This window comes from Acinetobacter sp. WCHA29 (genome assembly GCF_002165335.1).
GTDB lineage: Bacteria > Pseudomonadota > Gammaproteobacteria > Pseudomonadales > Moraxellaceae > Acinetobacter.
Window position 1 is genome coordinate 179,760 of sequence record NZ_NHRQ01000004.1, and the last position, 57,671, is coordinate 237,430.

The 57,671-nt window shown below is 37.5% G+C and carries 47 protein-coding genes, 3 tRNA genes and 1 pseudogene (1 of these 51 only partly in view); 34 read left to right on the forward strand and 17 right to left on the reverse strand.

Going from position 1 to position 57,671, the window contains the following annotated elements; all coding sequences use genetic code 11:
- Positions 1-2 precede the first annotated feature (2 nt).
- Positions 3-76: transfer RNA gene (locus CDG59_RS04870), tRNA-Trp, on the forward strand.
- 269 nt (positions 77-345) lie between these two features.
- Here CDG59_RS04870 and CDG59_RS04875 read toward each other — a convergent pair.
- Positions 346-729: a transposase gene (locus CDG59_RS04875; protein ID WP_143225213.1), complete on the reverse strand. Its 384-nt coding sequence runs from the start codon at positions 727-729 to the stop codon at positions 346-348.
- Positions 730-790: 61 nt separating this feature from the next.
- Here CDG59_RS04875 and CDG59_RS04880 point away from each other — a divergent pair.
- A pseudogene (locus tag CDG59_RS04880) lies at positions 791-2,015 on the forward strand (IS256 family transposase).
- A 77-nt stretch (positions 2,016-2,092) separates the two neighbouring features.
- Here the strand turns inward: CDG59_RS04880 and purB are convergent.
- From purB to CDG59_RS04925, 9 genes are all read right to left on the reverse strand, one after another.
- On the reverse strand, positions 2,093-3,481 hold the full coding sequence (gene purB / locus CDG59_RS04885) for an adenylosuccinate lyase (RefSeq protein WP_087543945.1): 1,389 nt from the start codon (positions 3,479-3,481) through the stop codon (positions 2,093-2,095).
- Positions 3,482-3,584: 103 nt separating this feature from the next.
- Positions 3,585-4,316, reverse strand: coding sequence for a high frequency lysogenization protein HflD (gene hflD / locus CDG59_RS04890; protein ID WP_087543946.1), 732 nt, complete (start codon positions 4,314-4,316; stop codon positions 3,585-3,587).
- 18 nt (positions 4,317-4,334) lie between these two features.
- Complete coding sequence (mnmA, locus tag CDG59_RS04895) at positions 4,335-5,468, reverse strand: tRNA 2-thiouridine(34) synthase MnmA (RefSeq protein ID WP_087543948.1); 1,134 nt, start codon at positions 5,466-5,468, stop codon at positions 4,335-4,337.
- Between the two features lie 4 nt (positions 5,469-5,472).
- The gene (locus CDG59_RS04900; RefSeq protein WP_087543949.1) at positions 5,473-5,961 is read right to left on the reverse strand and encodes an NUDIX hydrolase; all 489 of its coding nucleotides are present in this window, start codon (positions 5,959-5,961) and stop codon (positions 5,473-5,475) included.
- Positions 5,962-6,022: 61 nt separating this feature from the next.
- Positions 6,023-6,766 (reverse strand): DUF4145 domain-containing protein, encoded by a 744-nt coding sequence (locus CDG59_RS04905; protein WP_087543951.1) that lies wholly within the window; start codon positions 6,764-6,766, stop codon positions 6,023-6,025.
- 39 nt (positions 6,767-6,805) lie between these two features.
- Positions 6,806-7,351 (reverse strand): gamma carbonic anhydrase family protein, encoded by a 546-nt coding sequence (locus CDG59_RS04910; RefSeq protein ID WP_087543953.1) that lies wholly within the window; start codon positions 7,349-7,351, stop codon positions 6,806-6,808.
- A 91-nt stretch (positions 7,352-7,442) separates the two neighbouring features.
- Positions 7,443-8,591 carry a D-alanyl-D-alanine carboxypeptidase PBP5/6 gene (gene dacC, locus CDG59_RS04915; protein WP_087543955.1) on the reverse strand — a complete coding sequence of 383 codons (1,149 nt, stop codon included), beginning with the start codon at positions 8,589-8,591 and terminating at the stop codon, positions 7,443-7,445.
- A 113-nt stretch (positions 8,592-8,704) separates the two neighbouring features.
- The gene (locus CDG59_RS04920; protein WP_005159320.1) at positions 8,705-9,106 is read right to left on the reverse strand and encodes an MCR_0457 family protein; all 402 of its coding nucleotides are present in this window, start codon (positions 9,104-9,106) and stop codon (positions 8,705-8,707) included.
- A gap of 147 nt (positions 9,107-9,253) precedes the next feature.
- Positions 9,254-9,628 (reverse strand): MCR_0457 family protein, encoded by a 375-nt coding sequence (locus CDG59_RS04925; protein ID WP_005159321.1) that lies wholly within the window; start codon positions 9,626-9,628, stop codon positions 9,254-9,256.
- Positions 9,629-9,731: 103 nt separating this feature from the next.
- Between CDG59_RS04925 and surE the strand changes: the two genes are divergently transcribed.
- The 3 genes from surE to CDG59_RS04940 all read left to right on the forward strand — a co-directional run bounded on the left by surE (position 9,732) and on the right by CDG59_RS04940 (position 12,505).
- Positions 9,732-10,502 carry a 5'/3'-nucleotidase SurE gene (surE, locus tag CDG59_RS04930; protein WP_087543957.1) on the forward strand — a complete coding sequence of 257 codons (771 nt, stop codon included), beginning with the start codon at positions 9,732-9,734 and terminating at the stop codon, positions 10,500-10,502.
- A gap of 111 nt (positions 10,503-10,613) precedes the next feature.
- Complete coding sequence (locus CDG59_RS04935; RefSeq protein ID WP_087543959.1) at positions 10,614-11,444, forward strand: peptidoglycan DD-metalloendopeptidase family protein; 831 nt, start codon at positions 10,614-10,616, stop codon at positions 11,442-11,444.
- Positions 11,445-11,575: 131 nt separating this feature from the next.
- Complete coding sequence (locus tag CDG59_RS04940; RefSeq protein ID WP_087537405.1) at positions 11,576-12,505, forward strand: LysR family transcriptional regulator; 930 nt, start codon at positions 11,576-11,578, stop codon at positions 12,503-12,505.
- A 40-nt stretch (positions 12,506-12,545) separates the two neighbouring features.
- On the opposite strand, the gene CDG59_RS04945 is transcribed toward CDG59_RS04940, so the two are convergent.
- Complete coding sequence (locus CDG59_RS04945) at positions 12,546-15,173, reverse strand: Lon protease family protein (RefSeq protein WP_087543961.1); 2,628 nt, start codon at positions 15,171-15,173, stop codon at positions 12,546-12,548.
- Between the two features lie 186 nt (positions 15,174-15,359).
- Here CDG59_RS04945 and CDG59_RS04950 point away from each other — a divergent pair, with 186 nt between their 5' ends.
- The 4 genes from CDG59_RS04950 (at position 15,360) to rpmE (ending at position 19,462) form a co-directional block, all read left to right on the forward strand.
- Positions 15,360-17,534, forward strand: coding sequence for an AmpG family muropeptide MFS transporter (locus CDG59_RS04950; RefSeq protein ID WP_087543963.1), 2,175 nt, complete (start codon positions 15,360-15,362; stop codon positions 17,532-17,534).
- Between the two features lie 2 nt (positions 17,535-17,536).
- Positions 17,537-17,938, forward strand: coding sequence for a lactoylglutathione lyase (gene gloA / locus CDG59_RS04955; protein ID WP_005159336.1), 402 nt, complete (start codon positions 17,537-17,539; stop codon positions 17,936-17,938).
- A gap of 134 nt (positions 17,939-18,072) precedes the next feature.
- Complete coding sequence (locus CDG59_RS04960) at positions 18,073-19,041, forward strand: bile acid:sodium symporter family protein (protein WP_087543965.1); 969 nt, start codon at positions 18,073-18,075, stop codon at positions 19,039-19,041.
- 196 nt (positions 19,042-19,237) lie between these two features.
- Positions 19,238-19,462 carry a 50S ribosomal protein L31 gene (gene rpmE, locus CDG59_RS04965; protein ID WP_004662919.1) on the forward strand — a complete coding sequence of 75 codons (225 nt, stop codon included), beginning with the start codon at positions 19,238-19,240 and terminating at the stop codon, positions 19,460-19,462.
- A 91-nt stretch (positions 19,463-19,553) separates the two neighbouring features.
- Here the strand turns inward: rpmE and CDG59_RS04970 are convergent, their stop codons facing one another.
- Genes CDG59_RS04970 through epmB form a run of 3 tightly spaced genes read right to left on the reverse strand, consistent with a single transcriptional unit; the run spans position 19,554 to position 24,417 of the window.
- Positions 19,554-21,653, reverse strand: coding sequence for an EAL domain-containing protein (locus tag CDG59_RS04970; RefSeq protein WP_087543967.1), 2,100 nt, complete (start codon positions 21,651-21,653; stop codon positions 19,554-19,556).
- Positions 21,635-23,389, reverse strand: a complete 1,755-nt coding sequence (locus CDG59_RS04975) for a GTPase (RefSeq protein ID WP_087543969.1) — start codon at positions 23,387-23,389, stop codon at positions 21,635-21,637. The genes CDG59_RS04970 and CDG59_RS04975 overlap by 19 nt, the downstream gene beginning before the upstream one ends.
- A gap of 11 nt (positions 23,390-23,400) precedes the next feature.
- Complete coding sequence (epmB, locus tag CDG59_RS04980) at positions 23,401-24,417, reverse strand: EF-P beta-lysylation protein EpmB (protein ID WP_087543971.1); 1,017 nt, start codon at positions 24,415-24,417, stop codon at positions 23,401-23,403.
- Positions 24,418-24,503: 86 nt separating this feature from the next.
- Here epmB and efp point away from each other — a divergent pair, with 86 nt between their 5' ends.
- The 19 genes from efp (at position 24,504) to CDG59_RS15450 (ending at position 48,046) form a co-directional block, all read left to right on the forward strand.
- Positions 24,504-25,073: an elongation factor P gene (gene efp / locus CDG59_RS04985; RefSeq protein ID WP_004652839.1), complete on the forward strand. Its 570-nt coding sequence runs from the start codon at positions 24,504-24,506 to the stop codon at positions 25,071-25,073.
- A gap of 191 nt (positions 25,074-25,264) precedes the next feature.
- Entirely contained in the window at positions 25,265-27,367 is a 2,103-nt protein-coding gene (locus CDG59_RS04990; RefSeq protein ID WP_087543973.1) for a carbon starvation CstA family protein, read from the forward strand.
- A 2-nt stretch (positions 27,368-27,369) separates the two neighbouring features.
- On the forward strand, positions 27,370-27,672 hold the full coding sequence (locus tag CDG59_RS04995) for a YbdD/YjiX family protein (RefSeq protein ID WP_087543975.1): 303 nt from the start codon (positions 27,370-27,372) through the stop codon (positions 27,670-27,672).
- Positions 27,673-27,750: 78 nt separating this feature from the next.
- Positions 27,751-28,710 carry an AAA family ATPase gene (locus CDG59_RS05000; RefSeq protein ID WP_087543977.1) on the forward strand — a complete coding sequence of 320 codons (960 nt, stop codon included), beginning with the start codon at positions 27,751-27,753 and terminating at the stop codon, positions 28,708-28,710.
- 13 nt (positions 28,711-28,723) lie between these two features.
- Complete coding sequence (locus CDG59_RS05005) at positions 28,724-29,626, forward strand: DUF58 domain-containing protein (RefSeq protein WP_005159358.1); 903 nt, start codon at positions 28,724-28,726, stop codon at positions 29,624-29,626.
- A 4-nt stretch (positions 29,627-29,630) separates the two neighbouring features.
- Positions 29,631-31,619 (forward strand): transglutaminaseTgpA domain-containing protein, encoded by a 1,989-nt coding sequence (locus CDG59_RS05010; RefSeq protein WP_087543979.1) that lies wholly within the window; start codon positions 29,631-29,633, stop codon positions 31,617-31,619.
- Positions 31,620-31,653: 34 nt separating this feature from the next.
- Positions 31,654-31,730 (forward strand) — tRNA-Val (locus tag CDG59_RS05015).
- A 177-nt stretch (positions 31,731-31,907) separates the two neighbouring features.
- Complete coding sequence (locus CDG59_RS05020; protein ID WP_087543981.1) at positions 31,908-33,113, forward strand: tyrosine-type recombinase/integrase; 1,206 nt, start codon at positions 31,908-31,910, stop codon at positions 33,111-33,113.
- 10 nt (positions 33,114-33,123) lie between these two features.
- Positions 33,124-33,495, forward strand: a complete 372-nt coding sequence (locus tag CDG59_RS05025) for a hypothetical protein (RefSeq protein ID WP_050040313.1) — start codon at positions 33,124-33,126, stop codon at positions 33,493-33,495.
- 120 nt (positions 33,496-33,615) lie between these two features.
- Complete coding sequence (locus CDG59_RS05030; protein WP_087543983.1) at positions 33,616-35,979, forward strand: type I restriction-modification system subunit M; 2,364 nt, start codon at positions 33,616-33,618, stop codon at positions 35,977-35,979.
- Between the two features lie 5 nt (positions 35,980-35,984).
- The gene (locus CDG59_RS05035; RefSeq protein ID WP_087543985.1) at positions 35,985-37,823 is read left to right on the forward strand and encodes a DUF262 domain-containing protein; all 1,839 of its coding nucleotides are present in this window, start codon (positions 35,985-35,987) and stop codon (positions 37,821-37,823) included.
- Positions 37,824-37,830: 7 nt separating this feature from the next.
- The gene (locus CDG59_RS15445) at positions 37,831-39,114 is read left to right on the forward strand and encodes a restriction endonuclease subunit S (protein ID WP_087543987.1); all 1,284 of its coding nucleotides are present in this window, start codon (positions 37,831-37,833) and stop codon (positions 39,112-39,114) included.
- 71 nt (positions 39,115-39,185) lie between these two features.
- A complete protein-coding gene (locus tag CDG59_RS05045; RefSeq protein WP_087543989.1) occupies positions 39,186-40,529 on the forward strand; it encodes an AAA family ATPase in 1,344 nt (447 codons plus the stop codon).
- A gap of 1 nt (position 40,530) precedes the next feature.
- Positions 40,531-41,178, forward strand: coding sequence for a hypothetical protein (locus CDG59_RS05050; RefSeq protein ID WP_087543991.1), 648 nt, complete (start codon positions 40,531-40,533; stop codon positions 41,176-41,178).
- On the forward strand, positions 41,178-44,192 hold the full coding sequence (locus tag CDG59_RS05055) for a type I restriction endonuclease subunit R (RefSeq protein ID WP_087543993.1): 3,015 nt from the start codon (positions 41,178-41,180) through the stop codon (positions 44,190-44,192). The genes CDG59_RS05050 and CDG59_RS05055 overlap by 1 nt, the downstream gene beginning before the upstream one ends.
- 484 nt (positions 44,193-44,676) lie before the next feature.
- A complete protein-coding gene (locus tag CDG59_RS05060; protein ID WP_087543995.1) occupies positions 44,677-45,675 on the forward strand; it encodes a phage/plasmid replication protein, II/X family in 999 nt (332 codons plus the stop codon).
- Positions 45,663-45,881 carry an AlpA family transcriptional regulator gene (locus tag CDG59_RS05065; protein ID WP_087543997.1) on the forward strand — a complete coding sequence of 73 codons (219 nt, stop codon included), beginning with the start codon at positions 45,663-45,665 and terminating at the stop codon, positions 45,879-45,881. The genes CDG59_RS05060 and CDG59_RS05065 overlap by 13 nt, the downstream gene beginning before the upstream one ends.
- Positions 45,882-46,036: 155 nt before the next feature.
- Entirely contained in the window at positions 46,037-47,227 is a 1,191-nt protein-coding gene (locus tag CDG59_RS05070; RefSeq protein ID WP_087543999.1) for a Fic family protein, read from the forward strand.
- A gap of 585 nt (positions 47,228-47,812) precedes the next feature.
- Complete coding sequence (locus tag CDG59_RS15450) at positions 47,813-48,046, forward strand: hypothetical protein (protein WP_087544001.1); 234 nt, start codon at positions 47,813-47,815, stop codon at positions 48,044-48,046.
- Between the two features lie 52 nt (positions 48,047-48,098).
- Here the strand turns inward: CDG59_RS15450 and CDG59_RS05080 are convergent, their stop codons facing one another.
- Both CDG59_RS05080 and argG read right to left on the reverse strand, forming a co-directional pair.
- Positions 48,099-48,782, reverse strand: a complete 684-nt coding sequence (locus CDG59_RS05080; protein WP_087544002.1) for a pirin family protein — start codon at positions 48,780-48,782, stop codon at positions 48,099-48,101.
- 194 nt (positions 48,783-48,976) lie between these two features.
- Positions 48,977-50,320: an argininosuccinate synthase gene (gene argG, locus CDG59_RS05085; RefSeq protein WP_087544004.1), complete on the reverse strand. Its 1,344-nt coding sequence runs from the start codon at positions 50,318-50,320 to the stop codon at positions 48,977-48,979.
- A gap of 292 nt (positions 50,321-50,612) precedes the next feature.
- Between argG and CDG59_RS05090 the strand changes: the two genes are divergently transcribed.
- On the forward strand, positions 50,613-52,643 hold the full coding sequence (locus tag CDG59_RS05090; protein WP_087544006.1) for an FAD-dependent oxidoreductase: 2,031 nt from the start codon (positions 50,613-50,615) through the stop codon (positions 52,641-52,643).
- An 86-nt stretch (positions 52,644-52,729) separates the two neighbouring features.
- Positions 52,730-52,819, forward strand: a tRNA-Ser gene (locus tag CDG59_RS05095).
- A 211-nt stretch (positions 52,820-53,030) separates the two neighbouring features.
- Here the strand turns inward: CDG59_RS05095 and CDG59_RS05100 are convergent.
- Positions 53,031-54,011 carry a hypothetical protein gene (locus tag CDG59_RS05100; protein WP_087544008.1) on the reverse strand — a complete coding sequence of 327 codons (981 nt, stop codon included), beginning with the start codon at positions 54,009-54,011 and terminating at the stop codon, positions 53,031-53,033.
- A 332-nt stretch (positions 54,012-54,343) separates the two neighbouring features.
- Between CDG59_RS05100 and CDG59_RS05105 the strand changes: the two genes are divergently transcribed.
- From CDG59_RS05105 to CDG59_RS05120, 4 genes are all read left to right on the forward strand, one after another.
- Positions 54,344-54,676 (forward strand): hypothetical protein, encoded by a 333-nt coding sequence (locus CDG59_RS05105; RefSeq protein WP_005159373.1) that lies wholly within the window; start codon positions 54,344-54,346, stop codon positions 54,674-54,676.
- Positions 54,677-54,965: 289 nt separating this feature from the next.
- Positions 54,966-55,232 (forward strand): helix-turn-helix transcriptional regulator, encoded by a 267-nt coding sequence (locus CDG59_RS05110; RefSeq protein WP_005159374.1) that lies wholly within the window; start codon positions 54,966-54,968, stop codon positions 55,230-55,232.
- A 358-nt stretch (positions 55,233-55,590) separates the two neighbouring features.
- Entirely contained in the window at positions 55,591-56,697 is a 1,107-nt protein-coding gene (locus tag CDG59_RS05115) for an inovirus-type Gp2 protein (protein ID WP_143225214.1), read from the forward strand.
- Positions 56,698-56,839: 142 nt separating this feature from the next.
- On the forward strand, positions 56,840-57,671 hold the 5' portion of the coding sequence (locus tag CDG59_RS05120) for a DUF932 domain-containing protein (protein ID WP_087544010.1). Its footprint extends 218 nt past the window's final position; the window shows 832 of its 1,050 coding nt (coding positions 1-832); it begins with the start codon at positions 56,840-56,842; its stop codon lies off the right edge, out of view.

A 57,671-nucleotide genomic window follows, 5' to 3' on the forward strand; every position in this document is an offset into this window, starting at 1 on the left:
ATAGAGGATTGGTGTAATGGTAGCATGACGGTCTCCAAAACCGTTCGTCAAGGTTCGAGTCCTTGATCCTCTGCCAAATAAATAAAAAAGCCCTTGTATTTACAAGGGCTTTTTTATTTTCTCAATTTGATGTTTGAGTAAAAGTATAGAAATATTTGCTCAAAGCATACATAGCCTGTTTTGACTTATATAAAAAGACTAGGGAACACATAGGTTTCCTAATCTTAAGTTGGTGATTTTATATATTGATCGATTATGGTGTTGCTAATGCAGTTGCCAAGAGTGGTAAATTTTGCCCTGTAGCAGCAGCTTAGGACTTACGCATAAAAGTAAAAAATTAATGCACTATAGCCCAGAAAATAGCATCACAATCTCAGGCTTTCTGAGTTGTTCTCGCATATAATAACTGAGTAAGCCTTGCTTTAACTGATAAATCGTCGTTTCCCATTTTCTCGCTAAGGCGATAAAACGATGCCACACCAATATACAACAGGCTATATGATTTCGTTGACTTTGACCCTTGCGACACTGGCAACGTTCTATACCTTTCGTTTGTTTTAACTCCCGATGCACCTGCTCAATACGCCAGCCAACTGCACAGATTGTTTTGATCTCATCAAGAGTACGAGTCGTTGTTGCATTCGTCACAATATAATCTGTACGTTCGGTAGAGTGTAATGAATGACCTTTGGGAAAACCGCGTAAATGGACGCTATCGAGTCTGTAAATAAAACTGTGTAAACGCTTAAACTAAGCCCTGACGCTGTTGGGGTTAACTAAGGTGTTTATTATGAAAGATGAAGCAATGTTGGCATTAGCAAAAGAGCTTGCCAAAAATCTAAAAACTGAAGCTGACCTCAATGATTTTAGTCGAGCGTTAAAAAAACTCACTGTTGAGACTGTTCTTAATGCCGAGCTTACTGAACATTTAGGGTATGAAAAAAATAGCTCTCGCATCAACAAAAATGCACGTAGTGGCTATACCACAAAGGGTTTATTAACTGATGATGGTGAGTTTGATCTCGATACCCCTAGAGATCGTGATGGTACATTTGAGCCACAGTTGATTAAGAAAAACTAGACTCGTATCACGCAAATGGACAGTCAAATTTTATCGCTATATGCCAAAGGAATGACCACACGAGATATCGTTGCCACATTCAAAGAAATGTACGATGCAGATGTATCACCAATGCTCATTTCCAGAGTTACAGATGTGGTCAAAGAGCAAGTAATCGAATGGCAAAACCGCCCTTTAGATGCTCTATATCCCTTGCGCAGCAGGTGCTGCTCATTATATGGATTGTATCGTCGTTAAGGTACGTCAGGACAGTTTAGTTATAAACAAGGCCGTATACCTCGCATTAGGCGTCAATACTGATGGATAGAAAGACCTATTAGGCATGTGGATGTCAGAAAACGAAGGTGCTAAATTTTGGTTATCTGTCCTGACCGAACTTAAAAATCGTGGTTTAAAGGATATTCTGATTGCCTGTGTAGATGGCTTAAAAGGCTTTCCTGATGCGATTAATACGGTCTATCCTGATACCCATATCCAGTTGTGTATCATCCACATGGTACGCAATAATCTCAAATATGTGAGTTGGAAAGACTATAAGGCTGTAACTGCCGATTTAAAGAGGATTTATCAATCTGTTACGGAAGATGCAGCGTTACAGGCTTTAGATGAATTTGGGCAAAAGTGGGATGACAAATACCCTCAAATCAGCAAGTCATGGTTATCCAACTGGTCGAATTTAAACACGTTTTTTGCTTACCCAATGGATGTTCGTAAAGCAATTTATACGACAAATGCAATTGAGTCACTGAACAGTGTTATCCGTCATGTGACGAAGAAAAGAAAAATCTTCCCAACGGATGATTCAGTGAGAAAAGTGGTATATTTAGCGATTATGGCAGCAAGCAAAAAATGGACAATGCCTATCCAAAATTGGAAAGCTGCTATGAATCGTTTTAGCATCATGTTTGTAGAGCGCGTAACGAGATATTTTTAAATCTGCATTTACACAGAATTATTTACAGGCTCATAAAAAAAGCAAAGCCGAGGCTTTGCTTTTTTAATCAACAAAATTTAGATTTTGCCAATTAGATCATTAATTTGTTTCGCTTGTTCAGCTGCATTACCTGTGTAAGTTGCAGGTGTTAATTCAGCTAAACGCGCACGTTCATCTGCTGGAACTTGTGCAAGTTCATCACCATTTACGAAGTTCACCATCATCTCACGTGTCATTGCTTGACCACGAGTCAATGCTTTTAATTTTTCGTAAGGTTTTTCAACATTATAACGACGCATAACGGTTTGGATTGGCTCTGCAAGAACTTCTTGTGCTTGGTCTAAATCTTCATTTAAACGGTTCGCGTTGAGTTCAAGTTTACCAATACCTTTTAAGCAAGCATCAAAAGCAATCAAGCTTTGTGCAAAACCAACACCCATGTTACGAAGAACAGTTGAGTCAGTTAAATCACGCTGCCAGCGAGAAACAGGAAGTTTTTCACCAAGATGACCCAATACCGCATTTGCGATACCTAAGTTACCTTCAGAATTTTCGAAGTCAATTGGGTTTACTTTATGAGGCATAGTTGATGAACCAACTTCACCGTCTTTTAATTTTTGCTTGAAGTAACCCAGTGAGATATAGCCCCAAACATCACGGTTAAAGTCGATCAAGATCGTGTTATAACGACGGAGTGCATCAAACAATTCAGCCATGTAATCATGTGGCTCGATTTGAGTGGTATATGGGTTGAAACTTAGACCTAAAGATTCAACAAATGCTTGTGCATGTGCAGCCCAATCAATTTCTGGATAAGCAGAAAGGTGAGCATTGTAGTTACCTACTGCACCATTGATTTTGCCCAATAATTCAACATTTTCAAATTGCTTGATTTGGCGCGCTAAACGATAAGCAACGTTCGCCATTTCTTTACCCAAAGTTGTTGGGCTAGCAGTTTGACCATGAGTACGAGATAACATTGGCTGTTCAGCATGTGTGATTGCCAAAGCAGAAATCGCGTTCAGAATTTGCTTCATGCTTGAAACTAAAACTTCACGACCATTTTTAAGCATTAATGCATGAGACAAGTTGTTGATGTCTTCAGATGTACATGCAAAATGAATGAATTCGCCCGCATTTTTTAATTCATCAATATTGGCAATTTTTTCTTTAAGGAAATATTCAACTGCTTTTACATCATGGTTAGTTGTACGTTCAATTTCTTTAATGCGGTTTGCATCTTCTTCAGAAAAATTCGTCACAATCGCATCTAAAGCAGCATTCGTTTCAGCAGAAAATGCAGGTACTTCGATGATTTCTGCACGATTTGCAAGTGCTTGTAACCAACGCACTTCAACAGTGACACGAGCGTGGATTAAACCAAACTCAGACAAAAAAGGGCGTAGCGCATCGCATTTGCTTGCATAACGTCCATCAAGTGGTGAGAGTGCGGTTAAAGCATTCATACAGATTCCTTAAAGTTTGTCTCTCTTGCAGAACTTTATTTATTCCTCAAGAGAGATTTATAGAGGTTGTAAAACGGTATAAAAAATTTGCTCTAGCATCGGTTTAAACGACCTGATACTGCAAACGAGCAAGAGCTTGAATATCTTGTAAAAGCTTACGTTTACTAAAGATCATACTCCATGAGCTACCGCCCAGTTGTCGCCATAAATGCGCAAGTTGTAGACCTGTAAAGAGGCAAGCACGGATTCGATTTGTATGATTCATATCTTTAAAAGCTTCAGCGTTACCACGGACAAGGATACGTGGATTAATTTGCCCAGCAGTTTCAACATAGGTCTGAGCTAAATTGGCAATAATACTTGGGTGCAAATAGTTATTATCGAAAAAAGACAACTGTTTTAGGATTTTTTGTTGAGCCGTTTCGATAATTTTGACGTATTCAGGATTGCTATAAACTTTCTTTTCCAACTGCAATAATGCCATAGCATAGGACATGGGAAGTTTAGCTGTCGAAAGTTTAGGGACTCTGGATTTTGGTGCAGTATTAAATGGCTGAGTAATACAACCTTCTAATGTTTTTAAACCTAGTGAAATATCCGCCAGTTGATTAAAGAAATCTAAAGTTTGAGTCGCATTGTTGGTCGCTGGGCGAATATTTAAACTTGCTTTGATCAGTAGTTCAAAATAAAAATTACCACTATCTCCAATACTTTGCTGACCCGCCATTGCAGTCATATGCGTGAGCTGGGTTGCCTGAAACACCGCGGCCAATGCCAAAGCACGGTTTTGTCGAACATTCAACGCTTGGGCGTGCTGAAAGGGTAACTCCACCATGCTTCGCTTCCAATTTCCTTAAATAAAATCTGGTTCAGGTGCATTGGTATGGTGAATCACACCACCACCTAAGCACACTTCTCCGGAGTAGAACACCACGCTTTGTCCAGGAGTTACAGCTCTTTGTGGTTCATCAAACTCAACTCGAATACCATTTTCGGTTTGCTCATCACGATAAATTGTACACGCTTGATCAGGCTGGCGATAACGGGTTTTTGCCGTGCATCGGAATCCTGTACTTGGGATGTCCTGTTCACCTGCGACCCAATCAATCGACTCACTCCAAAGCTGTGTGCTTTGCATGAGTGGGTGCTCATGTCCTTGACCGATCACCAAGCGATTATTGGCAATATCTTTATGGAGTACGAACCATGCACCTTCTTGTACACCTTTCATACCACCGATACCAATACCACCGCGTTGACCGAGCGTATAGTACATCAAGCCATGATGTTCACCAACTTCTTTACCTGACTCTAAAACAATTTTTCCAGCTTGTGCAGGTAAATATTGTTTTAAGAAATCGGTGAAACGACGTTCACCAATAAAGCAGATACCCGTCGAGTCTTTTTTCTTGGCAGTTGCCAGATCTAACTCTTCTGCAATGCGACGAACTTCGGGTTTCTCAATTTCGCCCACAGGGAATAGGGTCTTGTTAATTTCACGACCATGTACCGCATGTAAGAAATAAGTCTGGTCTTTATTATTATCGACACCACGCAGTAATGGGGCATATGTTTCGCCACGCGAGTTTTGCATGCTTGCACCACGACGTGCATAGTGACCTGTTGCAATGAAGTCTGCACCCAAAGTCATGGAATGATCGAGGAAGGCACGGAATTTAATTTCTTTATTACACAAGATATCTGGGTTTGGTGTGCGACCTGCAGCATATTCAGCCAAGAAGTGTTCAAACACGCGATCCCAATATTCCATGGCAAAGTTCGCAGTGTGCAGTTTGATACCAATTTTATCTGCAACGGCTTGCGCATCAGCTAAGTCTTCAAGTGCTGTGCAGTATTCCGTACCATCATCTTCCTCCCAGTTTTTCATGAAAAGACCTTCAACTTGATATCCTTGTTGAAGTAATAATGCGGCAGAAACAGAGGAGTCTACACCACCAGACATACCGACGATGACACGTTGTTGCATCTAATTAAGCATCCAAATGAGAAGTTAATGAGGGAGAGAAAGGGTGCTCATAAATGAGCGATAAGGGATATTTTTTGCCAGCAAGGGCATCTTCAATTACTTTTACAACCAATGGGCTTCTAGCACGTGCTGATTCTTGTAGCTCATCTAAGTTCATCCATACTGTACCAACAATACCTGTATCCAGTTGCGCATTTTCTTCAACTGAGGTGACATGTGCTAAAAAGCAAAAACGGTAATAGGTACGATCTGGAAACATCGGTGGAGTATAGGTATAAATCCCAAGCAGATAATCAATTTCAACATGATGACCTGTTTCTTCTAAGGTCTCACGAATCGCTGCTTGAATAATGGTTTCATCGCATTCTACATGTCCCGCAGGTTGATTAAACACGGTATGTACAAAGCCTTCGCTGTGTTCTTCAACAAACAGAAAACGTCCGTCTTTTTCGACTACAGTAGCGACTGTGACATGGGGTGTCCAAGCGGTCATAGAAAGCACCATGATTTTAAAAAACGTATTCTACAAAATTTGAGACGTGGTGGCTATCCTATTATTTCCCGTCACGATCTTTAATATGTTGTTTGGTGTCTGCAGGAATTATGCTGGAATATAGAAACTCTAACTCTTTCGGTTTTGTAATCATTTCATTTGCAATAAAGTTTAGGATATGAAAAAGTTTTATTGCTATTTCATTATCATCATTAAGGTCAATTTGACCTGGATGAACTGCATTGTTTCCTACTACCCTTAATAAATCTAATGCTTGTTGGATTTTTGGACTTAAACCCTCAGAAACCAACTCTTTTATATCATTATTAATATTTTTTCCTGATTTTCCAAGTTGTTTTAATAAAAGCTGTAATGCTAATCTTAAAAGCGCAGTTGCTCCTTTAGGTGATTCCATAGCAATTGATGAAGCCTCGTTATATAGGTTTTGAATTTCTTCGCTCATATCTTGATTAGGTGGTTCGATGGCGACTTGCTTGGGGTAAACTAGTTTTTCTCCTACCCAAAGAGAGATATCTGAACACGTCAAACACGTAGACAGTGAAAATTGGAATGGGATGAAATTAGTTAATTGTTTCTCATTTTCTTGATAAAAAATATTTAGAAATTTGACAATAGCATCTTGGTGAAAATCCCTAATACTAGATCTATAGTTTAAAAAAGTATCATTTACTATACTTTCTACTATAGTGGTTGCGTTGCGCTTATTAAACCAATCCTGTTGAGAAACAACCTTACAATGGGGACATTGAAAATTGCTTTTACCAAGCTTAGGTGTGTGATCCATACATGTCTCCGATTTTTATAATATAATAATGTTTTATAATTATGACGTTGCTGAGTTTAAATAATTATCTTTCACTTTCACATAATGACGTGCTGAATAAGGAAGGAACTCCATTTCTTTTTCAGTCAGTGCACGAACTTGTTGTACTGGACTACCGACATAGAGATAACCGCTTTTTAACACTTTACGTGGTGGCACAAGGCTACCTGCTCCAATCATTACATCATCTTCAATAATCACGTCATCTAAAACAACGGTATTAATCCCGATCAGGACACGATTACCTATGGTACAACCATGTAAAGTCACATGATGTCCAACCGTCACATCTTCGCCAATGATGAGAGGCGAACCATTTGGTTTAGCTTGGTTTTTATGACTGACATGCAACATACAGTGGTCTTGTACATTACTATTTTTGCCAATCTGAATTGAATTGACATCACCACGGATTACGGCAAAGGGCCAAACAGAAACATTCTCTGCTAATTTGACATCACCGATGATGACAGACATGTCATCCACATAACAGCTTGAATCAACATCAGGTTTTTGATCGAGATAGGGACGAATATTCTTAGCCATGAGTATGATCAATATAAAATATAGATGAATTATAAAATAAAAAAGCATTCATGCCCAAGAGCATGAATGCTTAATATCAGCAATTCTAAAATTAGAATAAGTTACTAAAGAACATCTTGATATGGTCAATTAGACGAGCAAAGAAGCTTGCTTCTTCAACAGGTTTTAATGCAACAAGTGGTTTCTCTGCAATCACTTTACCATCAAGGCTGGCAACTAATTTACCCACAACTTGACCTTTGGCTAAAGGCGCATTGAGTTTAGGTTGAACTACAAGTTGAGTTTTGATTTTGTCCGCTTGACCTTTAGGCATGGTTACGTTGAAGTTTTCAGCAAGACCAATTTGAACATTATCTTCTTTACCAAACCATACTTTTGCTTTAGCAAGCACTTGGTTAGCAGGTTGTACATTTGCAGTCTCGAAGTTTGCAAAGCCCCATGCTAATAATGTCCGAGTCTGTCCAGCACGTTCGTTCATGCTTGGTGTGCCAAAGATCACTGAGATCAAACGCATTGGTCCACGTTTACTTGAAGTGGTTAGGCAATAACCCGCTTCATCCGTATGACCCGTTTTCAAACCGTCAACGCTTGGGTCGGTATAAAGCAATGCATTACGGTTGCCTTGCTTAATACCATTAAATGTAAATTCTTTTTCCGAATAGATCGGGTAGTATTTAGAGCTATCTTTGATAATGTGTTGTGCTAGTACAGCCATATCTTTTGCTGTTGAGTAATGACCTTCAGCAGGCATCCCTGTTGAGTTGATGAAATGGGTGTTCACCATGCCAATCCGTTTGGCTTCCTGGTTCATCATATGGGCAAATGTACCTTCGTTGCCCGCAATGTGTTCGGCCATTGCTTTAGATGCATCATTGCCTGATTGAATAATAATGCCACGTAACATTTCTAGGACAGTTGCTGTACCATTTAATGGTACATACATACATGATTCAGCACTGGTACCACGACACCATGCTGATTCATTCATACGGACTTGTTCGTTGTCTGTTAATTCACCCTTTAAAAGTTTTTGTTCTATGATGTAGCTTGTCATCATTTTGGTCATAGAAGCGGGTGCGAGTTTTTCATTTTCGTTTTTTGCAGCAAGGATTTGTCCTGTCTCGTAATCCATTAATACATAGGATTTATTATTTAATTCTGGTGGAGACGGTAGGACAGTCGCTGCATATGAAAGGCTTGGCAAAAGTAATAATGCAGCAAGAGCGCTTTTTTGAGTCATTCTAGGTGTTCCAATATCTTGTGTGAAGCAGATGAGCCTAGCATTTTAGGACAAAGCAAAGCCGACTTCTACGGTAGAAGTCGGCTTTTTCATGCAGTATTGTAACTAATCAGTTACTTAGAATAATAATTCCGAACATCATCGCAAATTTGACGATTATCATCTTCAGATGCAGCCTTCGCATCTTTACGCGCTTCAGCAAGAGGAGCTTGGAACTCTTTGGTTTTAGCACGTTTATTGAGGATGTCTACAGCATTTGGTTCATTTGATAAGTATGATTTGACGAGGTTGTCATATGCTTTATTAAATTTTAGATCTTTGCCAATTAAATCTGGGCAGATTTCTGACAATACATAAATTGCAGCAAGTTCTTGAGGAGTCACGCCTTCAGATGTTGGTGTAACTTCAATTTTTTCAGGTTCAGATTTTTTTTCTGCGGCAAATACAGTTGTTGTGAAAAGACTAGATGTAATGAGAAATGATAAACCTAGTGTTTTGAAAACATTTTTCTTCATAAGAACTCAAACTCAGAAACAAGACTTAAAGAATTTGAATAGCTTATAGCATAAAAATATCAGTAGATTGTATGTTTGCTGTAGGAAATTAAACGGAAGCGTTTTCAAATCTTAAATTTGAAAACGCTTCCAAATTTTAATGGCATATTAGCCTTCAAAATTTAATACATCTTCACATACTGACTTTTGTTCAGCTTTTTCAACTTCTTTCGCTGCTTCACGAGCATCTTTCAATAAAGATTGGAATTCTCCATCTTTTTGTAGACTCTCAAGGGAAGCTGACTTATCAGAATAGGTGCTTAAATAAGAACCCACCATCTTTTTGATGTTTTCGTCAAATTTAGCATTTTTTCCAATTATGCTTGGGCACATTTCAATGAGGACTTGCGCATTGGCAATATCATCTTTGATGAGTGCGTCTGCTTCTTTAGTTGAAACCGTTGTGTTTGCAAAAATTGCGGGTGCTGTTAGAAGTGAAAAACTTACCCCTAAAACACGGATAAAAGTAGATAAATGTCTCATGGCGGCATAAATTTCTAATACTATGAAGTTACAAATATATATAATTCAGTGAATAATTCAATTGAAAAAACTACGTAGTAACATTTGAAGAGACAAGATCAAAGTGAATATTTTAATAGCAAATGATGATGGTGTTTTTGCACCAGGCTTACAGGCTCTAGCACAAGCGTTAAAGCCTTTAGGACGCGTCGTCGTGGTTGCACCTGAAAGTGAGCGTAGCGGTTACTCAAGTGCTTTAACTTTAGATCGTCCTTTACGACCGATCCCAATTGCAGAGGATGTTTGGGCTGTGAATGGAACGCCCGCAGATTGTGTTTATTTATCAATGAATGGTCTATTCGATTTTGAATTTGATCTTGTTGTCAGTGGTATTAATAGTGGCGCAAACCTCGGCGATGATGTTCTATATTCAGGTACGGTTGGTGCTGCATTTGAAGGTCGCCTAATGAAACATCCTGCAATCGCAGTTTCATTAGCAGGTTCAAATGTACGTTCCTATGAACATCCTGAGCATTATGCGAAAGCTGCACAATGGGTTCATGATTTTATTGCGAATGGACTACCAATTTTGCCGCCCCGTCATATTTTTAATATTAATATCCCAGATGTTGAGCAAATTAAAGGGGCACAAATCACCTATCAAGGTCGTAGAGCACAATCCAAACCAATTAGTAGCCATGTCGATCCACGTGGTCGCCAAGTCTATTGGATTGGTTTAGCCGGTGAGGCAGTTACAGAACCTCAATCCGCTTCAAGTCATATTCAGTCTGATTTCTTTGCTGTCGCGAATGGTTATGTCAGTATTACGCCGATTCAAATGGATGCAACTAATTATGCTGTACTCGATAATTTACATCTTCATGTAAATGGTTAGCAGTGGCTATGTTATAACTTTGTGAATATAGAAAGTGAGAACTCGTTTTTTCTCACTTTTTTGGTACTCTTAGGCGCAAATAAATTAAGGTTTTTTTCGATGAGGGCGAAGATGCATTTAAACCATGTCTCGATTTTTCTATCACGAAAAATGATTAAAACAATCGTGTTGTCTATGGCAGTAACAAGCATTGTCGTCGTTACAGGTTGTGCATCAAAACCACAAGCAAAAGGTGGTAATCGTTATGTACAGCAAGCACCCAATTATTACACAGTACGTTCAGGCGATACGCTGAGTGCAATTGCAAATCGTTATGGATTGAATTATTTAGATGTTGCTGCGCTGAATGATATTGCGCCGCCTTATCGTATTTATGTCAACCAATCATTACGTTTAAAAGGTTCTGTTGCAGAACGAACTACATCTACACAAGCAGTGGTACAAACCGCGCCGATTCAACGTCAAACGATTAACTTGCCAACACAACAACCTGTTGTTCCTAAGACACAGCCTGTTATACCCAAAGCTGTTGTTCCAGCAAATCCTGTTACACCATCTTCAACGACGCTTGCTTCGAGTTTACGTTGGGTAAAACCATCAAATGGAGCGATCATTCAAAGTTTCAATTTGGCAAATAACGTCAAAGGAACACGTTACGGTGGTAATGAAGGTGATCCAATTTTTGCTGCTGCAAATGGGCAAGTGGTCTATGCTGCTGATGGTTTAAAAGAATATGGCAATCTAGTCTTGATTAAGCATATTGATGGTTATATTACGGCGTACGCGCATAACAGTAAGATGTTAGTCAAGAGTGGGGATAATGTGACTGCTGGTCAAAAAATTGCAGAAATGGGTTCTTCAGGTGCTTCACGTATCATGCTTGAGTTCCAAGTTCGTTTAGATGGCAAGCCTGTAAATCCAATGACAGTTTTACCAAACTAAAATAGCCGAATTAATAATCTTTTAATAAATTATTAATAATCGCTAGTTTAAGGGTAGACTTCCTTGTATACTTATTGAGATTGCTTTAATTAGAACAATAAGCATATTTTAATAAATTAAGAGAGAAGTCTATGCTAGATCAATTGCGTGCAATGGGGGTCTTTGCTTGCGTTGTTGAAAAAAGTTCTTTTAGTGGTGCAGCACGAGAATTAGGAATTACAACAAGTGCAGTCAGTCAACAAATTCGTTCTTTAGAACATGAAATGGATGTCACTTTACTTCATCGTTCTACTCGAAAACTCAGTCTTACAGAAGCAGGACAAGCATTTTTTCTCAGTTGCCAAGAAATGTTGGCTGCCGCTGAACGTGGCAAAATTCGTATCAATGAACTGCGCGACGATCTTGTTGGAGATTTACGTATTGCGACGACACCTGAATTAGGTGCCTTGCATGTCATTCCAGCACTATCTCATTGGATGTCAGCACATAAAGGTCTAGCGATTCATTTTGAAGCAGACCACCGTTATATTGATTTGATTGAAGAGCGGATTGATATCGCAATACGGATGAGCCTGCGTGTTGATGATCATCAGCTCACCGCAGTACCTTTAGCGAGAGTTGATCAGGTTCTTGTTGCATCGCCAAGTTATCTCAATCAAGCATCAACTATTACTCGCCCAGAAGATTTACGAAATCACGAATTATTACCTGTTACATTGATGCAAAATTATCAACATTTTGCCTTCCGTCATGGTTTGAGTGGTGAAATTGTCAATGTTGATATGAAAACACGCTTAGGCACAAACAATGTTTTTGTTGCTAAATCCTTGTGCCAGCAGGGGCATGGTATTGCACGTATTCTCTATATGGACATTCAAAAAGAACTGATTAATGGTTCTTTGGTTGAAGTTCTACCTGATTGGCAACTTCCTGCTTATACGCTTCATGCTTTAACTTCCAAGCGTGAACAATACCCAATGAAAGTACATCGTTGTATTGATGCATTAAAACAATATTTCTCTCAATTACCTGGTGGACGATCTCTACTGGGTGTAGCCTAAGAAAAAGGCCATGTTTGTTTAAAAACATGGCCTTTTCATTTTATCTATTCTTCTTACGAAGTGATTTTAAGCTTTTAGCTTCAACAGTAGATTCTTCTGAAGATTTTGTCTCAGTTTCATCTTTTTTGGTCTTTTTTCGCTTTTTCTTTTTTTTAGGTTCATCATCTTCAACAGCTTCGCCGTCCTCAATGGCTTGCCAATACTCAAGTTGTTCCATAACGGCTGCATAGATTGAATTTTTACTATATCGACCTTTCTTATCTAATGTACCTACTGGGCGAGCCATTAGAATTTCTAAGGCTTGATCAATTGTTTCAATCGCATGGACATGGAACTGACCTGCTTGAACCGCTTCAATTACATCTTGACGTAGCATCAAATGTTGCATGTTTTGACGGGGAATAATGACGCCTTGTTTGCCTGTTAAGCCTTGAAGTTTACATGCATCATAGAAACCTTCGATTTTTGCATTCACTCCACCAATTGGTTGTACTTGGCCAAGTTGGTTCATAGAACCCGTAATCGCCCATGATTGGTCAATTGGAATTTGAGAAATGGCAGAAATTAAAGCTGAAAGTTCTGCAACAGTGGCACTATCGCCATCCACTTGTCCATAGCTTTGCTCAAACGCCAATGCTGCGGAGAAATGTAAGATTTGTTCACGACCAAAGTGTGCTTTTAAGAAGCTTGACATGAGCAACACGCCTTTGGCATGAAGCGAGCCGCCTAACTCGACACTGCGTTCAATATCTAAAATATCACCGCCGCCTTGATACACAGAAGCTGTTAGACGTGATGGTAATCCAAATTCGACATCTGCATAGTGAATTACAGACAAGGCATTGATCTGACCGAGACGATGCCCTGAAGTTTCAATCAATTGTGTCCCACGCGAAAGATCTTGCCAATATAACTCTCTTAAATAGCCTAAGCGATATTGACGATGATGTAATGCTTGGTTGACATGCTGATCTGTGACTATTTTGTCATCAGCTTTAAAGGCATGATGATGTGCTTCACGAATTAAATCACCGAGTGTAGAGGCATGTAGTGAGAGAGAGCTTTGATCTTCTGCTTGACGACTAGAGTCGGTGAGTAAAGCAGCGAGCGCTGAACGATCAAATGGAAGCAATTTATCGGCTTGAACATAGTCTGCAATCAATTGCATGTAGGCCTGTTCATTGCTGTTATTACGCTGCAAGGTATCCGTAAAATCTGCTCGAATTTTAAAGACACTGCCTAATTCTGGTTCAACCTCTAAAATTTCATAGTAAATTTCAGGTTCTGCCAGTAAAACAACTTTGATATCTAAAGGAACAGAAGCGGGTTCAATCGAAATGCTGCCCGTTAATGTTAGCATATGTTCTAACGAAGAAAGTTTGAGTTGGCCTGATTTCAATGCACGTTTTAAACCTTGCCATGCATAAGGTTGTTCAAGCAATTGCTCTGCTTCAAGCATTAAAAAGCCACCATTGGCCCGATGCAGTGAACCTGGACGAATCAGGGTGAAATCGGTCGTGATCGTACCATTGTGAGTGAGTTGCTCCACATGACCCAATAAATTGTAGTGAGTTGGAAAATCTTCGAAAATAACTGGAGCACCACTATTTGGCTTATTGGCAATAATTACATTAGCTTGATAACGTGATGGAACACGATTAAATAAAGCAGGCGTAAAATCATCTTCTTCTTGTTCTAAAATCAGCTCAACATTATCAATAATATCTTCAGCATAATGTTTCAGATATAAGTCGAGACCTTTGACTTCTTTGTTTTTATTTAAAATTGACTCCATACGTGGTGTAACCACTTGAGTGGCAATTTCACGGTTTAAAATTGATACTTGATCACGAGCATCGTCTTCTAAATCACCAAGATGTAACCCTAAACGCTCTAGTTTTTTCTCCATATAACGCATATTGGATGTGATTTCAGCACGTTCTTTGCTGCTTAACGCATCAAGATCATTTTTTGTTAATTCTTGATATTCATTTTCTATGAGCTGCATTGGAATAAAGACGTGTTTGTCATCACGAGAAATCAACTTTAAATCGAGTTCTTGTCCTTCTTTAGTGAGTTCTATTAAAGCTTGCTGCTGGACATCACCTGTATCTTGACGAATGCGTTCAATACGATTGTGATAGCTTTCAGCACTAAAACGGCGTTCCAATTGTTTTAGAATAATTTGCCATGTTTGCTGCAAAGCATTTTGAAATTTTGTACCTTGTCCTGCAGGAAAGCGTAGTGCAATGGGTTGTCTTGGATTTTTGAAGTTATTGACATAAACCCAATCGTTTGGCGTAGGCATGGTTTTAGCGTGTTGCTGAAGCAACCGTTTAATCATGGTGCGTTTGCCAAGACCCGCTGTGCCAACTGCAAAAATATTATAGCCAGAGTATGGTAAGGAAATACCAGCTTCTACTGAAGCACGTGCACGATCTTGCCCAAGAAAGTTATTGAGGGGTTTGATACGTTTAGTTGAACTCGGAATCTCAGCTAAATTTAGAATATGCGTGAGTTGTTCAGGGCTAAGTGCTGTTTTCTTAAGTGTCGTTTGAATATCCGTCTGCTCAAAGGCGCTTGGTAAAGAATTGATTTTCGCTGTAGTCGTGTTTGTTGGTGTTGAAGATAAAGTTGTTGCAGTCATTTGATCAAGTTTTTGGGTCACTATTGCTATCCAACAAAGAAACGAAAGTTAAGTAATTAAAGGTATACAGTTTTAGGTCTAAAGATCAAGCGAACTTGTGTTTTTTATCGACAAAACAAAACAATGGTTGCATAAAGCAACTTGCAAGCAAGAGCAAGAAACGATTGAATAGGCATATTCACGCATGTTCATGGAAAATAATAACCAATGACAACTCAAGCCACTGGGTGGGCATCCGCATTTAAAGCTTTTTTAGATCGCCGTGCACTGATTATGCTATTTCTTGGTTTCTCGGCAGGGATACCCATTTTATTGATTTTTTCTAGCTTGTCTTTATGGTTAGGTGAAGCAGGAATTGATAAAAGTGCTGTGACATTTTTTAGTTGGGCGGCATTAGGTTACTCTTTTAAATTCGTTTGGGCACCGTTGATTGATGAATTGCCTGTTCCATTGTTAACGAAAAGTTTAGGTCGCCGCCGTGCTTGGTTGTTGATTGCACAGTCTTTAATTATATGTGCAATTTGTATTATGGCATTTTCCGACCCAGCACTTGGACAAGGCTATTTAATTCAAATGGCAGTTGGTGCTGTTTTATTAGGATTCTCGGCAGCGACTCAAGATATTGTCATCGATGCTTATCGTATTGAACTCGCTGAAAGTGAGATGCAAACGGTTTTAGCTTCAACTTACAACGCAGGTTACCGTATCGGGATGATCGTTGCGGGTGCAGGGGCTTTATTTCTTGCTGCTTATTTAGGTACAGCTAAAGGCAATTATATCTATGAAGCATGGAAATATACTTATCTCACCATGGCAGCAGTCATGGTGGTTGGTATTATTACAACTTTATGCATTCGTGAACCTCAAGTAAATCGTGTTTATAAACATTATAAAACTACAGATTACTATCGCTTAGTTTTTGTATTTTTTATTGCTGTTGCAACTTTTGTTGTCAGTTATATTTACTCTGGGAATGTAACAGATGCTACCGCTAAAGCCGCAAATATTAAAGACACCGCCGCTTTATTTGGTTTAGAAGCACTGCGCTTTTTAACTGCTACAGCCACAGCTTTATTGGTTGGTTTGGGTTTAGTTAAAGCTGGCGTCGTGAATCAACAAATGGCTAAAGAAACTTGGGTTGCCCCAATTTTAGATTTCTTCAAACGTTACGGTATTAAACTTGCCTTAGTTCTTTTACTGCTGATTGGTTTTTTCCGCATCTCAGACATCATTGCAGGAGTGATTTCCAATGTGTTCTATCAAGATCTAAATTTCAGTAAAGAACAAATTGCTGAGGCTGTGAAAATCTATGGTGTGATCTTTAGTTTAGTTGGTGGTTTTCTCGGTGGTTTGTTGGCGCAACGCATGAACATTATGAAACTCATGTTCGTGGGCGCAGTGTTGGCCAGTTCAACCAATTTAATTTTTATCGGCTTGGTCAAATCAGGTAAACCACTTGCTCCAGTTGAGGTTCAGGTCGGAAATAAACATTATCAAGTGCAAACCGATGATGTTGGATATTGGAAATTACAAGTGCCGAATGACGTCTTAGCAAAAGCAAATTCGGTACAGGTAAGTACTCAGTACCAAAATCAGAGTGATACCAATGTAACTCTTGCAATACCATACTTAGTAAATGCCCAGCACGCTCAGATTCAATTATTACCTATTAGTGGTGATGATCAATTAACAGAAAAAGAATTGAAGCAAAGTCTAGTGGTTAAAGGACAATTAGCAGGGCTTAAAATTGAAGATTTAAATCAGGATAAGCCTGTTATCCTTAAATTAGATAATCAAGAATTTGCTGCGAAAGTGGATGATAAAGGAATATTTACTGGTGCTGTAGATGGAAAGCTATTACAAGCATCTTCCACTAAAACCATTAAAGCTTTTGTTCATTTAAAAAATAATAGTGCAAGCCAGTTATTTGCAACAAGATCATACCGTATCAATACTGCATCACATGTTGAAACCACACTCGATGTCGATATTCAGCCAATTGCTGTGGTCGATCCAAGTCAGTCAGGCACAATAGAACTTTCTGGCAAAGTGATAAAAGGCTATAGCTCATTATGGCTCTATTTTGCCATTATTGTCGATAATTTAGCCTCAGGTTTAGCTGGTGCTGCATTTATTGCCTTTTTATCTAGCTTAACCAGCGTATCATTTACCGCAGTTCAATATGCAATTTTCAGTTCATTAATGACTTTAACACCCAAATTATTGGGTGGTTATTCAGGAACGATTGTGAGTAATATTGGCTACCCAAATTTCTTTTTAATGACGACTTTAATTGGAATTCCAATTTTGATTCTTGTGGTTTGGGTTGCGAAACTATTACGTGACCATGAAAACCAAACAACTCAACAGACAGGTGAATAACTATGCGCATGTTACATACGATGTTACGAGTAGGTAATTTAGAACAATCTTTAAAGTTCTACACTGAGGTACTTGGTATGAAATTACTACGCCAACGTGATTATGAAGAAGGGCGTTTTACCTTGGCTTTTGTGGGCTATGGTGATGAAGAAAACAATACTGTGCTTGAGCTGACTCATAACTGGGATACAGCTAGCTATGATTTAGGCAATGCCTATGGTCATATCGCTATTGGCGTAGATGATGCTTATAAAGCATGTGAAGAAATCAAAGCAGCTGGTGGAAAAGTAGTACGTGAGGCTGGCCCAATGAAAGGTGGAGTTACGGTGATCGCTTTTGTTGAAGATCCAGATGGCTATAAGGTTGAATTGATTCAACAGGATCAAAATGCACGTAATAATTAATTTCGTATCTTGATCCACAATTTCTAATTTAAAGCCATAGCTTTATTTATACAGCCCAGTATGATGTTTTGATCGAATGGTCAATAATCTCATGTTGGGCTGTATCGTTATTAGCGAACAGATTGGGAAAAGTTATGTTAAAGCTCTTGGCGCTAGATCGTTTCACAATATTATTGATAGCAATGGTAGTACTAGCGACTTTTTTCCCAGTTTCGGGACAGGTTGCGCATTACTTTAATATCCTAACGACAGTTGCGATTGCTATATTATTTTTTTTACATGGCGCCAAGTTGTCACGTGAAGCCGTTATACAGGGAATGCTGCATTGGAAAATGCATGCATTGGTTTTTGCTTTTACTTTTGCGATTTTTCCTGTAATTGGGCTTTTAGCTAAACCTGTTTTGGAGCCGCTTCTTGGGCAACAGTTGTATTGGGGCTTTTTATTTATGTGCTTCTTACCCTCAACGGTACAAGCTTCAATTGCATTTACGTCGATTGCAAAAGGGAATGTTGCAGGAGCGGTTTGTAGTGCATCTTTCTCCAATATCATTGGGATGTTTATTACGCCAATCTTAGTGAGTTATTTTATCTTAGGCCAAAGCCAACATGGCTTTGATCCTACGCAATCGATTGTTCAAATTACCTTGTTACTATTGGTTCCCTTTGTTTTAGGTCAGTTACTTCGCCCTTATGTTTTTCCTTATATGATCAAATTACCAAGCTTAGTGAAAGCTTTCGATCAAGGATCAATCTTAATGGTAGTTTACGGTGCCTTTAGCAGTGCTGTAGTTGCAGGCTTATGGCATCAAATCAGTGGATTAGCTTTGCTGTATTTAGTACTTGCATGCTCAGTTTTGCTTACTATTGTAATGTTGCTTGTTTCGTATTTACCAAAATGGTTAGGGTTTAATCATGCAGATCAAGTTACTATTTTCTTTTGTAGCTCTAAAAAAACGCTAGCGAGTGGCGTGCCAATGGCGCAAATTCTGTTTATTGGTCAGCCTTTAGGTATGATTGTATTGCCGATTATGATTTTTCATCAAATCCAATTAATGGTCTGTGGTGTAATTGCGAATCGTTGGTCAAAATCAAAACAAGAATAGTTCGCAAATTTTGATTTATTGGCGTATAATCTTTGCCACTTGTTGGCTTTGCTCTGATCTAAGGGTCTCGGTGAGTCAAAAGAAATGGTCTGTTGTGGTATTGATCTGCGAGTGTTAACACTCTGCTTTCCTCATCTTGAGAGTGATCAATTGCGATAACAGCTTAAGCCTTTCTTACTAAATAGGAGCATCGACCATGCGCGCCGATATTCACCCTAAATACGAAAAATTAGTTGCTACTTGCTCATGCGGTAACGTAATCGAAACTCGTTCTGCACTTGGTAAAGAAACTCTTTATCTTGACGTATGTTCAGCTTGCCACCCATTCTATACTGGTAAACAAAAGAATGTGGATACTGGTGGTCGTATCGACAAATTCAAACAACGTTTCTCTGGTATGTCACGTTCTATCAAACGTTAATATCAAGAAAACAAAAAAACGGGCGATATGCCCGTTTTTTTATGCCTTTTGATATTCCCTCCTTTATCAAAGGAGGGTTAGGGAGGATTTTCTATTGGTCTTGTACGTCAGTTAAACGATCAAGTTTCTTTTGGAAGTAGTTACCTTGCAAGAAGCGGGCTTCGACATTCCATGCATTCGCAAACAAACTCATGTCATTGAGTTCGGTGAGTAAAATCTCAACTTGCTTTTCAGCAATAAAATGAAGAATTTTCTCTTGCAGAATTGCCATTTCTTTTTCAGATACTAGCATCTTCGCTAATTTTCGATGGAAGCTTAAATACTGCGTATCGATCTGTTGAAGAATTGAGTCACTATAAAGAGAATCACCAAAGTTACGAATAGAGATCTCAGCGCCGTGTTGACGAAGTGATGCAATCAGAGATTGAGCCTGTGATAAATTTTGCTGAAGAGCTTGCTCTGAAAACTGCAGAATTAAAGGATGGGCTTGTTTGCTTCCAATAATTGTCAATAATTTAGCGACCAATTCGGATAATTTTCTGTCATTCAATAAAATATGATGATTCAGATTAATAATTAATTTAGCTTTTGGATATTGGGTAATGAAGTTGTGTAATTGTTTACAAGCTTCTACTAATACCCAACGGTCTAACTGAGCCGATAATTCATGATCATCTTTTAGATCACTAAGATCCATCAAGTCTAACCATTGATTATTATGAATAATACCGCCAAATACTTCATAGGTATGAGTGAATTGATCTTGTTTATCATAAAGCTGCTGATATTTTAGATGTATATCACCCTTATCTAATTTGCTTCTGAGCTCTTCTAAAAGATTGACTTCCATCGACATTGAAATTTTATCAGTTGTCAGGCTAATATCACTGTCAATCGATGCATTTTTCAAGACTGGTAGTGCATGCGTAAATGCTTGAGAAATGATTTTCTCAAAATGAGCATCATCTAATATTTGTTGGTCTAGTTCTTGATAGCCCAGTTTTAAATGTAATGGGAAAGTGTGGTTTTCAGTGACCAATAACTGAGGTTTTTGTAAACCATTCAAGCCTATAAGCAAAGAGTTTAAAACTGTTTTTGATTCAGCTTGAATAAGCCCAACATACAAAGCCGTTTCTATTTGATAAATTGGAACATTAACTTGTTCTTTAATGAAATTTGCAATATTTGAAAAATAAGCTTTAGTTCCACGCCAGTCAGTTTGAAAAACTTCGTTTGGACAATTATTCAGGCTAAATAAGATGAGCGCATTTGCATTGGCTGGGTGATTTGCTAAATTTCGATTAATTTGTTGCAGTGCTGAGATGATACCAGAGGCTTTTTCACTTTGTACTGAAGTAGTCGTGGCAGTTGCTGCTGAAACAACAGTTGATGATGATTCACATTCAATATTCAGTTGTATTTCATCATCATTACCAGAGGGTAAGAACTCAACATGTAAAAGATTATTCTTAACCATTGGATTTTGGGTGCGAATTTCAAAGCGTGCTTGTTCGAATAAGCCTTGGGAAATTCTTTTAAAGCGTAATTTAAACTGGCCTAAATCTTCAGGTTGTAAAATATCAAGTATTGGTAAGCCAATGACGTCGTCTTCGCTGTCGAAACCAAATAGGTGAGCATATTCAGCATTCGCTTTGACATGAATACCTTCTTGTAGAATTGCAACTGCTTTATGTGTTTCAGCAACAAGTGATTGGGCTTGTGTTTGGGCTGCCTCTAATTCGGTAAGTAAACGGTGCTCTGCTTGTACTAAACGACTGAATGAAAGTGATCTAATAATACTGATATAAAATTCTTCTGGCGCCTTTAAGTTCACAACATCATAAATACCTTTATGAATGTAATTTTGATATAGCGCTGAATTATAGTCATCTGGCTCAAGCAGTAGAATGGGTAAACTTGGTTGTGCGGATGCATGAATAAGAGAAAGCGTTTGTTCGATTTTTAGATCGTAAGCACGTCCAAAAATTACAATATCCCAAGGCAAATTCAATTGTTTTTCAAAAGTTTTTAAATCATCAAGTAAAATAGCCTGTACTTGATGTTCTTGCTGCGCAAAAAGCTCTAAAACTTGATTATACCTTAATTGGTTATCATCAATAATGAGTAAGCGCGTTTCAGTTCGTTTCAACTTTTTAGAGAGTAAAGAATTTCTCACTTCAATGCTTCCCATAAATCTTGGTCATTTGTATCCATATTTTTTTGCGCAATAAATTTATTAAGAACGGGTTGTTCTTCTTCATTAAGTAGTTCAAAGTCGAATTGAACAAAACTTTGGGTAATTAGTTGTGCAGTCAACAGATACACTTTTACTTCCTCTTTCCCTAATCTCAAATGAACAGCTTGCTGTTCGCGAAAAATTTGCGAGCCTGGCAAAATTATTGTTGTTTTAGTTTTATCTAAATTTTGATTTTTTAAAATAAGCGCAGGGTGATAATTACTAATATGACGATCTGCTTGTACGCGAACTGCACAAGGGAAAATTTCTTGTGCTAAAACCTCTAAGCCTAATTCTAAACTTTTTTCACTTGATTGCTTTAGCCAACGAATTACACCGCCGCGCCAATGTCCATGAGAGGTTTCTTTTACAAGAATATATTCGCCAGTTCTTAGATTTTTTGGTGCTTCGGCTGACCATTTAATTCGATAACCATTAACACTAATATCTAAAATATCCGCTTGATAAATGGCTTTGTTTTCTCGGCTTAAACGCTGGATTGAGGATTCTTGATTGCCAGAAGAATCTTTTTTATCCCAAGTTGATAAAAATTTTGATTCGCTTTGTAGTCCATACCCGTGTTCTAAGAGTAATGTTTCACCGAAGTTTTTTGCTTTGGATAAATAGAAGTGGGCTGTTAAGAGTCCAAAACAAATATGTAGTTGAGCTGAATATTCATAGCGTTCATGGCGACGTTCTGCCGTAGATCCTAAAATGGTCTGAACGTGGAATTTTAGAGCGGGTGTGAGGTAAATCTTTTCATTCTTAGAAATATATTCAGCGTTTTTATGTAAGGTTGCTGTCACATGATCAAGTAAACCATTTGTACTAATAAAGATATTAGGATTAAATCCTGAACTTTGTTTTTTGTTGTATATTGGCGGATGATCTTTAGTTGTATCAACAACGTATTTAGTTAAATCAGTCTCTTTAGATAAGAGCTGTAGCATTTTGGCCCAGTCAAAACTGCATTGAAACAGGGCTTGAATTTCTGTTTGACGAATTTGATTGGTATTAAAAATATCCATCAAAATTAATTGAGCATAGGCCTGAGCAATATTATTCAGGCTATTTGGCTTAGTTTGCGCCTGTTCAATAGTCACATGATGATACTTATGTGTCACTGCTGCATCGTATAGTTGATGTGCAATGAGCCACTGTCCTGCAACAGGTTCACTATATAACATGTGTTGTTGATAAAGAAGCTGCGTAAGTTGTTGTAATGCTTGGAAAGTTGCAAGTGTTCTAGCAGTATGTAAATTTTTCTTTTGGTTTAGTGCAAAAATAGAAAATTTTCGATTTTCCAATTGTTCGCTACTGCGGCGAACAATATTGATATAAATAGCCGCAAAATAGCAGCGTAACAGCATTGCCAGTTCAATAATGTGCTCATTACGATCTGAACTGATTACACCCTGATTAAAAAAGTTTTTCTCTAGGCTACCTAAAATATTTTCAATCGTTGGATGTAAGGTCTGAATGAGATCAAAGCGTAATGTTTCTGAACAATCTAATTCACAAAGCTCTAATAAAGCTGCAAACAATGCTTTTGAAGTATCACCCAACTGCATAATTGAGAGGGTTGAAATCCATTCTGTTAAACTTTTTGCGTTTGCATCACAAAAACTGAGTTTATCCCGTCTTAAAACAGTGGGAATTTGAAAAATATCCGAAAATGCATTATTCATCATTGTAATCAATCTCAGAACGTTTGAACCCCAAAAAGCGGTGTTTTATTTTTTTCGCCCGCAATTTCCCTGACGAGTTTTGGAACTAAATATCCAGGTAAACTCGCTAATACATCACTGTATATATGATCTATCTCTGAAGATCTTAAGTCAAAATGTTGAGCACCTTTTACTTTATCCAATACATGTAAGTAATAGGGCATAACCCTCGCTTCAAATAGTCGATAACTTAGATGAGTTAAAGATGTTGCAGAGTCATTCACACCTTTAAGTAAAACTGCCTGATTTAACACAGTAATATGATGTAATGATAACTGTAATAACTTTGAACACGTTAAATCATCAAGTTCTGAAGCATGATTTGAGTGTATCACTACTACAATGCGTAGCCTACTGTTTTTTAAAATAGAAATAAGCTCTTCATCGATACGATTGGGAATAACAACTGGAACTCGTGAATGGATTCTCAATATTTTGAGTTGAGGTAAAGATTCTAATCGCTCTATCCAAAGTGCTATTTTTCGATTAGATAAAGTTAAAGGATCGCCCCCACTGAGAATGATTTCATTGATGGCAGGGTTGTCTTCAATATATTGTTTTATATTTAGCCAATCATCATTTTTAGGTAAATTTTCTTGATATGGAAAATGGCGGCGGAAACAATAACGGCAGTGAATTGCGCATGCACCTGTTAAGGTCAGTAAAAAGCGAGACTGGTATTTGTGTAAGACACCAGCCATTTGATTGGCTGCTTCCTCACCTAATGGGTCAGTAACAAATTCAGGATGTTCTTCAAGTTCAAGATGGTGTGGTAAAACCTGTAATAGCAAAGGATCAAATGGATCCCCAATACGCATTTTTCCGACGAATGCACGTGGAACGCGTAATTTAAACTGTTCAGAGGCAAGTATTGCCCCTGATAATAATTGCTTGGTGGATAATTCAAGCAGATTTAACAACTCCAAAGGATCAGTAATTAGATCACTGAGTTGTGATTGCCAGTTTTTCTCTTGATGTAAATAGTTTATCATGCCATACGTTAAAATAGTGATAGCCTAAGCTGTGCGCGTAGTCTAGCACTAATAGATTTGAGTTTTAAGTTTGGAGTGAGCCTTTCATGGCCTATTATTCTACAAATGATTTTAAAGCAGGCCTCAAGGTTATGCTTGATGGCAACCCATGTTCAATCATGGAAAACGAATATGTAAAACCAGGTAAAGGTCAGGCGTTCAACCGTGTGAAACTGCGTAACCTGCGTTCTGGTAAGGTATTGGAAAAAACTTTCAAGTCAGGTGACTCTTTGGAAGCCGCTGATATTGTTGAAGTTGAAATGGATTACCTCTACAACGATGGCGAAATGTGGAACTTCATGGACCCTGTATCTTTCGAGCAAATCGCTGCTGACAAAACTGCAATGGGTGATGCTGCGAAATGGTTAAAAGACGATTCAAATGAAAAATGTACCATCATGCTGTTCAATGGCGTACCTTTAACAGTGAGTCCACCGAACTTTGTTGTGCTTAAAATTGTTGAGACTGATCCAGGTGTGCGTGGTGATACTTCTGGCGGTGGCGGTAAGCCAGCGAAACTTGAAACAGGTGCAGTAGTACGTGTTCCATTATTCGTTCAGCAAGAAGAAAGTGTTCGTGTTGATACGCGTACAGGTGATTACCTAGAGCGCGCATAATCGTAAATGAGTAGCAATGCTATGTAAGCTATACGATTATCGAAGGGATGATTAAACAATCATCCCTTTTTTATGCCAAAGTATTAGATAAATCATTTTTAATAACAGATAGACTTACAAAGATATTTCTTCTAAAGAAAACATAGGAAGGGAAATCCAAAACTACAGCTTATGTATTTGAGAGGTTCTGAATGGAGACAGTACAAGCAAAGTCGACGCTATCCTCAAAAATTCTGTGGAGTTTAGTTGCCATCATTGGTGCAATTTCATTTGGAATTTTGGCGGTAAGTCGTGGAGAGCATGTCAATGCAGTTTGGCTCGTTCTTGCCGCGGTTTGTGTTTATAGCATTGCATATCGGTTCTACAGTTTATTTATTGCAACAAAAGTCTTTGAATTAAATTCTAAACGCTTAACACCAGCACATCGTTTGAATGATGGTCTGGATTATGTGCCCACTAATAAATACGTTTTATTTGGACATCATTTCGCTGCTATCGCAGGTGCAGGGCCTTTGGTTGGGCCAATTCTTGCAGCGCAAATGGGTTACTTACCAGGAACCATTTGGCTTTTGGTCGGTGTGGTGATTGCAGGCGCGGTACAAGATTTTCTTGTGCTATTTATCTCAACTCGGCGTGATGGTCGGTCTTTGGGTGAAATGGCAAAACAGGAGTTAGGTACTTTCGCAGGTGTTATTGTGATGTTGGGTACGCTCGGTGTCATGATTATTATTCTTGCGGTACTTGCATTGGTTGTCGTAAAAGCTTTGGCGCATAGTCCGTGGGGGGTGTTCAGTATCGCAGCAACCATCCCAATTGCATTATTCATGGGCATATACATGCGTTATCTACGCCCAGGGAAAATTGCAGAGGTATCCATCATCGGTTTTGTGCTGATGATGGCTGCAATTGTCTTTGGTGGTGATGTGGCGAAAGACCCATATTGGGGGCAATTATTTACCCTCAGTGGAACACAGCTGACTTGGGCACTGATCATTTATGGCTTTATTGCCTCTGTCTTGCCAGTCTGGTTGCTGTTGGCCCCGCGTGACTATCTATCCACTTTCCTTAAAATCGGTGTGATTGCAGGTTTGGCGATCGGCATTGTGTTTGCCATGCCCGACCTGAAAATGCCAGCTGTCACCCATTTTACTGATGGTACAGGGCCTGTATTTGCAGGCAGTTTATTTCCTTTTCTATTTATTACCATTGCCTGTGGTGCGATTTCAGGTTTCCATGCGCTGGTTTCTTCTGGAACAACCCCAAAACTGGTTGATAATGAAGTCAATATCCGCATGATCGGCTATGGTGGCATGTTGATGGAATCTGGTGTCGGGATAATGGCCATGATCTGTGCAACCGTACTTGATCCAGGGATTTATTTTGCGATTAATGCACCAGCGGCAGTTCTGGGTACAACGGTGGATACGGCTGCGGAAGCGGTGCGTAATCTAGGTTTCATCGTCACACCTGAGATGCTGACTGTGCTTGCTCAGGAGGTTGGTGAAAGTTCAATTCTTTCCCGTACGGGTGGTGCGCCGACCTTTGCGATTGGTATGGCACATATCATCTCGGAAATTTTCAATAGCCGTTCCATGATGGCATTCTGGTATCACTTTGCCATCCTGTTTGAAGCCTTATTTATCCTTACCGCAGTAGATGCAGGAACACGTGCCTGCCGTTTCATGGTGCAAGATACGGTTGGTATCGTGATACCAGCGGTGAAACAATCCAGCTCATTCTTTGGAAATCTGGTTGGAACCTTTGTTGCGGTTGCAGGCTGGGGCTTCTTTGTTTATCAGGGTGTGGTTGATCCACTGGGTGGGATCAACTCATTGTGGCCGCTATTCGGTATCGGTAACCAGATTCTTGCCTCAATGGCGTTGATTTTGGGTACAGTCATCCTATTCAAGATGAAAAAAGAGAAGTATGTGTGGGTCACTATTGTCCCAACTATTTTCCTGTTTATTACTTCAATGACGGCGGGCTGGCAAAAGATTTTTCATGAAAATCCAAAGATTGGTTTCCTTGCCCAAGCCAACCGTTTCTCGGATGCGATTGCGCGTAGTGAGGTACTTGCACCAGCCAAAACCGTTGATGAAATGCAGACGATTGTCATGTCCAACCAGATTAATGCTGCGTTGTGTGCCTTCTTTATGATTGTGGCAATTGTGATGGTGATTGCATCTATTCGAGTCATCCGTAAAGCTTTGGCAAGTTCAATCCCTACTGTGAATGAAGCACGAGCAGTTTATTCAGAAACACCGATGACTGCGAATAGCATCAAGGGAGAGTAGGCATGGATTTCAAGATTGCACGGCAGGGTGGTTCAGTGATTGTAAAGATCATTAAATTCACGATTCTGTCACAAAAACACCTGATCTTTTCGCCCAAAAACTGGTCTAGAATTGTGTCTTTATGGCAGAACCTGCAAAAAAGTTTTCGTTTGATGGTTGGTGTCCCTGATTACGAGAATTATCTGTCCCACATGAAGCAACATCATCCTGATTTAACCCCAATGGATGCCAAGACATTTTATCGGCATTGTATTGATTCACGCTATCCATCGGCAGGTGGAAATATGAAGAAGTGTCCTTGCTAGAAGTCATTTGATTTCTTTGAAAAAAAACTAAAACAGTGTATGTTGAATCATGCACTGTTTTAGTTTGAGGATTACGTTATGTGGGGCATGGAAAAAGCTTCTATTCAAGAAAAACAACAAAAAAATCAAGAAGTAGAGCAAAATATTAAAAATTTTACTCAGAAAATCGAACGTTTTTTGGTTGAAGTGAATCAACTTATTTTAGATAAACCACAACAAACTAAATTAGCGCTGACCTGTTTATTGGCAGGTGGCCATGTATTGTTTGAAGATTTACCAGGATTGGGTAAAACGACTCTGGCTAGTGCCTTAGCTCGTCTAGCAGGGCTGCATTTTCAGCGGATTCAATTTACCAATGACATGTTGGCGAGTGATGTCATTGGGATCAATATTTTTAATCAAAAAGAACATTTATTTGAGTTCAAGAAAGGTCCAATTTTTACTCAGATTTTATTGGCAGATGAGATCAATCGTTGTAGTCCAAAAACACAGAGTGCATTACTTGAAGCTATGGAAGAAGGTGCTGTCACTGTTGATGGAACACATTATGACTTACCGCAACCATTTTGGGTGCTGGCAACGCAGAATCCACTATTTCAAAGTGGAACTTATGCTTTGCCTGAGTCACAACTTGACCGTTTCTTGATGCGTTTATCGCTCGGTTATCCGTCTCGTCAAGCTGAAAAACTACTGTTACAACAAAGCTCACGTCAGGTTTTAATTCATCAATTAGAAGCGGTATTTACGCAAATTGATATTTTGCAATTACGTGAATTAGCAAAACAGGTTTTTCTAAGTGATGCTGTACTCAATTATATTTTAGATTTGGCTGCTGAAACACGTAAACAACGGCATGGCTTATCAACACGTGGAGTATTGGCATTAAAAGCTGCTGCACAAGCTTATGCACTGGTTGAAGGTCGCAGCTTTGTGACTACTGATGATGTGCAAACCATTTTTGTTGCCGTGGTTGCTCATCGTTTAGGTTTAGGCGAAATAGAGGTAAAACAAATTTTGCAATCGGTTGATGTCTTATAGTTGAGATTGGCTTATGCAAAGGATTCAGCAGTGGATTGCGAAACGCTTTCAGGTTAATGGGACTAAAACCCTGTTACAGAAAGATGTTTTGGTTTTTATTTATAAGCAAGGTTTTCTATATCTCATTCTGATTTTAATTACCTTTATTGCAGGGATTAACTATGCAAATAATTTGATTTTAGGTTTTTGTTTTCTAATCAGTGCAATTTTATGGATTAATTTTTATCTCACATTCAAGCAATTGCATGTTTTACAAATTGATCTGATTGCAGCTGAAGTTGGGCAAGTCGATCAGCCTTTCATTTTAAAACTTCGCTTTAATCAGCCATCGGTAATGACCCGATATTTACGTATTCAATGGCTGCAACAAGAACAATTAATTTATTTAGATCAGCAACAACAGACCTTCGAACTGGCTTTTTTTCCAAAGCAGCGTGGTTTATTTGAATTTGGTGCGATGAAAATTTATTCGACCTATCCTTTAGGTTTGGTGCGAGCGTGGACTTATTTATATCCAAAACAAAAAGTGTGGATTGCACCTAAAGCGCATGATTGGCAAAAAGAACATAAAAACCAACCAACGAATGCGAACGATAGTTTAGATGAATTTAAGGAGCTTAGGGCCTTTCAACAAGGTGATTCTTATCAAAATGTAGCATGGAAGCAAGTTGCTCGAGGACAGGGCTTTTTTATCAAAATGTTTGAAGCTCAAGCCAATCATCAACATTTAGAAATTGATTATCAAAAAATCCCTGCACAAAGTCATGAGGAAAAATTAAGCTTTATGATGGGATTAATTGAGCAATGTGAACAACTTGGTCATGATTATGCATTGATACTGCCACATGCAAGATTAGAAAGTGGTCAGGGGCAGATGCAGCTTCTTCAAGCAAAACTTCTACTTGCACAGGCCTAAGATTATGACCAAACAAATCTATTTTTGCATTTTAGCTGTATTGGCATTTGTATTAATTGGGCAAGTGGCTTTTATTCCTGTGACATTGAGTGGGTTGTGGGGCGTTATTTGGCTTATATTGGTATGGCGATATAGCAAACAAAAAATTTCACCATTTCCACGCTTATTTTTAGTTTTTTTCTCTTTATTATCTTTGGGTCTTATTTATTTAAATTATCAAACTTTACTGGGAGTAGAAGCTGGAGTCGCATTTTTAAGTACGTGTTTATTTGCGAAAAGTTTGGAAGCCAAGAATACCCGTGATTTATTGATTGTATTTAACTTTGCCTTATTCGTCAGTGCCAGTTTATTGTTACATAGTCAGGCATTCTGGATGGCTGTCCTGGTTTTTTCAGCATTTGTGATATGTTTGATGGGGTTGTATCGGATTCAAACTGGTCTATTTAACCAGCATCAATTATTATCCAATCAGTTAAAAAATGATGTTAAACAAATTCTAAAGTTTGTCGGGATTGCGACACCGTTCTTTATTATATTATTTATTTTCTTCCCTCGGTTGCCACCGCTTTGGGCAATTCCTATTCAAAAGAATCAAGCCACTACTGGGATTAGTGATCGTATGTCTCCAGGAGACATTGCACAACTATCACAATCATCGGCTTTGGCTTTTCGTGTTGTTGCAGATATGAGACAACTACCAGATAGACAGGAGCTTTACTGGCGTGCTTTGGTTTTGGATGAGTATGATGGTACAACATGGACCAGTAGTTTTTATAATCAACAGATTAAAAGCGTAACTTCAAATTCTCAAGGAGTTGCCTATCAATACTTAGCTGCTGATGAACAGGCAAATTGGATCATGGGGTTGGAATATTCCATTCCACAAGAACGTTATTTACAACTGTATCAAGATGATAGTATACGCCCGTCTAAACTTATTAAACGTAATCAACCTATCCAAATGTTTTGGTTGGGGCGTACATCAACATCTTCTACTTTGTTATCATCACGTCAAATTGAATTTAATACTCGATTTGATCATGATCGTGATCAAAAAGCACAGCAATTAGCCCATCAACTGTTTGAACAAAGTCAGAAACAGCCTGAGAAATATATTAAAAAGGTGCTGAATTGGTATGGAGACCATAACTTCGTTTATACCTTGGCACCAGGTACACTTGGCAGTGATCGTATAGATCAATTTTTATTTTCTAGTCGCAAGGGTTTCTGTGAACATTATGCATCTAGTTTCGTGATGCTAATGCGCTATGCAGGGATTCCTGCCAGAGTTGTGACAGGTTATCAAGGTGGACAGTTTGCATTAGATGGAGAAAGTTGGGAGATTCGTCAACTTGATGCACATGCTTGGAGTGAAGTGTATCTAGATGGTGAATGGCAAAGAATTGACCCTACAGCAATTATTGCACCACAACGTATAGATTCAGGAATGCAGAATTATATGGCGGAGGATCAGAAAGTTTGGGGAGATGCACAGGCACAAGCATGGCGTTTACAACAGTTTAAATTTCTGAAAAACATGCGTGTTTGGAGTGACTATTTAGGTTATCAATGGCAATCCAAAGTAGTCGGTTATGATGCCGAAAAACAAAAAAATTGGTTATCTAAGCTAGGCTTTAATTCGAGCTATAGTTATGTGCTGATCTTAATTATAGGAATTGCAGGAATTTTAGCTGTATACGTTGGTTTTTATTGGTGGAGACAAACACGTCAGCAAGAATTATATCAACGTGTCATTATTCAATTTCAAAAGCAATTGCCTAAACATTTGCATAAAAGATCAGAGGAAACATTTCAAGTTTGGATGCAGCGTTTATCAAGTGTAGATAGTGATCAAAAATCATTTCATCAAGTAGTTGTGTTATATCAAAAAATTGTGTTTTTAGAACAGAATACTCAGCAAAATATTCAAGAGTTTAAGAAACTGCTTAAAGTCTGTGCGATCGCAATTAAACAATCTCAAAAAAACTTGTGAAGCTGATTAAAAATGAATATTATGCTCTCATTCTAGGTGTATAGCTCAGTTGGTTAGAGCGCTACGTTGACATCGTAGAGGTCTCCAGTTCGAGTCTGGATATACCTACCAATATATTAAATTTGTATGTCTGTGTATCACGATATATAAGTTAAAAAGCCCTAAATATCATGTATTTAGGGCTTTTTTATTGCTTTATATGCCGTTATATAAAGGTACATACCACTGTCCGCCGTGTATCATATGGTGTATCATTGATTAAAACTTAACTCATGATACAAGAACCAAATGAAACGAGATGCCATTAAAAAAAGACCTTTATCCGACACGACTTTGGCAAGTTTAGAACCCGAAGATAAAGATTACCGTGAACGTGATACAGGCGGATTGTATTTTGTCGTGCAAAAGACAGGCAAGAAGTCTTGGCAATTACGTTATAAAAATGAAAAAGGCACTTGGTCATGGAAAGGGATTGGTGGATACCCAAGTGTGAGTGGTGCAGCAGCAAGGCGTAAGGCAAATGAGTTATCTGAAAAATTAGCCAATGGGGACGTGTTAGAAACAAAGAAGCACATTAAACAACAGCAACAACAGATCGAGGGGCAAAAGTTTAGTATCTTAATGGAGGAATGGTTGGATACTAGAAAATCCGCATGGGGTGCAACAACTTTTGATAAAGCGCAAAAATCTATTAACCGTCATATTATCCCTAAATTTGGCGAGCGTGATTTTACGGAAATTACCCCTAAAGAATGGTTTGACTTCTTTCAAGGTTTGCAACGTGAATTAAACATCCATACCCAAGTTGAAAAATTAACATCTTATTGCTGTAATGCTTATGACTGGGCAAAATTCCAAGCAAAGATCAACTTTAACCCGATTGGTGGGATGACCAAGCATTTAGATAAAAATAAGAATAAGAAAAATATGAAAGCCGTTGGAGTTGATGAGTTACCCCAATTGATTATAGACATCCGTAATCATCATCAACGTAAATTAGCGATTGGCTTGGAACTAATGGCTTTATTATTCCCACGCCCCGTAGAATTACGTTATGCGACATGGAATCAGTTTGATTTTGATAAAGCTATTTGGTCGAAGCCTGCCGAAATTATGAAAAAAAGGATCGCCCATGTCGTACCTTTGCCTAGACAAGCCATTACATTATTAAAAGAGTTAGAACAATATCGAACGGAATCTGAGTTATTGTTTGCAGGTCGTAATAGCCTAAGTAAGCCTATATCAGACAATACCTTTAATATGGCATTAAACCGTATGGGGTATAAAGATCGACAAAACCCACATGGTTTTAGGCATATTGCAAGTACCGCATTAAATAATCAATTTAGTGATAAAGCGCAAGTGGTTGAAGCATCTTTAGCCCATATGAAAAAGGGATCAAAGGGTAGTTATGATAAAGCGACACACCTTGAAGAACGAGTTGGGATGATGCAATGGTGGGCAGACTATATAGACAATTTAGTAAAAGAATAAGGAAAGTGCTATGCAATTATTATCAGCTTATGAGAATCCAAAATCGACAGTTTTAGGCTTTAGATCATTACAAATACAAATGACGGATGATGATCAGCATCAAATCACAGCATTTGATCCCGATGTCATTATGGCTGAAACCGAGCATGAAAATAGTTTAGTTTTATCCATCGCCGTGCAACATTGGTTGGGCTATGGCTTGGTTTACCCTAAATTAGATCAATTGGACATAAGTCAATTACAGCAAAGATACCCCAAAATCATTTTGTTGGATGAAAATAGCCCTGAACGTGATGTCTTTACCCAATATGGGCAAGTTGTGTCTGAATGGGATGAATATCAAGCGGAAGTAAAAAAGTTGGTGTATCACACCAGTCTTTGAAGATACTTTTAACGACAGTAAATGTCGCAATATGAACATCTGAACACAATCTTTACTGCCATTTTGCCTAAAATGTTGTTTAATACAAGCACAAGAAATTTAGGTGTTTTTGGGTAAAAAATGGATCATTCAGTACATAATAAACTTGTGTCTTTTATTTGGTCAATTGCCGATGACTGTTTACGAGATGTTTATGTACGAGGTAAGTATCGTGACGTCATTTTACCTATGGTGGTATTACGCCGTTTAGATACCTTACTTGAACCGACTAAACAGCAAGTTTTAGATGAAGTCCGAGAACAAAAAGAAGAACAAGATTTTATTGAATTAGATGCTTTGTCTTTGCAACACGTATCAGGCTATGTATTTTACAATACATCTAAGTGGACATTAAAAAGCCTTTTTGATACCGCAACCAATAATCAGCAAATCTTGCTTGCCAATTTTGAAGATTATTTACGGGGTTTTAGTGATAACGTTAAAGAAATTATTCCCCGTTTTAATTTACAAAACCAAATCCGTCATATGGCAAACAAAGATGTATTGTTGGATGTATTGGAAAAATTTGTATCACCTAAAATCAATTTAAGCCCTTTTGATATGACCGACCCCGATGGTTACAAGTTGGCAGGATTGTCCAACTTGGGCATGGGATACGTTTTTGAAGAATTGATCCGCAAGTTTAATGAAGAAAATAACGAAGAAGCGGGTGAGCATTTTACCCCACGTGAAGTGATTGAGTTAATGACCCATTTGGTTTTTGATCCAATTAAAGATCAAATCCCCTATGCTTTATCGGTATATGATCCCGCTTGCGGTAGTGGTGGCATGTTGACCGAGTCGCAAAACTTTATCGAAGAACGCTATGGTGAAAATGTTGATCGTGACATCTTTTTATATGGTAAAGAAATTAACGACGAAACTTACGCTATTTGTAAGTCAGATATGATGATCAAGGGCAACAACCCTGAAAACATCCGTGTTGGGTCTACATTATCCACCGATGAGTTTGCATCGACCCGATTTGATTTTATGTTGTCTAATCCGCCGTATGGTAAAAGCTGGGCATCTGAGCAAAAGTACATTAAAAATGGTAATGATGTCATTGACCCACGTTTTAAAGTAATTTTAAAAGACTATTGGGGGAATGAAGCTGAGCTTGATGCAACACCACGGTCTAGTGATGGTCAGTTGTTATTTTTGATGGAAATGGTGAGCAAGTTAAAACCGACTAGCATTAGCCCAATTGGTAGCCGTATTGCATCGGTACATAACGGGTCTAGTCTGTTTACGGGGGATGCAGGTGGTGGTGAAAGTAATATCCGCCGTTACATTATTGAAAATGATTTATTAAATGCGATTGTCCAATTGCCGAACAATCTTTTTTATAACACAGGCATTACCACTTATATTTGGTTGTTGTCCAATAACAAACCTGAAAACCGTAAGGGCAAAGTACAGCTAATAGATGCAAGCTTACTTTATCGTAAATTACGTAAAAACTTGGGTAATAAGAACTGTGAGTTTGCACCTGAACATATTGCAGAGATTGTACAGTGCTATTTAGATGGTCATGAGCTAAACCGCCAAATTGATAGCAATCATGACCCAATTGGGCTTGCAGCTAAAGTATTTGATAATCAGGATTTTGGTTACTATAAAGTTAATATTGAACGTCCCGACCGCCGTAAAGCCCAATTTAGTTTAGATAAATTAGAGGGCTTAAAGTTTGATAAGTCGTTACTTGAGCCTATGCAATATATGCTTGAGAAATATGGGGATGATCTTTATACAGCCGAGTTTTTAAAGAAAGTTGAAAAAGATGTCATGGCTTGGTGTGATAGTCAGGACATCAGTTTAAATACCAAAGCTAAAACCAAGTTGTTTGATATTAAACATTGGCTATCTTTAAATGCTTTATTTGAATCAGCAAAAGCCTTAATGCAGCACATTGGTAATGTTGAATACAACGACTACAATGTGTTTAAAAAAGATGTCGATAAAGCAATTAATGATTTAGGTTTATCTTTATCCGCACCTGAAAAAAATAGCATTTTAAATGCCGTTAGTTGGTATGACGAAACGGCGGAAAAAGTCATTAAGAAAGTGATTAAATTAAATGCTGAAAAGCGTGATGATTTATTAAATTATTTAGGATGTCAGGAAAAAGACCTTGCCGACTTTGGTTACTATGCCACAGTGAAGTCAGGTGAGTATGTGACCTATGAAAGTAATGCCGATATACGTGATAGCGAATCTATCCCATTAAAACAACATATCCATACCTATTTTTTAGATGAAGTTAAGCCACACGTAGATGAGGCTTGGATTAATTTAGATAGCGTTAAAATTGGCTATGAGATCAGCTTTAATAAGTATTTTTACCAACACAAACCATTAAGATCATTAGATGATGTTGCCAAAGATATTTTGGCACTTGAAAAACAAGCTGATGGTTTGATTGCACAGATTTTAGGAATTTAAGGGAAATGGCAAAATATTCTGTACACCAGCAACCAGTAGAAACATTATTGGCTTGGATTAAATCTGGTGAAATAGCTATCCCTGAAATACAGCGTCCATTTGTTTGGAATAGTAGTAAAGTCCGTGACTTGATGGATAGCCTTTATAAAGGTTATCCCGTTGGCTATATCATTACTTGGAAAAATCAAGACATCCGTTTAAAAGATGGCACATTGTCCAATGGTAAAAAGATTTTAATTGACGGTCAGCAACGTATTACTGCTTTGACCGCAGCAGTTGTGGGACAATTGGTATTAAACAAAGACTATAAAGAAGTACAAATTAAAATTGCATATAACCCAACAGCAAAAGGGGACGAGTCTTTTTTTGAAGTGTGTAATACCGCAATTGAGCGTGATCCATTGTGGGTCAATGACATATCACCAATTTTGAATGGTCAAATGTCTATATCGCAAGCACGTAAAGCATATATGGCTTTAAATCAGGATGCGGATGAGGACTTTATTGAGAATAAGCTAGAAGAACTTAAAGCGATTAAAAACTGTCAAATTGGTATTATTGAACTTGATGCGAGTTTGGATATTGATACGGTTACTGAAATCTTTATCCGTATTAACCAAAAAGGTGTCGTGTTAAGCAATGCCGATTTTGTTATGTCTAAGATTGCATCTGACGAGCAATTTGGTGGTAATCGCCTACGTAAGATGATCGACTATTTTTGTCATTTAATGAACGATGGAAGTTTTGATAAAACAATTAAGCAAAATGATAAAGATTTTGTTGAATCGGATGACTATAAAACAATTAGTTGGATAGCTAGTGTTAAAGATGATCTATATCAGCCCAATTATTTAGATGTATTACGTGTCGCTTATACCTATCAATTTAATCGAGGTAAGTTTAGCGATTTGGTTGCTTTGTTATCGGGGCGTGATTTTGAAAACCGTACTAATGTACAAACTATTGCTGAAGAAAGTTATCAAAAACTGGGTATAGGATTAGTCGAGTTTTTTAATAAAACAAACTATCAGCGTTTTATTAATTTAATCCAATCGGCAGGGTTTATTAACCGTAAATTGATCAGTTCAAAAGGTAGCTTAAACTTTGCTTATGCCTTGTACCTAAGTTTACGTAGTAAAGGCATGGATGAAACTAAAATACAAAACTTAGTGAAGCGTTGGTTTGTATTGTCCATTTTGACAGGACGTTATTCAGGATCATCTGAATCTGCTATTGAACGTGATAGTAAGCAAATCCTTGATAAAGGGATTGAGGCTTATTTAAATCAAATTGAGCAAGCTGAATTGGATGATGGTTTTTGGAATTATCGTATCGTAAATGACTTGGATAGTTCAAGTACGGTAAATAATGCTTATTTATGCTATTTGGCATCGCAATGTAAAAATAACGAATCAGCATTTTTGTCTGAAAGTATGAGTGTACGTAATTTGTTAGAACAAAGTAGTAATGGTAATGTGCATCATATTTTTCCAAAAAATTATTTAATTAAAAAGGATTTTAAGAAAAGTGATTACAACCAAGTTGCCAATTATGCTTTTACAGAACAACAAATTAATATCAAATTGGGCAATTTAGCACCTAAAGAGTATATGGTTAAGGTGGTAGATGAAATTAAAGCTAAAGAAATAGCCATCAATGAGAATAAGTCTTATGAAAGTGAATATAGTTCAATTAAATCCCAAGATGTATTAATAGATAATAAGGCATTGAATTGTATCCCTGAAAGTTTAGATACATCTGATCATACCCATTACAACGAATTTTTATCGCAGCGCCGTCAATTGATGGCACAAAAGATTAAAGCGTTTTACTTGGGTCTTTAAGGGGATAATGATGTATCAAAAATACGATGCCTATAAAGACAGTGGCGTGCAATGGTTGGGTGATATACCGAATGATTGGAAAACTTATAAGATTAAAAATTTATGCGTATTAATATCAAATAAAACTACTGAAAAAACTAATGTAATATCACTTGAAAATATTGAAAGTTGGACAGGTAAACTTATAACAACTGAATCAAAATTTGAGGGTGATGCTGTAAAATTTAAAATAAATGATATATTATTCGGTAAGTTACGACCATATTTGGCTAAAGTATATTTAGCTAAATTTGATGGTGAAGCTTTTGGTGATATTTATGTGTTTAGACATAATACTAAGGTTTTCCCTGATTTTTTTAAATATTTTTTTCTTAGCAATACAATTATTAATATTATTGATAGTTCCACGTATGGAACAAAAATGCCTAGAGCAAATTGGGATTTTATTGGTGGTTTAAGAGTTACGATTCCTGTTATTCATCAACAAGAAAAAATAGCTTCATTTTTAGACCAAAAAACTACCCAAATTGACCAAGCGATTGCAACTAAAGAACAGCAAATTGCTTTGCTAAATGAACGCAAACAAATTGTGATCCAACAAGCGGTTACTAAAGGTTTAGACCCAAATGTCAAAATGAAAGACAGTGGTGTGGACTGGATTGGGGAAATACCTGAACATTGGCAGTTATCCAAGTTACGTTATTTAGGTGTGACACAAAATGGAATCAGTGCTGGTAGCGAATATTTTGGATCGGGCTATCCATTTGTGAGTTATGGTGATGTTTATAAAAATAGACAATTGCCATTGAGTGTTGATGGTTTAGCCAAATCATCTATAGCAGATCAAAAAAATTATTCAGTTTTAGAAGGTGATGTTTTTTTTACACGAACATCTGAAACCGTTGATGAAATCGGATTTGCATCTATTTGTTATCAAACAATTGAAAAAGCTACTTTTGCAGGATTTTTAATAAGATTTAGACCTACAAATGCGAATTATATTACCAAAGAGTTTTCAAAATATTATTTTAATGCACAAATGATGAGGACATATTTTGTTAAAGAAATGAATCTTGTTATTAGGGCATCCCTTAGTCAAGAATTATTAAAAAACTTAATAGTATTACTTCCATCAATTGATGAACAAAAGGCTATAGCAAGTTATTTAGATCGACAAATGGATGCCATTAATGAACTAATTGGACTTCAAATGTTTGCGATCCAAAAGCTAAAAGAATATAAAACAACCCTAATCAATGATGCTGTAACAGGAAAAATCAAAGTTGCTTAGGGCTAAATCAGCCAAGTTTAAAATTGATATGGTATGTTGTTGTAAGCGTGTGAAATTAAAAGGACATAGGTATGCAAATACAAAGCTTTAGTCTAAAAAATATTGGGCAATTCCAAGACCTAAGCGTGTCTTTAGCACCTACACAAGACTACCCATCAAACATCACGGTTTTTATTGGTAATAACGGTAGTGGTAAGACATCGCTATTAAAGTCGGTCGCAACGGCATTGACTTGGTTTGTAGCCCGTTTAAAACATGACAAGTCTAATGGTACACCGATCCCTGAAAGCGTGATTTTAAATACGGCGAATGCAGCAGCAGTCGAAATCATTGTTAATGATCAAAACCTACAACAACAAATCCAAGCTTATACATGGCGTATTACTAAAAACCGCACGGCGAGAAAAGCTGAATTTACGACACATTTAACGGAACTAAATCAACTAACCAGTTATTATAAACAATGGCTAGGTGAGGATGATCAAAGTAGCTTACCTTTAATTGCATTTTATCCCGTTGAACGTAGCGTGATCGACATCCCCTTAAAAATACGGGAAAAGCATCAATTTTTACAAATAGATGGTTATGACAATGCTTTAAATAACGCCGTGGATTTTAGACGCTTTTTTGAGTGGTTTAGAGATCGGGAAGATGTTGAGAATGAATTTATAAAAGACCTTATTTTACGAATTAAACAAGATGCAAATGATGAAGAACTTTTTAAAAAAGTAGATCAATATAATTCGGGTAAGTTTAAAGATGTACAGCTTGAGGCGGTTAGACAAGCCATCTATGCTTTTATGCCTAGCTTTAAAAACTTACAAGTTAGCCGTAAACCACGTTTGGCAATGATTATTGATAAAAATGACAAAACTTTAAATGTTAATCAATTATCCCAAGGTGAAAAATCCTTGATGGCATTGGTGGGGGATATTGCCCGACGTTTAGCCATGATGAATCCTAAGTTAGATAACCCATTACTAGGTAAAGGCATCATTTTGATTGACGAAATTGATATGCACTTGCACCCACAATGGCAACGATCAATCATACAACGACTTCAAACCACTTTCCCTAATTGTCAGTTTATCTTAACCACTCATTCGCCATTGGTCATATCTGACACCCAAAACATTTTGGTCTATGACTTAGATGGACAGGAAGTTAATGCTTTACCATCATTGTATGGGCAAGATGCTAATACGGTATTATTGCAATACATGGATACAAGTTATCGTAATCCTAAAGTTGCTGAGCAAATCAGCCAAGCAATGGATGCAATCCAAAATAATGATTTTGAACTTGCAAACCAATTAATCCAAACCCTTAAATTTGAACTTGGCGAAAGTCAGTTAGACGTTATGCGTCTTGTTGCTATGTTGAAAAAAAGAACCCTAGCAAAGCAAAGGAAATAAGTTGCAACAGATCATTAAAGGGACAGAACCGACTGAATTAACTGAATACAAACGTAAAAACCCAACGCATAGATATGATGACTTAGGGCATGATCCTGAACAGATACGACTTGCGATTAGACAAGCATGTTTAGGTGAACAGTTATATTTATGTGCGTATTGCTGTCGGCAGATTGGGTCAAAAGACCACGATTGTATGAATGAGCATATTTTGCCACGACAACGTTACCCACAATATAGTTTTGATTTTAATAATATTGTGGCAAGTTGTACGACTAAGGGGTGTTGTGATGATGCCAAAGAAAATCAAGAAATCAGCATTAGTCCCTTGTCCCCACGTTGCGAAACTGAGTTTAAATTTAATATCAGCGGTACGATTACAGGATTAACCAATGATGCAAAACAAACCATTGATGTACTAAAACTAGGTGATAGCTTGCAACAAAACCAAAAGCTAGTTGATATACGTAAACAAGCCATTGCCAATTTTTTGTTTAGTCAAAGTACCACGATAGATGACTTGGTCGAGGATGATGAGTTATTAACATTATTGGTTGAAGACTTACAACAAATAACAGAGGGTAAGTTACAGCCCTTTGCCCCAATCATAACCAAAGCACTTAAAAACTGGATCAATGGAAATAAATAATGATTAGTAAAGTCAATGAATTAGAACTTGAAAAAAGCATTGAACGGGTATTGGTGGGGATTTGTAAAGAAGATGCTTTAGCAGGGGAAGTCAAAGAACATAACGGTTTGGGCTATGTTATGGGACAGCCTAATGACTTTAATAAGCAATATGCCGTTGATGAAAAGTTTTTATTTCAGTTTTTAGAACTAACCCAAAAAGACAGTCTTGATGCCTTTAGACAATATAACCCAAATGATTGGAAGGTTAAGTTACTAGACCGTTTTGATAAATTGATCAAACGACATGGCATCGCTTATATGCTTAAAAAGGGTATGAAAATGGATGATTTACACTTCCATTTTATGTATCCATGTCCATTGGCAAGTAGCAGTCTATCCGTCCATCAAAATTTTAATGCCAATATTTTTAGTGTCACACGACAACTACGATATTCGGTTAAAAACGCAGGCGAAGAAATAGACGTTGTTTTATTTTTAAATGGTTTGCCATTGGTCACAATGGAACTTAAAAATGCTTGGACAGGACAAAATGCCCGCTATCATGCACAAAAGCAATATCGTGAAGATCGTGATCCAAATCAACCATTATTAAGCTTTGCCCGTTGTCTAGTCCACTTTGCTGTAGATACAGATGAAGTCTATATGACAACTAAATTAGATGGTAAAAAGACCCTATTTTTGCCATTTAACAAAGGGAATAAAGAGGGACAAGGCAATCCTGTTAACCCATATGGCTATAAAACGGCATATTTGTGGGAAGAAATATTTGTCAAAGAAAGCTTAGTGAATATTGTGCAACATTTTGTCCGATTGGATAAAAGCGATGATGCCAAGTTAAATACACGAACATTGTTTTTCCCACGCTACCATCAATTAGATGTCGTGCGTAAGTTAGTTAGCGATGTATCTGCAAAAGGGGTAGGACAAACTTATTTGATCCAACATTCCGCAGGGTCGGGTAAATCCAACTCAATTACATGGGCTGCATTCCAATTGATTGAAAGCTATCCTGACAATGCTTTGGTTGCAGGTAAACGTGCTTTGGATAAGCCGATCTTTGATACAGTTATTGTTGTCACAGATCGCAAAATATTAGATAAGCAAATCCGAGATAATATTAAAGATTTTTCCGAAGTCAAAAATATTGTTGCACATGCAAATAAAAGTGCTGACTTACGTTTGGCTTTGGAAGCTGGTAAGAAAATTATTATTACCACCATCCAAAAGTTTAAGTTTATTTTAGATGGTATTAGTGATCTAAGTGAGCGTAACTTTGCCATTATTATTGATGAGGCACACAGCTCACAGTCTGGTGATGCACATAACAACATGAATCAGGCAATGGGTAAACAGGTTGATGGTGAGGATGAAGATGTCCAAGACTTGATGATCCGTTTAATGGATGCCCGTAAACAACGTAATAATGTGTCGTATTTTGCTTTTACGGCTACACCCAAAAATAGCACTTTAGAAAAGTTTGGGATCAAAGACAATGAAACAGGTAAATATAAACCTTTCCATTTGTATGCGATGAAGCAAGCAATTGAGGAGGGCTTTATTTTAGATGTCTTGGCTAACTACACAACATTTAAAAGTTTTTATGAGATAAGAAAGTCGATTGAAGATAACCCAAAATTTGAATCTAAAAAGGCACAAAAGGCTTTAAAAGCATATGTAGAAGCCCAACAGCAAACCATTTATGCCAAAGCGGATATTATGCTTGAGCATTTTATTGACAATGTCGTAAATAAAAAGAAATTACAGGGTGTTGCTAAAGCAATGGTTGTCACCCAAAGTATTGAGGCTGCAATCCGATATTACTTATCTTTAAAGAAGCTATTAGCATTAAAGGGTAATCCTTTTAAAGTTTTAATTGCATTTTCGGGTGAAAAAGAAGTCGATGGAGTTAGCTATACAGAAGATGGTCTAAATGGGTTTGCTGAAAATAAAACAAAAGAACAGTTTGATTTAAATGAAAATCGTATCTTGGTGGTTGCTAATAAATACTTAACGGGATTTGATCAACCTAAGTTAACAACGATGTATGTCGATAAAAAGTTATCAGGTGTTTTATGTGTACAAGCGTTATCACGTCTAAATCGTGCTGCACCAAAGTACAACAAACGCACCGAAGATTTATTTATCTTAGACTTTTTTAATGACATTAAAGATATTAAAACGGCTTTTGATGATTTTTATACGTCAACAACCTTGTCTAAGGCAACGGATGTTAATGTTTTACATGATATTAAAACAGCATTAGATGATACGGGCGTATATGAAAGACATGAAGTCATCCAATTAAATGATCTATTTTTTAAAGATGCTACAGCCGAAAAAATTAGCCCTGTTATTGATACCGTTGCAGAACGGTTTAATACCACACTTGAGCTTGCCCATGAACAAAAAGTTGACTTTAAGGTAAAGGCTAAACAGTTTGTTAAAATCTATGCCCAAATGTCTTCAATCTTAAGTATTAATCAAATTGAATGGGAACAGCTTTATTGGTTTTTAAAGTTTTTGATCCCTAAATTAGATGTGCAAGACCAACAAACAACGGGCATTGATGAATTGTTGGAACAAGTAGATTTAACAACATATGCATTGAAGCGTGAGCATTTAAATACATCAATTGTCTTGGATGCAGGGGAAACTATGGTTGACCCACAAAATCCAAACCCACGAAGCCCATCGAGTGGTAGTGAAGAAGACACTTTAGACCAGATATTAAGTAAATTTAACGAAAAGTGGTTTCAAGGTTGGAGTGCAACACCTGAAGATCAAAAAGTAATGGTGATTTATTTGGTTAAGAGCATCCAAAGTCACCCACATTTTGAAAACAAATATAAAAACAATCCTGATCCATATACAAGATCATTGGCATTTGAAAAAATCTTAAATGAAATTATGGTGACGCAGCGCCGTAATATTATGGAGTTGTATAAGCTTTACCAAAAAGATGATGCATTTAAAGGTACATTTAGCCAAACTTTAGAGAACTTAGTGCAATAGCGTGTAAACCATCTTTGAAAATAAAAAGCCATTACAGCATGATGTTGTCGTGGCCTTTATGTTTTTTGAGATAAGGCGATAATTATGTAATTACACATTTTATCAATTTGTGCAACGTTAATTTTACATTAAATTGTAAAATCGTATGAGGGGACTTGTTTTAAAAGACATTAATTAAAATGAGTCCTACTATTTTTGTAATTAAATGGGATGAAAATTGAGTTAAAATTAGCCAACTTGATTTTGATGAAAAAATGGAGTAAAATAATCACCTGTTGTTAGTATTAATAGTACATTTGTTGCATTTTGACATAATATAATTATAACATTTTTTAATTTTTAGTATACTAGCCTTTTATATCTAATCCTTTAAATGTTTTTTTGACTTATTTAAAATAGTCATGTGTATTTTTTTGATATTAATTAAGATTATTTTGTTTTAAGTGTATAAAAAATAAAAAAATATTATAAAAGGAGTAGTAAGATGTATAAAAATAAAATTAATATAGATTGGCTAGATATAGTTGTTGATGTAAATCATGATCCAACTAAGTTGTCTAAAGGTTTAACAATTTATTTAGATGAGAGCCATGATCAAACTAAATTGTCTAAAGGGTTAATAATTTATTTAGATGATAATAATGATTTTGGTAAAGTACAAAAATCTTATAGTCCAAAGTATATAGAGTCTAAAAATAAACATATTTTAAAAGTAAAATCTAAAAATGGTAAATTAAATATTAGTGGTAATTTTTATAAATGGTTGCATGGTCAAAATATTACAGGATGCAATAGTGTTATTGATTTGGGTTTAGATGTGGTTACAAAGTTTATTGAGATGGGTTTAGTTGAGCCTACAGATGATCAATTAGACATGATTAAAAAAGGTCAATATCGTATATATCAAATCCATGTTAAACAAGATATTACTTTTGATAATAAACAATTGGCTTTAAATTACTTGGATCAATTAAAAACAGGTGGTTATTACCCACATAAACCTAAAACTATATATCAAAATGGAGTTTATTTTGGTCAATCATCTAAACGATGGGTACTAGGTTATTATCATAAAGGTAAAGAGATAGATCAGCAAAGGACTAAAAAAGACATCGTGAATCCTGAATTAAAAGCACTTGCTGATGTTACAATTAGAGCTGAGATTAAAACCTATTATAGACAGCTAAAAGATTGGGATTTGATGTTTGCTTGGCAATGGAATGATATAGATCATTTAGATATGTTTTTTAAAAGATATTTAAACAAGCTAAAACTACCAAATTTTAACAATGTGATTAAATTATCTAAGATAACAAATAGTGCAGATAAAAAATTTTATAATTGTTTGCTTAGTGGGGATATTGATCTTTTATATGGACGGTCAACCATCCACCGTAAAAGAGTAAAATTTATGCAAGATTATAATATCAATATAGACAACATTAATAATAAAAAACCAAAGGGGGATGTATGCAAAAACTAAGACTAACAAAAAATGAAGTGTGCCATATTTTATCAATCAAAGCGGATAAATTGACCAAGCTGATACAAACAGATGTATCCTTCCCACGACCTATCAAAGAGGGTGTGACTAGACAAGCAGCCGTTTACTTTGATCGTCAGGATGTAGAGAATTGGTGGAGTAATAAAAAAGCAGCTAATGATCCTAACGCCGTGTTAAGTGCTTAATAGGTTGGATAAATTTAGATACTACATATTTAGCTAAGTAAACAATGACAAAAACAATGACATATCTTTTGACATAATTACAATTAAAAATTGACTAAGATAATGATTTATAATAATAATGTTTTGACATTTTATTTGACAAAATTTTTGACAAAATGCCTGATCAAAGTAAAGCTTGGCTAGATGACACCACTTTAAGGGTAATGACCTATAAGTCAGGCTCTTTTACCTTTCAACTTGGGTTTGACCTACAACAGGTTAAACCTATGCTTGACCGTGTAAACGATGCACAAAATAGATTTAATAAGATGCCAAGCTTGCCCCAAATTATCGACCAAGTACAAGAAAAGGTCTTGGCAAGTAGTATTTATAGTACAAATACCATTGAGGGCGGTCAATTTACTGAGCAAGAGACTGAGGAAATTTTAAGACTAGACCCTAAGAGCATACAAAAGACGGAGGAACGCCGTTTAACCAATCTTAAAGAGGCGATTGATTGGATTAAGCAATTTAGCCAAAAAAGATTGCAACCAGTAGATGGGCAAAGCATATCTTTAGCATCCGTCATTAAGTTGCATAGCTTGGTATCGCAAAACTTAGAAGAACAACACAATCCAGCAGGGCAGTTTAGGAACAATCAACCTAGTCAAAAAACGGTGGTGGGTAATAGCGCACATGGTGGGACATATCGTCCACCTAAATGTATTGAGGATATTGAATATCTTATACAAGCATGGGTGGAGTGGTTAAATAGTCCAAATGTGATCAATCAACCTGCTATTGTCCGTGCATGTTTGGCGCATTATTACTTTGAGTTGATCCATCCATTTTGGGATGGCAATGGGCGGACAGGGCGTTTAATTGAGATGCTATTGCTTGAACAGTCGGGCTATAGATTTACATCGTCAGCGATATGGGCATACTACCAAATCAACATCCATGAGTATTTTGCATTGTTTAATGCTTGTCGCAAGGCTGCTGATAAAAAAGAACCTTTACCTAACCAAGATTTTATTGAGTTTGTATTAAAAGGGATGTTTGAAACTATCAATAACTTGCATGATCAAAGTAATAATTTGATCAGCTTTTTACTGTATCAAACCGCTTTGAATGATGCTAAATTTAGTAAGCGTATATCAGATAGACAGTTTAATTTGATCCAAACGATTATGCTTGTGGCAGGACAAACCAAGAAGTTTTTAACCCAAGCTGAACTGTATCGGATACCACAAATCCAAGTTTTGTATACGGGTAAAACAGAACGTACTTTTTATCGTGATATTGCGAGATTGGTTGAGCTTAACTTTTTAGATGATCAAGATGGTTTGATTGTTGTAGGCGACTAAATTTAGATAATAATGAGCCTGTTAAAATGTGAGTAATAAACTAATTAACATGCTTTATTTTGTATCATAGTGTGTATCATAAGAAGATGTTTTATATTTAAATTATTTTAAATCAATGACTTAACTATTTGTTTGGTATTGGATATACCTACCAAGATATCAATAAAAAAGCTCTAAATTTCTATAATTTAGGGCTTTTTTATTGATATCACATTTGTTTTTTTAAATACTCGCTTAAAAGAATGACTAGGTTGAATTGCAATTTAGAATGAGTTTCTTATACTCATTATGCTTGAGTAATTTTTATCAGTTACTAGAATCTTGACTCACCCTATTATTGGTGCTAATTTAATCAATAAGGAGGTCATATACTATTTGGGATTTAAGAGAAATCTTGCCTAGATGAACAAAGATATGATTACCTGAATACACAGCTAACAACGAACGAAACGATTCTGATTGTTTTTAAAAATGTTCAAGGTTGTAGAAAAGCCCGTTAATCGGGCTTTTTTAATGCCCATCATTTTTAAAGCAAATTTACGCTATAGTTTGTCATAAGGATTAGGATAGCGATAGGGAATTGTGATGCTGATATTTATGATTATAGTGATTGTTATTGTTTTGATTTTATTGTTCTTTTTTGCCAAGAAAACTGATCCTACACAAGATAATTTTGATTATAGCCAGCCATATTCATCAACAACCTCCTCATGTGATTCTTCTCAAAATAATGATTTCAGACGTTCTGATGAATGTAGCTCAAATGATGATTCGAGCTCAGACTCAAGTAGTTGTGATAGTAGCAGTAATAATGATTAGAAAAAGCTTGTACCCCATGAGGGGCAAGGGGTACAAGATAAACTGAGTTTAATTAAGGTAGATCAAACCAAATCATTTGGCTGTCTTGTAATGCAGTAATGGTTGCAGTTTCATCGAATACTAAAGCATCACCTGCTTTAACCAAATGATCGGCGATCATTACTTCACCTGAAATCACATGCACGTAGTTCACTTTTTTTCGTGCTGTAATTTCTAAATGTTGATCTTTTTCAATGACAGCAGTTTTCACTTCCGCATTTTGACGAATCGACATTGGCGCAGATGTATCACCAGCAATCAAGTGCCATTGGTTTGGATGGTCTTTTGGATTCAGCTGAATTTGCTGATAGGTTGGTTCGGCATCTTGCACATTCGGTTGAATCCAAATCTGTAATAGATGCACCGCTTTATCATGCTTGTTCATTTCACTGTGGGTGACCCCAGTTCCAGCACTCATCAATTGCCATTCACCCGCATTGATCTGACCTTCATTGCCCATACTGTCTTTATGGGAAATAGTGCCATCAAGTACACAGGTTAAGATTTCCATGTTGTCATGGGGATGAGTACCGAAACCATTATGTGCAGCAACTGTATCATCATTGATCACGCGAAGGGCACTGACACCCATATATTTCGGGTTATACCAGCTACCAAATGAAAAGCTATGATAGGTGTCTAACCAGCCTGCTTTGACATGACCACGATTTTCACTACGATGTAGATAAGCATTCATCTTTCATCTCCCAATTATTATGTTTTGCTTAATGCTTATATTATTGATTCATAATGACGATAAATAGTCTTTAATTGCGACATATTGTTCTATAAATGAAATGATTGAGTATTTAACTTTTTATTTCAAATAATAAAAAAAGGCTGAATCAAATATTCAGCCTTTTTAAGTGGGCAAATTAATTTACCCATCTTTTATTTTGATTTATTTTCTAGCTGTGGAATTGCAGAACCTTGGCCAACAGCAAGTAAACCTGTTTCAGTATAGATACCGAGTTTTGCACGGGTATCAGTAATGTCGAGGTTACGCATGGTTAACTGACCGATACGATCCATTGGAGTAAACATCGAATCACCTTTCTCCATGGTCAAACGCTCAGCTTCATAGGTGAGGTTAGGAGATTCAGTGTTCATGATGGTGTAGTCATTACCACGACGTAATTCTAAAGTCACCGTACCTGTAATCGCTTTAGCAACCCAACGTTGTGAAGTTTCACGTAGCATTAATGCTTGTGAATCGAACCAACGACCTTGGTAAAGTAGGCGACCTAAACGTAAACCGTTAATACGGTATTGTTCAATCGTATCTTCGTTATGAATACCAGTCACTAAGCGCTCGTAAGCGATATGTAATAAAGCCATACCTGGTGCTTCATAGATACCACGAGATTTCGCTTCGATGATACGGTTTTCAATTTGGTCAGACATACCAAGACCATGACGACCACCGATACGGTTAGCTTCTAAGATCAGCTCAACAGGATCTTCGATACGTTGACCATTTAATGCAACAGGGAAACCTTCTTCAAAAGTAATGCTCACTTCTTCTGCATCAATTTTTACATCTTCTTTCCAGAATGCAACGCCCATGATTGGGTCAACGATTTTAATACCAGCATTGAGATATTCTAAATCCTTAGCTTCGTGCGTCGCACCCAACATATTTGAGTCAGTTGAGTAGGCTTTTTCCTTTGACATTTTATAGTCAAAGCCGTTGTCGATTAAGAATTGCGACATTTCGGCACGACCGCCTAACTCATCAATAAAGGTTTGGTCTAACCAAGGCTTATAGATTTTAAGGGCAGGGTTGGTCAATAAACCATAACGATAGAAACGTTCAATATCGTTGCCTTTATAAGTTGAACCATCGCCCCAAATGTTGACGTCGTCTTCTTTCATCGCCGTCACAAGCATCGTACCTGTCACTGCACGACCCAAAGGTGTGGTATTGAAATAAGGGACGCCACCAGTACTAATGTGGAATGCGCCACATTGAATTGCTGCAATACCTTCAAGCGCAAGTTGTAAACGACAATCGATTAATCGAGCTTTGACTGCGCCGTATTGTTCAGCTTTCTTTGGAATTGCATCATAGTCATCTTCATCAGGTTGACCCAAGTTTGCAGTATAAGCATAAGGCTCTGCGCCTTTTTGCTTCATCCACAATAAAGCTGCTGAAGTATCGAGACCACCAGAAAAGGCAATCCCAACTTTTTTGCCTACAGGTACGTGCTGCAAGATAGTTGCATTATCAGTCATTGCTTGTCCTAACTTTTATGAGTAAAGACCCCGAACAGGTAGTCTTGAGAATAAAAAATCGGAACTATTGTAACACTTTTCATGGAGCTTGTTTTCCTGAAAGAAAAACTAAGCAGAAAAATTATGTTCTAATACATTTGATTTTGGTTTTTTTAGATTGGAAATCAAAATAGTTACATTACTTTTGACTTTGGTGTCAGCATTTTCTTGAAAAGAGTCATAAACACATATAAAAATTCAGTTAAAGTACTATGCAACAAGTTGCAAAGCCAATAAATACAGAAGGAATATCATGACTAGCTATGCAAATATTTTAAAGCCATTACATCTCGGATTTACGACCATTAAAAACCGTGTGGTCATGGGATCGATGCATTCAGGCTTGGAGGATCGTTTTTTTAATTATCCTAAACTTGCTGCTTATTTTGGTGAACGTGCCAAAGGTGGGGTTGGCTTAATCATCACGGGTGGGATTTCACCCAACCGTCAAGGTTGGTTATTACCTGCGGGCGGTACCATGAACAGTCTGGCAGATATTCCTCATCACCGTCTGGTTACACATGCTGTGCATAAGCATGGCGCAAAAATCTTGATGCAAATCCTGCATTCAGGTCGTTATGGTTATCATCCATTTTCGGTTTCTTCATCCCCAATTCAGGCACCCATTAATCCTTTTAAACCGCGTCAAATGTCAGATGCCCAGATTTTGGCAACTATTGAAGATTATGCCCGTTGTGCAAGTCTGGCAAAAAAGGCAGGCTATGATGGCGTGGAAATCATGGGTTCTGAGGGTTATTTGATCAATCAATTCCTGAGCAGTCATGTCAACAAGCGTACAGACCGTTGGGGTGGCGATATTGAAAACCGTATGCGTTTTCCCGTGGAAATCGTCAAGGCGATTCGTGCCAAAGTTGGTGAAAAATTCATTATTTGTTTCCGCCTGTCCATGCTTGATTTAGTGCATGATGGCAACACCATGCAGGAAGTGATCGTAGTAGCAAAGGCACTTGAAAAAGCAGGCGTGACTTTATTAAATACAGGGATTGGCTGGCATGAAGCACGTATCCCAACGATTGTCACTTCTGTACCTCGTGCTGCATTTGTGGATTATACCGCCGAAGTTAAACAGCACGTTTCAGTACCAGTAATTGCGTCAAACCGTATCAATATGCCAGATGTTGCTGAAGAGATTATTGCTTCAGGACAGGCGGATATGGTGCAAATGGCACGACCATTCCTCGCTGATCCATACTGGGTCAATAAAACTGCAACCAACCGTGTGGATGAAATTAATACCTGTATCGCATGTAATCAGGCCTGTTTGGATCATGCCTTTAAAAATGAGCGTGTCTCTTGTTTAGTCAATCCACAGGCATGTTTTGAAACAGAACTGGTTTATATCAAAACCAAGAAACCAAAACGTGTTGCGGTTGTGGGTGGTGGTGTTGCAGGCATGTCGGCTGCAACAGTGGCGGCAAGTCGTGGTCATGCCGTAACCTTGTTTGAAGCCAATAATGATGTGGGCGGTCAGTTTAATCTAGCGAAAGTTGTTCCTGGAAAAGAAGAATTTCATGAAACCATTCGTTATTTTAAAGTTCAACTCAAACAGACAGGTGTGGATGTTCGCTTAAATACTAAGGTCAATCGTGAACAGTTGGAACGTGAAGGCTTTGATGAAGTGGTGATTGCAACAGGCGTAGTGCCACGCGCCTTAAAAATTCAGGGTAGTGATGCACCACAAGTCTTGTCTTATGCAGAAGTACTAAAAGGCGCTAAGGTTGGTCATAAGGTTGCTGTGATTGGTGCAGGTGGTATTGGTTTTGATGTGTCAGAGTTTTTACTAAAACCACCCCATCAACCACAGCCACAACCATTAGCAGAATGGCAACGCGAATGGGGCGTTGATCCAAACCCTAATTATATTTCTGAAGGCGGTGTACAACGTCCAGAAGTTGAAATGCCTGTACGTCAGATTTATTTATTGCAACGTAAAACAACGCCTTTGGGCATTGGTTTGGGTAAAACCTCAGGCTGGGTACATCGTGCACAATTGAAAAAGCATGCTGTGCGTATGCTGCGCGGTGTGCAATATAAGGCTGTAACTGACGAAGGCTTATGGGTTGAGCATAATGGCCATGACCAGTTATTGCGTGTGGATACCATTGTGGTGTGTGCAGGTCAGGAATCAGTAAAAGATTTAGTACCGCATGAGAATGAAACTACATTGGCAAAATATCATGTGATTGGTGGTGCAAAGTTAGCAGGTGAGCTGGATGCCAAGCGTGCAATCCGTGAAGGGGCTGAATTGGCCGCTAAACTCTAATAATTGATGAAACATTATGCATTTGAATACATTGCAGTTAAATTTCTCTTGAATAAAGAGGGCAAGCTTTGTATTCTTACGCACATGGAAGCGTGGCAGAGCGGTTTAATGCACCGGTCTTGAAAACCGACGAGGGTGTGAGTCCTCCGTGAGTTCGAATCTCACCGCTTCCGCCAAATATCTAAATAAGCCCTTGTTTTTACAAGGGCTTATTTTTTGTCTACATGTTTACCCCTCAACCTACCCCTCATCAAACTTTGGATTGAGTCGAATGATTTAGTACTCCATAGGATACGAACAATGAGTAATGATCTGTACTTTCAGTGTAAGCTTTAAAGATCATAGCGTAATAAAGAAAGCCAAATTTCATACCTATTTTCGTTAATATTAGGATATATAGTTATCAACATCATCAACAATTTTAGGTTGGAGTGTTGAGACGGGTATTTTTGACTGTTTAGGTGTTTCATTCTTTTTTTCGATTTTTTTCCTTTTATCTACTAGTCTTTTGTCAAAGTTTCTTTTATTCCATGCGCTTTGTATTTTTTCTAAAACCTTAGAATATGCTTTTGAATCAATAAAAAACCAAAAGTTTAATTGTAAAAGCACTAGTTCTTTTTTTTCTTCTAAGGTGATTGGTATATAAGGAAACTGTGTTTTTTTATCAAGGTAATTGTATAGCCATTCAATAAAGGTCTTATTTGATATCTTTTTATTGATAATGATATGTGATATTTTTTGTATTTCATCATAATATTCTATTATTACTTTTAAGTCATTAATAAATTCTAAAGGTAGGGATATAAGTTTATGTTTACTAAAATTTAAAATAATTTCTTTATTAGCCTGAATGATGGGGTTTTTAAAAAATTCTTTATTTTGAAGCGAAGGGAGTTTCTGGTAGAGATCACACTTGTAATTGTAATCTCCAGACAAAAAATTATTTATTTCTAATCGAATTTCCCTTAAATTGGATATATGGTTTTGAGTAGTAGCTAAATAAAAAATAGCAAAATTTTTATCATTATTTATTAGGGTTAATAATCTTTTTAATTCTAGATCAAATATAATATCAATTTTTTTCTCCATATATTCAATTAGTTCTTGGAAAGCTTGCTCGTGTCTCAATTCAGTTGATAGCTCATGAACGAGTTTCATGGTATTTTTCATTGTAATTTGTCTGACCTCTTTAAGAGAGGTTAGATTTTCTAGTTCTATCAGTATTTCTTCAAAATCTCTAATTGAGTGGCGACCTATGATGCGTTCTGCATGGCGGATTAGATGACCATGAATCCAAATATTCATGACAGGATCATAGCTGTTGAGCTTCTTCTTGAACTGCTCTGAGTAAGATGGTTTGGTCGTCATTTTTATATTTCTATACAGTGTCTAAATTGCTAATAGAGTAGTAAGAATTTTTTAAGAAAATGGTATGAAATTGGTTAGAGTAGCGTAACTTTTAAGTAAGAAATGAGTAAGAATTTATCTGATCTAGCACTGGTTAAACATGGGATTTTCCCACTATTTAGATACTTTAAGCTGAAAATTTTTCTATTAACAGTATTTTATAAGCTCTTATGTCAGAAAAGTCAATGTGTGCTTATCTACTATAATTGGTTAAGAGAGATTCCAGATCCATTGGAATACATATCATCTCCATGAACACAATTCAGTGTTCATACTAAATAGGAGAAATGGATATGTCTACTCAATGTCCTTTGTGTCAATCGACACACATCAGTAGTAAAAATTATGGTCGTAAAATAGGAGGTACGGTAGGCACAACTGCTGGAACAGTGGGTGGTGTAACCACAGCTTTATCTACTGCTCAGGTGGGAGCAACGCTTGGTATGTTTGCAGGACCTGTTGGTTCAATCTTTGGTGCGCTTGCAGGTGCTGCAATCGGTGGTTTAGTTGGTGGAGTTGCAGGTTGTACTGCGGGTACAGCATTAGGAGAAATGGTTGATGAAAATATTCTGGATAACTTTCAGTGCCTAACGTGTGGTCATTGTTTCAACCATACAGCGCAATGATTCATATCCTTTATGCAATTCCTAGAGGATTGAACGATACTTCTATCTAATACATGACCAGCCCTTTTAGGGCTGGTCATGTTGTTATAGCCAGTTTTAAGTTTTGGTTTGAAATGCTGCTTTGGAACAAGTCATTTACCTAAGCCTACCAATCCCATGTTAAAAAATGATTCCAACGCTAGTTGTTATAGAGGAGTACGCAGAATAGAGGATTCATAACTTTCCTAATACGAATCCCACTGTTGTAGTCCTTGAAATTGAAGCAATTTAATCTCAATGGAGAACCGCTATGAACAACTTGGCAACCACACATAATATAGAGCCTGTAGCTACAGTGAAGAAGATCATCCGTTTAAAACGAGTGATTGAGCTGACAGGACTTTCACGTTCCACCATATATGATCGGATTAATCCAAAGTCCAAACGTTATGACATCAGTTTTCCAAAGTCCATCAAGCTAGGGACATCACATCTCAGTACAGGAGCGGTGGGATGGATTGAATCAGAGGTTCAGGATTGGATTCAGCAACGTATCCAAGCCAGTCAATCAGCATAGCCATCTCATTATCACTGCATAATTCAACAGCAGTATTTGATCCCCACATTCTAAATTAAAAAATCCTCCAATGTAGTGTGATGTCTAGTGGTTAAGGCTATTCTCTTTAATCAATTCATAATGTAAAAGTACCCAAAGTATTCTGGTACTTATATTATTAATATACTACTACTCTAGTTACTATAATAAGACCATCTAGTTATTCTTATGAAGTAATCTTATATCTACTTATAAGCCAGCCTGTTTATAAATCAATTATATTAAATATAGTTGATGGAATAGTTGTGTCTGATAAAAAGTAGATTTTAATAGGAAAGAGTGGGCATCACGTTACTTGGTAATAACCGAGTAAACAAACATGATTAATCTATACAAGCAAGATCTGCTAAATCAATTAAGTGATGATGAATACCAACTTTGGTGTCATGATTTGGCTGTGATTAAGCGAGTGGTTACAATGATCACATCATTCAAATCATTTGAAGAAGTATTCCTCAATACAAAGAGTTATTACATTCCTGACTATTGGAAAGATGGAAATCTAAAATATATAGATCATTACCAGCCCTATAGAAATTTGGCAGACTTAGCTGATAATTTTCTTTATGGCATCTCTGTAATGGATCGAGTTGAGAAGTATTATCCACTGGAATATTACCCCTTACACTTACGTGTGTTTATTGAGTGGATTGAGCGATATACCTTTGAACGTACGCAATATAATCCAAAAAACTTATCTAGGACTTTGGTAGAGCGATTGAATGACTGTATCTATGATATTCGTCAGGATATGAAGTCATTAAGGCATACAACTGAATTAAAAAGGATGAGAGAACAGAGTTTGCGGCAGAAAAGAAGTATGGAAAAGTACATTGATCAGCTACTGCTACGTTTTTCCCGTTTAATTGCAATAAGGGTTGACTTTGGTTATCGGGAGGATGCAGAGGCGAGCTATGAACTGATCAGCGAGCACCGTGAGAAACTGCTTCGCTATCTACGAGAAAGACATTGTGGCGATGCCTTTGCAGGCTTTATCTGGAAACTGGAATATGGGCTGAGAAAATCTTATCACCTCCACACAATCATTTTTCTGGATGGTTCCAAGGTACAGGAGAGCATTTCACATGGCAAACTGATTGGACAGCACTGGATTGATGAAATTACTGAGGGAGAGGGTGTTACCTACAACTGCAATGCCCATATGGATAAATATCAGCATTGTGGTCTAGGACGTGTGGACTATCATGATCGAAGAAAGATTGAGAATTTGAAATATGCCTGTCGTTATTTGACTAAATATGATGAATTTCTTGAATTGGTTCATTATGGTTATCAGGCAGAGCAACACTATCATCAGGATGATCCCTTGAGTCAGCAGATCACTTCCAAGCTAGGTCGTGTATTTGGGACAGCGAGACTGCCACCTTATGTTCCACAGTTGGGACGACCAAGAGCCAAGAAATAACAAATAAGCAACTTTTAGGAATAAGTCTATAGCCTTTGTGGCTATAGGCTTTAGGTCTATTAGAGTGAACTGAAAATTATTTCAGATACATATCATTGCCATGAACATTCAACAACTTGACCTTAAATTAAGGAGAACATTCATGGCACATTTAGTTGAAACAATGGCATTCGTTGGACAAACCCCTTGGCATGGTCTGGGCAATGCACTAACCCCAAACCAGCCGCTAGAGGTCTGGGCAGAGCAGGCAGGCATGGACTGGCGGATTGAATCCTCCGATGTTAGTTACATGGCACAGAACCATCGGGGGCAGAGCATTATTATGCCTTTTGAGGAGCAACGTGTACTTTATCGTTCCGATACCCATGCACCGTTATCGGTGGTGAGCCAACGCTTTCAGGAAGTACAACCGATGGAAATCCTACACTTCTACAAAGATTTAACTGAACAATCGGGCTTTGAACTGGAAACCGCAGGGGTACTCAAAGGTGGTAAAAAGTTCTGGGCACTGGCACGAACAGGACAAAGCGCAGCTTTAAAAGGAAAAGATGTCAGTAATGGTTACATTTTATTGGCAACTGCCTGTGATGGTACATTGGCAACAACAGCTCAATTCACATCTATCCGTGTGGTGTGTAACAATACTTTGGCGATTGCACTCAAAGGACAAAACACCAGTGCAGGTGTGGTGAAAGTTCCACACAGTACCAAGTTCGATGCAGAGAAAGTCAAACAACAACTCGGTATTTCAGTTCGTGCATGGGATGAACACATGTATGAAATGAAACAACTAAGTCAGCGTAAGGTGACTCAACAAGAAGCAGCAGCCTATTTCGATGCGGTATTCAACAATACCAGTCTGAGCATTGCGGAACAGGATGAAAGCATTATTCAGTTCTATCGAAATGCAGCCATGCCAAATCAATCCAGCCCAACTAGATCAGACAATAAATCCGAACCAAACAGACGTGCCA

Excerpts from the sequence above, each read along its gene's own strand:
- purB (WP_087543945.1), bottom strand. The coding sequence starts at position 3,481 with ATGAATGCTTTAACCGCACTCTCACCACTTGATGGACGTTATGCAAGC.
- hflD (WP_087543946.1), bottom strand. The coding sequence starts at position 4,316 with ATGGTGGAGTTACCCTTTCAGCACGCCCAAGCGTTGAATGTTCGACAA.
- mnmA (WP_087543948.1), bottom strand. The coding sequence starts at position 5,468 with ATGCAACAACGTGTCATCGTCGGTATGTCTGGTGGTGTAGACTCCTCT.
- CDG59_RS04900 (WP_087543949.1), bottom strand. The coding sequence starts at position 5,961 with ATGACCGCTTGGACACCCCATGTCACAGTCGCTACTGTAGTCGAAAAA.
- CDG59_RS04905 (WP_087543951.1), bottom strand. The coding sequence starts at position 6,766 with ATGGATCACACACCTAAGCTTGGTAAAAGCAATTTTCAATGTCCCCAT.
- CDG59_RS04910 (WP_087543953.1), bottom strand. The coding sequence starts at position 7,351 with ATGGCTAAGAATATTCGTCCCTATCTCGATCAAAAACCTGATGTTGAT.
- dacC (WP_087543955.1), bottom strand. The coding sequence starts at position 8,591 with ATGACTCAAAAAAGCGCTCTTGCTGCATTATTACTTTTGCCAAGCCTT.
- CDG59_RS04920 (WP_005159320.1), bottom strand. The coding sequence starts at position 9,106 with ATGAAGAAAAATGTTTTCAAAACACTAGGTTTATCATTTCTCATTACA.
- CDG59_RS04925 (WP_005159321.1), bottom strand. The coding sequence starts at position 9,628 with ATGAGACATTTATCTACTTTTATCCGTGTTTTAGGGGTAAGTTTTTCA.
- CDG59_RS04935 (WP_087543959.1), top strand. The coding sequence starts at position 10,614 with ATGCATTTAAACCATGTCTCGATTTTTCTATCACGAAAAATGATTAAA.
- CDG59_RS04940 (WP_087537405.1), top strand. The coding sequence starts at position 11,576 with ATGCTAGATCAATTGCGTGCAATGGGGGTCTTTGCTTGCGTTGTTGAA.
- CDG59_RS04950 (WP_087543963.1), top strand. The coding sequence starts at position 15,360 with ATGACAACTCAAGCCACTGGGTGGGCATCCGCATTTAAAGCTTTTTTA.
- gloA (WP_005159336.1), top strand. The coding sequence starts at position 17,537 with ATGCGCATGTTACATACGATGTTACGAGTAGGTAATTTAGAACAATCT.
- CDG59_RS04960 (WP_087543965.1), top strand. The coding sequence starts at position 18,073 with ATGTTAAAGCTCTTGGCGCTAGATCGTTTCACAATATTATTGATAGCA.
- rpmE (WP_004662919.1), top strand. The coding sequence starts at position 19,238 with ATGCGCGCCGATATTCACCCTAAATACGAAAAATTAGTTGCTACTTGC.
- CDG59_RS04970 (WP_087543967.1), bottom strand. The coding sequence starts at position 21,653 with ATGGGAAGCATTGAAGTGAGAAATTCTTTACTCTCTAAAAAGTTGAAA.
- CDG59_RS04975 (WP_087543969.1), bottom strand. The coding sequence starts at position 23,389 with ATGATGAATAATGCATTTTCGGATATTTTTCAAATTCCCACTGTTTTA.
- epmB (WP_087543971.1), bottom strand. The coding sequence starts at position 24,417 with ATGATAAACTATTTACATCAAGAGAAAAACTGGCAATCACAACTCAGT.
- efp (WP_004652839.1), top strand. The coding sequence starts at position 24,504 with ATGGCCTATTATTCTACAAATGATTTTAAAGCAGGCCTCAAGGTTATG.
- CDG59_RS04990 (WP_087543973.1), top strand. The coding sequence starts at position 25,265 with ATGGAGACAGTACAAGCAAAGTCGACGCTATCCTCAAAAATTCTGTGG.
- CDG59_RS04995 (WP_087543975.1), top strand. The coding sequence starts at position 27,370 with ATGGATTTCAAGATTGCACGGCAGGGTGGTTCAGTGATTGTAAAGATC.
- CDG59_RS05000 (WP_087543977.1), top strand. The coding sequence starts at position 27,751 with ATGTGGGGCATGGAAAAAGCTTCTATTCAAGAAAAACAACAAAAAAAT.
- CDG59_RS05005 (WP_005159358.1), top strand. The coding sequence starts at position 28,724 with ATGCAAAGGATTCAGCAGTGGATTGCGAAACGCTTTCAGGTTAATGGG.
- CDG59_RS05010 (WP_087543979.1), top strand. The coding sequence starts at position 29,631 with ATGACCAAACAAATCTATTTTTGCATTTTAGCTGTATTGGCATTTGTA.
- CDG59_RS05020 (WP_087543981.1), top strand. The coding sequence starts at position 31,908 with ATGAAACGAGATGCCATTAAAAAAAGACCTTTATCCGACACGACTTTG.
- CDG59_RS05025 (WP_050040313.1), top strand. The coding sequence starts at position 33,124 with ATGCAATTATTATCAGCTTATGAGAATCCAAAATCGACAGTTTTAGGC.
- CDG59_RS05030 (WP_087543983.1), top strand. The coding sequence starts at position 33,616 with ATGGATCATTCAGTACATAATAAACTTGTGTCTTTTATTTGGTCAATT.
- CDG59_RS05035 (WP_087543985.1), top strand. The coding sequence starts at position 35,985 with ATGGCAAAATATTCTGTACACCAGCAACCAGTAGAAACATTATTGGCT.
- CDG59_RS15445 (WP_087543987.1), top strand. The coding sequence starts at position 37,831 with ATGATGTATCAAAAATACGATGCCTATAAAGACAGTGGCGTGCAATGG.
- CDG59_RS05045 (WP_087543989.1), top strand. The coding sequence starts at position 39,186 with ATGCAAATACAAAGCTTTAGTCTAAAAAATATTGGGCAATTCCAAGAC.
- CDG59_RS05055 (WP_087543993.1), top strand. The coding sequence starts at position 41,178 with ATGATTAGTAAAGTCAATGAATTAGAACTTGAAAAAAGCATTGAACGG.
- CDG59_RS05060 (WP_087543995.1), top strand. The coding sequence starts at position 44,677 with ATGTATAAAAATAAAATTAATATAGATTGGCTAGATATAGTTGTTGAT.
- CDG59_RS05065 (WP_087543997.1), top strand. The coding sequence starts at position 45,663 with ATGCAAAAACTAAGACTAACAAAAAATGAAGTGTGCCATATTTTATCA.
- CDG59_RS05070 (WP_087543999.1), top strand. The coding sequence starts at position 46,037 with ATGCCTGATCAAAGTAAAGCTTGGCTAGATGACACCACTTTAAGGGTA.
- CDG59_RS15450 (WP_087544001.1), top strand. The coding sequence starts at position 47,813 with ATGCTGATATTTATGATTATAGTGATTGTTATTGTTTTGATTTTATTG.
- CDG59_RS05080 (WP_087544002.1), bottom strand. The coding sequence starts at position 48,782 with ATGAATGCTTATCTACATCGTAGTGAAAATCGTGGTCATGTCAAAGCA.
- argG (WP_087544004.1), bottom strand. The coding sequence starts at position 50,320 with ATGACTGATAATGCAACTATCTTGCAGCACGTACCTGTAGGCAAAAAA.
- CDG59_RS05090 (WP_087544006.1), top strand. The coding sequence starts at position 50,613 with ATGACTAGCTATGCAAATATTTTAAAGCCATTACATCTCGGATTTACG.
- CDG59_RS05100 (WP_087544008.1), bottom strand. The coding sequence starts at position 54,011 with ATGACGACCAAACCATCTTACTCAGAGCAGTTCAAGAAGAAGCTCAAC.
- CDG59_RS05105 (WP_005159373.1), top strand. The coding sequence starts at position 54,344 with ATGTCTACTCAATGTCCTTTGTGTCAATCGACACACATCAGTAGTAAA.
- CDG59_RS05110 (WP_005159374.1), top strand. The coding sequence starts at position 54,966 with ATGAACAACTTGGCAACCACACATAATATAGAGCCTGTAGCTACAGTG.
- CDG59_RS05115 (WP_143225214.1), top strand. The coding sequence starts at position 55,591 with ATGATTAATCTATACAAGCAAGATCTGCTAAATCAATTAAGTGATGAT.